Genomic DNA, 57,671 nt, shown 5'->3' on the forward strand with positions numbered 1-57,671 from the left:
CCGCCTTCCGGTCCGAACACCAGATATTTGTAGTTTTCGACCGTATAGACGTCTTTGGGGCCGCCGATCTCTGGCGGCGGCAGGTTGGGACGGAATGAGAAGTCGAGCATCGATAGCTGCGGCAGAATAATCAGGCCGATGGTCCAGAACAGGACCAGGCCCAGCATCAGACTGCCCATGCCGAAACCGTTGCGTTTGAAGAACTCCCTCAGGAAGCTTGGCATGACATGGGCCTCCTCATTCCGCGGCCAGCTCACCGGCGGGAACACAGACGGCGTTTTTCGTCTCGTATTCCAGGGTGATGTTTTGGCCGGTGTGGTCATCAAAGGACTGACCCAGGTTGGGGATTGAGACCTTCAGCTCCTTGCCGCCGTCGCCTTCCATGAAGATGTTGAAGCTATTGCCCTCGAACTCCTCGTGGTTGACACGTGCGGTCACGAAATGGTCGCCCGCCGCGCCCTGGGATGCCAGCGCAAAGGCCTCGGGACGGATGAACATCATCGCCTCGTCGCCTTCTTTCATGCGGCCCTGGTTGGCGGTGGAAACCCGCGCCACCAGATCGCCTGACCGGTTGGTGGCGATCAAGGCCTCGTCGCCCATCACCCGCTTCACCTTGCCGCGGAAGACGTTGTTTTCGCCCACGAAAGACGCCGCAAAGGCGGTGGCCGGATCGTTGTAGATGGTTTTGCCATCACCGATCTGGTCAATCACCCCCGCCTTCATCACCGCGATATTGTCGGACATGGTCAGCGCCTCGCCCTGATCGTGGGTGATGTAGATAAAGGTGATGCCGACCCGCTGCTGAATCTCGCGCAGCTCGGTGCGCATATGCTGGCGTAGCTTCAGGTCCAGCGCCGACAGCGGTTCATCAAGCAGCAGCACATCGGGTTCGGCGCACAAGGCGCGCGCAATGGCCACCCGCTGCCGCTGGCCGCCAGACAGTTCGGAGGGCAGTTTGTCGCCCTGTCCCGGCAGCGCGATCATGTCCAAAAGCTCATCCGCGCGCTTGCGCCGCTCCCTGGCCGAGGCGCCCTTGATCTCCATGGAAAACGTGATGTTCTCCCAGACCTTCATCAGCGGGAACAGCGCCAGATTCTGAAAGATCAGCGCGGTCGGGCGCTTGTTCGGCCCGATCCCCTTCATGTTATTGCCGCCAATCAGCACCCGGCCCTCGCTTGGCTCAAGAAAGCCTGAGACCGCCCGCAGGATGGTGGTTTTGCCGCAGCCCGAGGGCCCCAGAAAGGAGAAAAAATCCCCTCCATTGATGTTCACATTGGCATCGCGCACGGCGACAAAGTCACCGAACCGGATCCAAAGATTCTCGAGATCAACGCCGACCCCAGCACTCATTTGGCTTCTCCCCAGGGTGCAGATCCCCATTCCGGTGGCGCTCCACCGGCCCCGCAAGACCTGCTTCCCTTGTATTGTTGTTGATTGCGCCGTCCCGGCTGGCTGCCAGCGGCACGAAACCGGCCCCCGGGATAGATCTCCCGGGGGCCCGCATGATCAGGCGCTTCGCTTAGGCGCTTTTGAACTTGTTGACAAACTCGGTCCGCACGTCCGCATACCACGGCGCCTCGGCCGGCCATGGGTTCAGATTGGCCAGCGAGTTGCCCGGATAGGCTTCGGCAAAGTTCTTTTTGTAGACATCGCCCGAGTGGCTGTCGGCGCCCAGAACCGGCGAGTTGTAGCCATGGCTGTCGATTGCTTTGCCTGCCGGCTCCTGCTCGTAAGCGTAAGAGACAAAGGCATAAACCTGCTCTTCGTTCTTGGCGCCAACCGGCATCGAGATGCCGTCGACCCAAGCCATCGAGCCTTCGACCGGTGCCTGATAGTGCACAGGTTCGCCAGCAGACTTAAGCGCCAGCGGCGGGCCGTCCCAGGTCTGGCCGACCACCACGCCCTCGTTCAGCAGGCCGTTCTTTTGGGTGTCCGCATCGTTCCAGATCAGTTTGATCCGGTTCTTGCGCGCCACGCACCAATCGGTGACCTGGCCCCAGACCTTACGCATGGTTTCCTCGTCGTCGTAAGCCGCCCAGATTGAGCCTGGCTCCATCTCGCCCGAGGCTTCCATGTAAAGACCCGCGCCCAGCATCATCGAATGCGCCCGGCCCATGGTCTTGCCGGCATTTTCTTCCGACCAGACATCGCCATAAGACGGCGCGTCACCGGCCGGCAGCCATTTGTCGGTACGGTAGGCAATGCCTTCGGTGCCCCAGATATGCGGCAGCCAATGCACGCCCGAACCGCCAAAGTTCCAGGCGTCGGTGCCGATCTTGGCCATCGCAGGGTTCACCGCGTCAATGTTGACCTTGTTCATGTCGAACGGCTTTAGCAGTTCCAGCGGCCCCCACTGCAGCGAGCGGTTGTTGGTCGGCGAAACGATGTCGAAACCCTGGCCCTTGGTGGCCTTCATCTTGTTGATGATTTCTTCGTTGGAACCGATACCGGTGTAATTCACCTTGATGCCGGTCTTGGCCTCGAAACCCGCGATGAATTCGGGCGGCAGATAGTCCGACCACATCAGAATGTTCACTTCGCCGGAAGACGCCAGCGCGCTTTTTGAGTAAAGCGGCGCCGCCAGTGCAGCAGCACCTGCGCTTTTCAGCACCGTGCGGCGGCTGATTGAAGTCTTTGCTGTCATATCCAGTTATCTCCCTTTGGACTGTTGTTTGTTGTTCTTATTGTTTCAACCGTGAAACCTTGCGGAGTCATACGCCCCGCCTACAGTGACAGTTTCCAAAACTGATAAGGCCAGAGTTTTCGCAATCCGGCTTTGCATAACGCCAGTTTCGGTGCAGTTAAATTTCCTCCACGACAATGCATCGGCTGAAAAACCATCGCTGTGGCTGCAGTGTGCGCCCGTCGGCGCGAGGCGTCAATGTTCATAAACCCTTTACAAGGCAGCGGCATTTTCCGCGCAGGCGCAGGAAGCAGCTGCGCAAGGAGCGGATTACCTGCGTAACAGCCCAACCGCAGCCGGCCCGGCCATGGTGTCCAGCTTATTTGCAAGAATTGGCGGAATTCTAAAAAACCCCTCATGACGCAGCCGCGCAATTGTGGGAGACATATCCGATGCCCAGCCACTCCGCCCGCAAAGATCTGAGCCTGAAAGGGCTGGAACTGTTTCAGATCACCGCCCGCAAAGGGTCTTTGCAGGACGTGTCCGACGAGACCGGCCTGTCAGTCAGCACCATTTCGCACCACCTGCGCAATCTTGAGGATCATCTGGGTGTGGAGCTGTTCAACCACAGCCGCCGCCCCATGGTCCTGACACCCAAAGGCCAGGTTTTCCTGCGCAGCATCGGCGATGCGCTGCACACGATCCGCAAGGCCAAGGCGGAGGCTTCGGCCGGGAACATTTCCGAGGCCAGCTATCTTAGGCTTGGCACGATCGAGGATTTTGACAGCGACATCATCCCTGAACTGGCCGTATTCCTGTCCACCAGCATGCCGCGCTGCGATTTCATGTATCAGACCGATTCAAGCCATGCGATCCTGGCCATGCTGCGTGACCGGCAGCTGGATCTGGGCATCACCACCACCCCGTCTGAGCGATTGCGCGATCTGCAGGACAGGCCGCTGCTGCGCGATCCCTTTGTTGCGGTGCTGCCCAAATCAGACGAACCCATGCTGCAGGAGGTTATCGAAGGCCGCAGCACGCTGCCCTTCCTGCGCTTTGCCAGCAACCAGATCATTTCCCGCCAGATCGAAACCCAGTTGCGGCGGATGGGCCTGTCGCTGCCGCACCGGTTCGAATGCGCCAGCAATCAGACACTGATGGCCATGGTCGCAGCGGGTGCCGGTTGGACGATCACCACGCCGCTGCTGTTTTCCCGCGCCAAACTGTTCCAGCCCAAACTGCAAATGGTCGCTTTTCCGGGCAAAAGCTTCTCGCGCACATTGGCCATCGTTTCGACGCCGGATTGCTCGCGCTCGATTCTTGATCTGGTCGACAGCCGGATGCGCACACTGATTGCTGATCACGCGATAAAGCCGTTCCAGCAAAGCACGCCCTGGCTTGCGGACAGCTTCACCCTGATCTCTTGACTGCCCCGCACCTCAATAGATCTTGAACCGCGCCCGGATCTCCCGGTCCTGCTCTGCGGTCAGATACGCGGGCTGATGGGTCTGCAATATTTCCTGCGCCCGCACCCGCGCATGTGCCCAGGCATCCAATCCGCCCTTTTCCGCCCAGGTGCGCGGCTCGTCCCGGTCCGCAATCGCCGGATAGAAATAATCCCGCTCCATCGCCGCCAAAGTATGCTGGCCGCCCAGGAAGTGCCCCTCGCCCAGCACCGCTGCGCAGATCGCCTCGAACCCGAGGTTCTCCTCGCTCACCTCAATCCCGCGCAGGGCACGGTAGGTGTGGGAATGCATCTCGTCATCCAGCACGAAGCCTTCAAAACTTACCCCCAGAAGGGATGCCGTCATGCCCGAGCTTTCATAGATCAGATTGCCCCCTGCCAGCGCTGCCGCCAGCGAAGTCAGCCCCTTCTCAGCCCCGTATTGCGCATCAATCGCCTTGGCGTCGGTCATAGAGCATGCCACGCCAGAGGGCAGCCCCAGCCAGTTCGACAGCTGCGCCGAGGCCGCATTCAGCACCGCCGTCTCGCCGCTGCCGCCAGAAAACGCGCCTGTACGCAGGTCAATCACCAAAGGCCAGTTGGAGAACACCATCGGGAAACCCGGCTGGATCGCATGGAGCATCACCAGGCTGGCCAGGGTCTCGGCCAGTGATTGCGCCAGAAACCCCGCCAATGTGGCGGGCGCCGTTGCCCCGGCCTGGGCCGCAGTGATGCAGGACATTGGAATGTTGTGCCTAATGCATTCATAGACAACGTCCACCGCATCCTCGCCATACCGCATAGGAGAGATGACCGGGCTGATATGCGCCTTGAGGAAGGGGCGTTTGGAGAACTCCCCCGGACCGCCTGCTGCGATATCCAGCATCTCCACAATCGGTGCCACATTCTCAGCCAGTGTGAACGATGTCGCCACCGGTTTGGTGGTGTTCTTCAGCAGCGCATAGACTGTGTTCACGTCCAGGTCGTAATTATCCGGCACATCTGTCGCCACGCAACAGCGGGTGAACCAGCTGACATTGGCCAGGGTATCCTGCAGCCTGGTAAAGTCATGCAGGTCGGTCAGCGTCGAAGGCCGGTACACCCCGCTTTCCAAATCCAGCGTCTGCACAGCCGCACCGCCGGTGCCGAAATGCACCGCATTGCCGCCCACCGTGATTGAGCGGATGTCATCGCGCCCATGCAGGACAAAGGTTTTGGCCGCCTGATCAATCGCCTGCTCCACCAGTTGCGGCGGCAACAATACCCGCCCGGAACCGTTGTCCTGCGCCCCTGCCGCCAGCAGATCGGCGTGCAGCCGGGGCGGAACTTCCCCCATGCCAAGCTTGGCCAGCAATTCCAGTGAAGTGGAGTAAACCCGTTCCAGTTCCTCAGGGGTCAGCGGTTTATAGGCCCCGCCGATCTGGCCCGGCGGACAGGGATCCACGGCAGGCTTTGCCGCCCTCTGCGCCAAACGCTCCCGGCGCCCGCCCCGTTTGGCTCGCTGCTCTGCCATTCTTGTGACCTCCTGAGGTAAATCTTGCCCCAATGTTCCCGCCACAGCCGCAGGCTGGCAATCACAGCAGTATAAATGACAATTTATTCAACCAAATTTTCGAATTTATGGGAATTACACTCCCGTGCATTGCAGCCTGCCCTGACTGGGCGCTTAGTCATGCAAAATCCATCGGGAGGCCTCTTTTATGAAATCGCGCACCAAGGTTGTGGTGATCGGCGGCGGCATCGCTGGCTGCTCCACCCTCTACCACCTCACTCAGGAAGGCTGGAGCGACGTCGTTCTTGTCGAACGCAACGAGCTGACCAGCGGCACCACCTGGCATTCAGCGGCCCAGGTAACGAATTTCGGCATGAACCAGACCATGATCGGCCTCAAGACCCACTCGATCAACCTGTACAAGGAACTGGCTGAGGACCCGGACTACCCGATCAACTACCACCACGGCGACGGCGGCATCCGGCTGGCCAATACCGAAGCACAGATGCAGGGCTACCGCCACTTTACCTCCATGGCGCGCGGTATGGATGTGGCGTTCGAGGTGATCGACGCCAAGGAATGCGCCCGCCGCCATCCGCTGATCTCCACCGACAATCTGATCGGCGGGTTGTGGGATCCGCTGGACGGCGACATCGACCCGGCCCAGCTGTGCCAGGCGCTGGCGCGGCGCGCCCGCAAGGCCGGCGCCGAGGTCTACCGCAATACGCCGGTGACCGCCCTTACCCAGCACCAGGACGACACCTGGACCGTGCATACAGAACACGGCGATATCGATTGCGGCATCCTGGTGAACGCCTGCGGCTACCGGGTGAACGAGGTCGGCGCCATGATGGGCGTGCACCACCCCGTCGCCTCGATGGAGCACCAATATTTTCTGACCGAAGAGATCCCGGCAATCAGGGACGCAGACCACCGGATGCCGCTGCTGCGCTGCCCGATCAGCGACTATTACTGCCGCCAGGAAAAGAACGGGCTGCTGGTAGGTTTCTACGAACAGAACTGCAAAACCTGGGGTATGGACGGGATCGATCCGAACTTTGTGAACGCGCTCTGCCCCGATGATCTGGATCGGGTCACAGATGTTCTGGAAGGCGCCTTTGCCCGGATGCCCGCCTTGATGGACACCGGCATTCACACCGTGGTCAACGGCCCGATCACCTATACCATCGACGGCGCGCCGCTGGTCGGCCCGATCCCGGGCAAGCGCAACGCGTTCTGCATTATCGGCCTGCGGGCGGGCCTGGGCGAAGGCGGCGGCCACGGCTGGCTTTTGGCCCAGCAGATCGTGCATGGCGAGGCGCAGTACGACACCTGGTGCATTGATCCGCGCCGCTTTACGGGCCACACCAATGTCGAGCTGACCGCGCTGAAGGCGATCGAAGACTACCAGAACGAGTTCCGCTTCCACTTTCCGCATGAGCACCGCCCGGCGGGCCGCCCGGCCAAAACCACCCCGCTGACCCCGGTGCTGGCAGCCGAAGGCGCCGAATTCACCGTGGTGAACGGTTGGGAACGGGTCGACTACATCAAGCCTGCGCCTGACTTCCATCCTTCGCTCAGCTTCAACTTCGACGAAGCCTTTGACGTTGTGGCTGCTGAAGTGAAGAACATCCAGGACAACGCCGGCTTGGCCGAGGTCAACGGCTTCAACCGGTTCGAGATCACCGGCGCCGACCGCCACAGCTACCTTGACCGGATGTTCTGCGGCGCGGTGACAAAACGCGCGGGCCGGGTCGGGCTTGGCTACCTGTTGAACCACCACGGCATGATCAAGGGCGAGGCTACAATCGCCAACCTCCCCGCGTCCGAGCGCGGTCTGGAGCGGGTCTGGTACGGCTCGGCGGCGGCCAGCGAATATCATGACATGGACTGGCTCTCCCAGCACATTCAAAAGGACGAGGACGTGCAGATCCGGTCGCTCACCAACGACCAGACCATCCTGGTCCTGGCCGGCCCCCGGGCAAGGGACGTGCTCTCAGCCTGCGCCCGGGGCGACTGGTCGCGTGAGGCCTTCCCCTGGCTGTCGGTGCGTGAATGCTTCATCGGCTTTGCGCCTGCCACGGTCATGGGCGTCAGCTTTTCGGGCGAGCTGGCCTATGAAGTCCACATCCCCAACGCCTCGCTCTATGCCGCCTATCTGGCGCTGCGGAAGGCGGGTGAGGCACACGGCCTGAAACTGTTTGGTGCCCGCGCAGTTGAGTCGATGCGGATGGAAAAGGGGTTCCTGCACTGGAAAGCCGACCTGATTACCGAATTCGACCCGTTTGAAACCGGGTTGAGCCGTTTCGTGAAGATGGACAAAGGCGGTTTCATCGGCAAGGAGGCCTTGCTGAGGCGTCAAGCCGAAGGGCCGCGCAAGAAGCTGGTCACGCTGCAGATCGACGCCACCCACGCCCCGGCCCATGGCGGCGCCTCGCTGATGCAAGACGGCAAAGTCGTGGGCACCGTGACCTCCGGCGATTGGGGTCACCGGGTGGGCATGAACCTGGCCTATGCCTTTGTGGATCCCGCACTGGCAGCGGAAGACAGCGCGATGCAGATCGACATGTACGGCGATCTGGCGGGTGCAAGGGTCATTCCCCCCTCCCCCTATGACCCGGACTTTGCGCGCATCCGCGGATAACGCATCGCCCGCCGCCACACCTAAACAAAGAAACGCCCGGGGATTTCCCCCGGGCGTTTCTTTTGCGCGGCACGGCACAGGTTCAGCTGCGGCCTTTCCACGGCACCAGCCAGTTCTCAGCCATACGCATCAGGATGTCGATGCCATAGCCGATGATGCCAATCAGCACGATCCCCATGATCACAATATCCGTCAGCTGGAATTTTGAGGCGGCGATGATCATCATGCCTGCACCTTTTTGTGCCGCCACCAGTTCCGCGGCCACAACGGTGCCCCAGCAGACACCCATCGCAACCCGCGCACCGGTAAAGATCTCCGGCAGCGAGTTCGGCACGATCACATGGCGCATGATCTGCCACTTGGACGCGCCCAGCGAATAGGCCGCGTGGATTTTCGAGATATTCACCCCGGAAACCCCGGCCCGCGCCGCAATCGTCATGATCCAGAGCGCGGCCAAGAACAGCAGTACGATCTTGCCGGTTTCCCAGATGCCGAACCAAATGATCACCAGCGGGATCAGCGCCAACGGCGGCACCGGCCGCATGAACTCGACAATCGGGTCGAACCAGCCGCGGAACCAGCCCGACAGCCCCATGGCATAACCCAGCGGAATGCCGACAATTGCCCCGGTCACAAAACCCACGATCACCCGTGTCAGCGACCAGCCCAAATGCTGCCACAACGAAAAGTTCTGATAGCCTTCCGAGGCAATCTCAAAGAACCGCGCCACCACCGTTTCCGGCGCCGGCAGCCAGATCGGGTTCATCTGCAACCCGCCGTGCGGCGCAAAACTGATTGCTCCTTTGCCGGTCAGCGTCACCGTCCCGTCGCCAGCGTCCACTTGTGTTCCGGGGCCGATGGGTTCGCCGTTGATAGCGACGATCTTTGCGCCTTCCTTGCGCTTGACCTCGTCATTACGGTCAAAGATCAGAGTGGTAGAGCGCCCGGCCTGTGCCGCCAGTCCATCGTTCTTGGCAAAACCATCGCCCGGCTCCACCTCAAACTTGGGGCTTTCTTCACCAAACCCGGCCACCCTGACCGTGATGTCTGCGTCATCGGTGGCCCCGTCAGCATTCTCCAATGTGTAGGTGAATGTGGTTTCGCCGGTAAAGGGCCCCGGCACGTGAATGGGAAGCAGCTTGGAGCCGGTAAAGGCCGCCCAGATCACAAAGATCACAAGGACCGAGATGATCGAGGCCGCCCGGTCCGGCGTCACGGCGCTTTCATCGCCGAACGTTACGGTTTTCAAGCTGGTGAAATCCTGCTGCGACCGCATCCCCTTGCGGATAAGCTGAACCAGAAAGAAAGCACCGGCAAACAGCGCGATATAGAACAGTAGTACCGTCATGCAACTTGCTCCGTCCGGCCCATGATCTCCTCTTCCATTTCCCAGATCATCGAGAGGATCTCATCGCGGGTCTCGGCAAAGCCTTCGGATTTCTTGACGTCGCGCAGATCGGCATTCACCCCGCGTTCCGCAAAGGGCAGCTGGTATTCGCGGTGAATGCGGCCGGGGCGCGGCGCCATCACGATCAGACGCTCGCCCAGCAGCAGCGCTTCCTCGACCGAGTGGGTGATCAGGATGATGGTCTTGCCAGTCTCTTTCCACAGCTTCAGCACCAGGCCTTGCATCTTCTCCCGCGTCAGCGCGTCCAGCGCGCCAAGCGGTTCGTCCATCAGGATCACGTCCGGCTCATTTGCCAGGCAGCGGGCCAAGGCAACACGCTGCTGCATGCCGCCCGACAACTCATACACCGCCTTTTCCTTGAAATCCTGAAGGCCGACGATATCCAGCAGCCGGTCAGAGATCTTTTCCCGTTCCGCCCGCGCCATGCCCTTCATGCGCGGCCCGAATTCCACGTTGTCGCGCACGTTCATCCATTCAAACAGCGCGCCTTTCTGGAACACCATGCCGCGTTCGGCATCCGGCCCGGTGACGACATGGCCGTTCAGTTCAATCGCGCCTTCCGTCGGGGCCAGAAACCCGGCCAGAATGTTCAAGAGCGTGGTCTTGCCGCAGCCCGACGGCCCTAGCACCGACATCAGCTCACCCGCTTTTAAATTCAATGAGACGTCTTTCAGCGCCTGGACAGAACTGCCATTGGGCAGATCAAAACGCATGGAGACACCCTTGATGTCCAATCCTGACATCTCTCCCCCTTCCTGCTTAAGCTGCGGATGCAAACGGCCCGGTAACCGGGCCGTTCACCTTCATCAGATTGTCGTGCACCAGATTGCCCTGGCTCAGTTCAGCGCAGCGTCCAGTGGTGCGCTGTCGACGGCGCCGTCATAGGACTCCAGCGCCGCTTCGATGCTGCCCGCATTCACAAACACATCCGCCACGCCCTTCATGAAGCTTTGAGCGCCGCCGCCCAGCCATTTTTCGGACAGCTGATCCTCGGCCGAGGGGAAGTTGAAGGTGGCAATTGTGGCCTCGGCATCGCCCAGGTCCATACCGGCATCCTTGGCAATCACCGGCAGCATCTCGTCCTTGTGATCACCCGAGTTCCACATTGCGTTGGCATCTGCGGTCACTTTCAGGAATTTGCTCAGCAGTTCGCTATCCTCAGCGATGAACCCTGCCGGTGCGCTGGTTACATCAAACACCAGAATGCCCAGTTCTTCCTTCTCGGCGCCGGTCAGCAGCACATTGCCATGCTCCACCATCCGCCGCAACGCGCCGCCCCAGCCGCAGACCATGTCCAGATTGCCCTGGGCAAAGGCTGCCGCGCCGTCCGCGGGCGCCATGTCGACGACTTCCATCGAGCCGATATCAACACCGAAATGCGACATCTGCGACAGGAAATTATAATGCGCAGCGGTGCCGATCGGCACACCCACTTTCTTGCCCGCCAGCTCGCCTGCGTTGGTCTTGTCGATCTCCAGCGCCTCGGCCACCACACAGTTGTCGTTGTCGGAATAGCTGACGGCGACATCCACAATCTGGATGTCCTGGCCGGCGGAGGTTGCCACCACAAACGGCGGCACGCCCTGGCTCACCGCGATCTGCACATCGCCCGACGCCATCGCCGCCGACATTGCGGTGCCGGTGTCGAACGACACCCAGTTGATCTTGACGCCCAGTTCCTCCTCATAGGTGCCATTGGCCTTGGCAAACTGGAACGGCATCGGCCATTCCAGGAAGTAGGCAACGGTAATCTCATCCAAATGAGAGGCATTCACAGCAGAGATGGAGGCAGCGGCGGCGCAGATTGTTGAAAGCAGGTACTTTTTGATCATATTGAAAGGTCTCCCAGTTAATTCGCCGGGCCCGTTCATTGCGAGCCTCATGGCTTTGATTTTTACACGGCAAACCATATCCGGGAAGCCGCTTCGCTATAGCAGAAAATCACGCTTTCGATAAAAGCAAAACTTAGATTTGATTTCTACGGATGCATTGGCGCAAACCTGTGGATAGCATATGCAAAGCGCAAGGGAGGACGCATATGCAAAAGACGCTGAGTCTACGCTGGCTGGAAGTGTTCCAGCTGATCTCCAAGTCGGGATCAATACAGAAGGCCGCCGCGGAAACCGGCCTGTCGATCAGCACCGTGTCCAATCACCTGCGCAGCCTGGAAAGCGCGCTTGGTGTTGATCTGGTGGACCACACCCGGCGCCCGATGGGGTTGACGCCTGCAGGCGTAGTTTATGCCCGCTATGTATTTGACGGGCTGATGACGCTTAAACGCGGCGAGGCCGAGATCCGCTCAGGCAGCTGGCAGCATGCCACCGATCTGCGGATGGCCTTGCTTGACGATTTCGACAACGAGGTCGGCCCGGAACTGTTTCAGTTCCTGTCTACCGCGCTGCCCCGCTGCAGTTTCCGCCACTACACCCGGCCCAGCCACGAAATCATTGAAAAGCTGCAGGAGCAGAAACTGGACGCCGGCGTCGCCACCCGTCCGGCCGGGCTGCTGCCGGATCTGATCGAATACCCGCTGATGCGCGATCCCTTCATTCTGGTGGTGCCCACCGGGTATTCCGGCAGCGTCGAGGATCTGACCAAAGCCGATGCATCTTTGCCCTTCCTGCGCTATTCCCGCGATCACACCATCGGCAAACAGATCGAAACCCAGCTGACCCGGCTCAAGATCTCTCTTCCCAACCGGTTTGAGCTGGAGTGCAACCAGTCGATTGTCGGTCTGGTCTCCGAGGGCAGCGGCTGGACCGTCACCACCGCTGCCAGCTACCACCGTGCCCAGCGCTTTCACGACAAGGTCAAGGTTGTACGCTTCCCCGGTAAGAGCTTTGCCCGCACGGTGTCACTGTTCACCACCAGCGTCTATCCTGCGGCCACTTCGCAACTGATCCACCAGGCCTTGCAGAAATCCCTGCGCCACCATTTCACAGATCCTATCAGCGAACGCTTTCCCTGGCTGGCCGAGGAATTCCGCACTCTCCCAGCAAAAGGGAATTAGGCTGTCCGGCAATTAGAAACAAACATTCGTGTTTTTCGAAACCTGCAAGCCCCAGCTTGACCGGGCGGCCTGCACGGCGCTGTTTTAGGCGCAACCCGCGCCGTGCTGCCCCGGCACATCCGGCGGCCCTCCAATGGAAATGAGCTGACCCCAATGGCAATCACCTACCTCAAACAGGCCCAGCCCCGCCCCGCTGCCGAAAACAGCGGTATCCGCGATACAGTCGCCGGGATGCTGGCCAATATCGAACGTGAAGGCGAAGACGCGGTGCGCCGCTACGCGGAAAAACTCGACGGCTGGACCGGCCCCATTGTGGTAACCGACGCCCAGCGCCGTGCCGCCTGCAACCGGGTTTCGCAGCAGATGAAGGAGGACATCCAGTTCGCCCATGCCAACGTCCGCCGCTTTGCCGAGGCGCAGAAGGCCACAATGGGCGACTGCGAGGTTGAGGTTATTCCAGGCCTGATCGCGGGCCAGAAGCAGATCCCGGTTTCCAGTGCCGGCTGTTATGTGCCAGGTGGCCGCTACAGCCATATCGCCAGCGCGCTGATGACCATCACCACCGCCAAGGTGGCCGGCGTTCCCCACATCACCGCAGTCTCGCCAACCCGCCCCGGAACCGGCATTCCCGACGCCATCATTTACGCAATGGACCTCTGCGGAGCAGACATCATCCTGAACCTGGGCGGGGTTCAGGGGATCGCCGCCATGGCCCAGGGCCTGTTCGGCGCTCAGCCTGCCGATATTCTGGTTGGCCCCGGTAATTCTTATGTGGCCGAGGCCAAACGGATGCTGTTCGGCGAGGTCGGCATCGATATGTTTGCCGGCCCCACCGACTCGCTTGTGATTGCCGATCACACTGCCGATGTTGAAACCGTTGCCTGGGATCTGGTCAGCCAGGCCGAACACGGCGCCGACAGCCCGGTCTGGCTGGTCAGCACCGAGGAGGCCCTGGCCGAGGGGGTCATCGCCCGGGTGCATGCGCTAATCGACCGCTTGCCTGAACCCAATCTCTCTGCCGCCCACCGCGCCTGGCACGAACGCGCCGAGGTGGTCCTCTGCGATAGCCGCGAAGAGGCCGCACAGATGGCCGACCGATACGCGCCCGAACATCTGCAAGTGCAGGCGGAAGATCTCGACTGGTGGCTGGACCGTTTGTCGGCCTATGGCTCTTTGTTTCTGGGCAAGGAGACCACGGTGTCCTTTGGCGACAAGACCTCAGGCCCCAATCACGTGCTGCCGACCAGCGGTGCTGCACGGTACACTGGCGGGCTGTCGGTGCACAAGTTCACCAAGACGGTGACCTGGCAGCGCTGCAACGCCGCTGCCTCGCATGAGCTGGCCCAGCGCACCGCCCGCATCAGCCGGATGGAAGGCATGGAGGGCCATGCCATCGCCGCCGAACTGCGGCTGCTGCCGGAAACGGTCTGAAACTGTCAGGAGACGCAGCCCTCAGGACGGCGTCTCCAGCTGCCGGTCCAGATCAACCGGCCCCAGCACTGCGTCATCGGGAATACTGTTGAACCCGGCAACAGAACCGCCATAGCGCTCCGTAAACTGGGCGGCGTCCTCAGGCGTGGCAAAAGGCACAACTTCCGGTGCCCCCATGCCGCCAGCCACATTCGACCCTACGACGAAATGCGCGCTCTTGGCATCTATCCAGTTCATGGTGCCGGGATGCGCCCAGCTGGGCGCCGCGCCCATGTCGCTGACATAGATGGCAGTGATCTCCGCATCCCGCTCCGGGCTTTTGACATAGGCCGCCAGATCGCGCACCTGGGCAAAAAACAGCGGCACAGGGAAGCCATCCAGGTGAATTTGCCCCTTCGGCCCGCCGTGTTCGGAGACATTCATCTGGCAAAAATAGCTCAGCGCCACCTCCGTCAGCTCCACCGGCGCTGGCGGCGCCTTGGCCTCCTCTTCCTGACAGGCAGACAAGACCAGCGCGGCAGCCAGGATCAGGTGTCTCATGGCTCCACCCTCCGGAACGCGGCGCAGGCCAGACCGAAGCCCAGCGCCGGCCACAGCAGCAAGGACAGCGGCGCGGCCCAGCCGGGCAAGGCACTGGCAGCGCCAGCCATGCCGCTGGACAGCGCCACGCTTTCCGAGGCGGCGACATTCCACAGCCGGAACGCATCCGCCGGGTTGGCGACCATCACCCAAGGGAAGATTTTCTGGGTGAACACTCCGCCGCTGTCCATCACCACGGCGCCCAGAAGCCCGAGGTCATAAAGCACCACAAACATCAGCCACACGCCCGCCGACAGGCCAGCCGCGGCAGTGGCGCCGCTGGAAAGCGCCGACAGCGCATAGCCCAGCACCAGGAACACGGCTCCCAGCAGGATCGAGGTCAGCACCAGCCGCCCCAGCGCCAGCAGGCTTTCAGGCCCCGCACCGCCGAACCAGGCGGCAACAGCCCCCGCCGCGCCAAAACCGATGATCATCGCAATCGCCAGTGCGGCCAGATGCGCCATCAGCTTGCCCAACAGGATCTCTGCCCGCCCCGCGGGATAGGCCAGGAGCAGTGCAAGGCTGCCCCTGTCGCGGTCCCCGGCCACCGCATCAAACCCCATCATCAGCGCCAGCAGCGGCGCCAGATAGACCGACAGCGTGGTCATCGAGGCGACGGACACTGTCAGCATATCCACCCCCAGCGTCCCCGTCGGGGCCGAGCCGGCAAAGGACAGCGCCAGCGCGAAGGCCAGCATGATCAGCGTGGCCATGAACAGCCAGCGGTTGCGGCGCAGGATCAGCATCTCGGCGCGGGCAATGGCAAAGGCGCGTCTCATTTGCGGTCCTCCCCTGAATAATGGCGGTAAAGGTCTTCCAGCCGCGGCGGCACCATGTCGATATCCGCCACTGCATCGCCCATGGCCGCAATCTTGCGCAGCTCGGCCATCTTGTCCTGCGGGTTGCACAGGATCTCGACCGAGGCGCCATTGATACGGCGCCCGCCGGTTTCAATTGCGATCCGGTCCGCTTGCGATGCACGCGCCTGCACCCGCAGCTTGACCGGCAGCCCGGCCTGGGCAGAAAGGCCTGCCAGCGTGTCATCCGCCACCTTCACGCCTTTGCGCAGAATGGCGATACGGTCGGTGCGCGCCTCCACCTCGGTCAGCGCGTGGCTGGCAATCAGCACTGCGGCGCCCTGCTCTGCCAATTCATTGATGATGGCGTACAGGTCCTGGCGCGAGATTGGATCCAGACCGCTGGTCGGTTCATCCAGCAGCGCCAGCTTCGGGCGGCCCAGCAGCACCTGAGCCAAACCCAGCCGCTGCCGCATCCCCTTGGAATAGGCACCGATGCGGCGGTGCATGGCCTCACCCAACCCAACACGTTCCAGCAATCCGCCAATATCCGGGCGCTCCCCGGCCAGGCGGGCAAACAGCGACAGCTGTTCATGCCCGGTCAGTGCCGGGTGAAAGCTGACCGCCTCGGGCAGAAAGGCGGTGGCGGAACGCGCTGCCGCACTGCCGGGCGCCGCGCCGCAGATACGGATGCTGCCGCCCTCATGCCGGATCAGGCCCAGCACCGCCTTGATCAGCGTCGACTTGCCGGCGCCGTTGTGGCCCAGCAAAGCCAGCCGCTCGCCCGGTGCGATGTCCAGTTCGATGCCATGCAGAACCTGGGTTTTGCCTCGGAACTTGTCCAGCGCGCGGATCTGCAGCGGGCTGTTTGCCTTATCCATCCTGTTCAACCTTTCTGGCGGCCTCTGGCCGTTCCGGCCGCATCAGCGGGTGGCTGTCGATCACCCCGCCCGGCAGCAGCGCCGGGAAGGCCGATTGCGACCACTTCACCAGTTGCACCGCGGGTGAGCCCATCAGCAGCTTCGCCGCCGGCTGGGTCCACAGCACATGATCCATACTGTCATTCGGACGGTAGGGCGCATCGGCGATGCCATCCCCGTCCACATCAAAACCCGCGAAATCGGACCAATAGTTACCCTGGCCCGCCTCAGACCATTCCACCCATTTGGTGGAGACGAATTTCACCTGATGCCGGTTGCCGACAAAGGCATTGCCCACCATCCGGTTGCCCGCGCTGCCCGCGGTGAAATGGATGCCAATGCCGCAACCCTCAAACCAATTGCCCGAGAAATCATTCTTGTGCGCATTGTAGAGGAAGGTGCATTTTCCCTTGGCGCCCTTTACATAGTTGCCCCGGAACTCGCCCTGATTGGCGTAGTTCAGCATCACTCCATGATCGCGGTCATTCAGCGAGACGTTTCCCGTCACCTTGACGCGCGTGGAAAACATCACCGCATAGCCCAGGTGATTGCCTATCGAGACATTGCCGGAAACTTCGGAATTGTCCGCGTACATATAGTGCACCGCAAAGCGCAGATCGCGGAACACATTGTTGGTGAACGTGTTTTTCCTGGAACTGTTCACAAAGATCCCGTCGCGGCCAAAGCGGATGTCATTGCCGTCGACCACCGCGCCCGGCGCATTCCACACGTAGACGCCATTGCCGCGGGCATTCATATGGCGGTCTAAGCGGCCTTCGATCCGGTTGCCCTGCACCAGGCTGTCCTTGGCGCCGTGAATATCCACGCCATACAGGTTTCCCAGCAGCACATTGTTCAGGATCTGCGGCGCCTTCGCCGTCTTGGTAAGTTTGATGCCGCTGTCGATCCCCTGATGCGAGGAGCCGGAGCCCACAACGGTCAGGTTCTGCACGGTCACGCTTGGCCCAGTCACGGTGATCACCGATCCCTGGCCCTGACCGTCCAAGGTGGCGTGACCCCGCCCGTCCAGAATGACCGGCCGGTCCAGCACCAGAGTTTCTGCATATTCGCCGGCGGCGAGGCGGAGGGTGTCGCCATCCGCCGCCTGCGCCAGTGTTTCAGCAATGGCCCCTGCCCGGTTGGGCACCTCCCAATCCGCCGCCCACGCGGGCGCCAGGCCGGTCAGGGCCGCAACCAGAGAAATGGGCAGGAGCCGTTTCATCGGTTACGCGCTCCGCGGCTCAACCAGCATCCGGCCGCGCATTTCCATGTGCAGCGCGTGGCAGAACCACTGGCAGTAGTACCAGTGCACGCCCGGGCGTTCGGCCTTGAAGGTCACGGAAGCGGTTGCCTGCGGCCCGACCTCCATCGCAACGCCGAAGTTCGACAGGCAGAAACCGTGGGTCAGGTCATCGATGTCGTCCAGGTTGGTGACATAGACGGTGACCTCGTCGCCCTGCTTGACGGTGAACTTCTCCAGGCTGAAGTTCGGCGCCTGGCTGGACATGTAAACCCGCACCTTGTCGCCGTCGCGCACAATGGTGTCCTGCCAGTCGTCCAGATCCACCCCATCTGCCTCGGCCTGTGCACGCGCGTCCGACCACATCGGGTCGTTGCGGTCCCAAAGGTTGACCGGGTTCACCTTGGAACGGTGAACAATGATCGAGTCATGCGGCTCGGCAAAGGTCGGGCCGTCATGCACCACAGTCATCTTATCGCCGGAAATATCGATCAGCTGCTCGTTCTCGGGCTTCAGCGGGCCGACGTTCAGGAACCGGTCCTTGGAAAACTTGTTCATCGAGATCAGCCACTTGCCGTCCGCCTCGGCGGTCTCCCCCATCGAGGTGGAGTTGTGGCCCGGCTGATACTGCACGTCGACTTTGTCCAGGATCGGGTCCACATCAGCGCCGGCATAGGCTTCGATCGCCTTGGCAATGTCCCATTTCACCACCTGGCTGTCCAGGAACAGGGTGGTGTAGGCATAGCCGCGGTTATCGAAGGCGGTGTGAAGCGGGCCAAGGCCCAGCTGCGGTTCGGCAACCACTGCCGAGCGCGGATCGGCATCCGCATCAAACAGCGCGTCCAGCTTTTCGACATCAATCACCGACACGGTCGGGGACAGCTTGCCGTTGACGCAGACGTGTTTCTTGTCCGGCGCAGTGTTGATGCCATGCGGCGAGTTCGGGATCGGGATATACCGGGTCAGCTTGCCCGGCGCGTCCTTGCGCCCATCGACAACTTTGGCACCGTTCAGTTCTTCGTAGTTGCCGGCCTCAATCGCTGCCTCAATCGCCGCGATGTTGAAAACAACAACGTGGTCCAGCTCATTCTCGGTCATCTCGGCCAGGGTCATGCCCATTTCCGAGTTGTAGGAGGTCGAATAGGCGTATTTGCCCTGATAGTCGCAGTCGGTGTTGTCCAGGTTGCCCGAGACGATCACCTGCCAGGCGACTTTCATGGTGTCGCCGTCGATGGCGGAGAAGATGTTCACATACTGCGAAGGATCATCCAGGATCTGGCCGTCATTGATCAGCGGCGCCTCGTGCTCACCGTTGGCAAAGACATAGCCGGTGCGCGGGAATTTCTGCGGGCGCAGACCGTGGATGTCCTTGGCGTTGGGGATCTCGATGATCTTGTCGCATTTCATCACGTCGCAGCGCACCCGGGCGACACGGGTGTTGGCCTTGTCGTTCATAAAGATAAAGCGGCCGTCATAGGTGCCATCGGTGAACGACATATGCGGGTGGTGCAGGTCGCCGTTGTCATAGGTAACCTTGCCGTTGGCGGCCAGGAATTCCTTGGTTTCCGGCAGCAGGCCCTCGGTCAGGATCTTCAGCGACTCGTTGGTCTGGCCCCAGCCGGTGGCCGAGCAGCGGTTGAACACCGGGATCCGCATGAACTCCCGCATTGACGGCACGCCCAGGATACGCAGCTCGCCGGTCTGGCCCGAGGACCAGAAGCCATAATATTCATCCAGTTCGCCCGGTGCCAGGTTCACACCGCTTGCCGCTTGCGCAGGTTTGGCCCCCAGCAGTGCGGAACCGGCGCCAGTGGCCGCCAGCACGGCACCAGAGGCAGTCGCCCCCAGAAGGCCGCGGCGGGTGACGGGCAGTTTATTTTTCAGATCTTCAGACATGATGTCCTCCTTCAGGAAACTTTTGTCCTGTTCGCGTTGGGGTGATTGGCGGGCGGCCTGCCCAGAGTGACGTCTGGTGCCGGGCTGCCGGTCTTGGCCCGGCGTTTCAGCTGTTTGATCACAACCGGGCATTTGGATTCAGATTGATACAGAACCTGGCAATGCAGGCAGTCGACGCATTCGTTCGGATTGATCTCACCGGTGGGGTGAATGGCCTGAACGGGGCACTCATTGGCGCAGGTCTGGCAGGGGCTGCCGCATTCCTTGTAGCGCCGCAGCCAGTCGAACATCCGCACCCGCGCCGGGATCGCCAAAGCTGCCCCCAGCGGGCACAGGTAGCGGCAATAGAACCGCTCAACGAACAGACCGAGCCCCAGAAGCACCAGCGCAAAGACCACAAACGGCCAGTCACGCACGAACTTCAGGATGATCGCGGTCTTGAACGGCTCCACCTCGGCATAGGTTTCCGCCAGCGGGATCGACACCATGGAGATGCCGAACAGCCCGAGGAAGATCATGTATTTCGCAGGCCACAGGCGCTCGTGCAGGCCCCACGGCAGGGTGATCTGCGGCACGCGGCATGCACGGGCGATCTTGTTGGTCAGCTCCTGCAGCGCGCCGAACGGGCACAGCCAGCCGCAATAGGCGCCCCGCCCCCAGAACAGCAGTGCTGCGGCAACGGCAAACCACTGGATGAAGACCAGCGGATCCAGCAGGAAAGCATCCCAGGAAAACCCGCCCCGCAAGCTGCCTGCCAGCGCCATCAGGTTCACCACGCTCAGCTGCGCATTGGCGTACCAGCCCAGAAACACCAGGGTGACGGTCAGGTATCCGATGCGGAACCAGTAAAAGACACGCGCATTCGCGGTGGCCTGGAACTGGAAGAAGAAAACCCCTGTCAGCACCAGCAGCATCACACCCAGAACCCCGATCTCCAGTGTGCGGTCCTTCCAGATCCGCTGCCACAGGGCTGCCTTTGCTGCAGCCTCGCCGGTGTCATCCGCCACCATCTTGGGTGCAGGTGCGGCAGGCAGCAGATATTGCTCCGGCAGTTTGTAGCCCAGATCAAAGGTCAGGAACGCCCGCTCCAGCGCCCCCACCGACCGCTGCACCAAAAGCTGCAGGCGGAACGGTTCGGCCGGATCAAATTCCGCATCCGCCGGGATTTTGAACAGGTCCAGTTCACCAAAGCTGGGGCTGTCGCTCGTGGCCAATCCCCCCAGCCGCTTGTGCTGCTTGTCAAAGAACCGCACCGAAGAATCGCCCTGGATCAGCTGGATCCGGTCAAAGATACCCCCCCGCACATAGCCCGACCCTTTGAAGCTGTAGCTGCCCCGCCCCAGCACCAGAATGGCGTGCTCACCCTCCTTCAGCCAGGCCTTCAGGTTCTGGTATTCGGCCTCGCCCAGCAGCGACTTGCCGATCGACGGCACCGAAACCAGAGCCATTTGCATATCGATGAAAGTATCGTCCGGCGCTCCGGCCTCAGGCCGTTTGATCGCACGGCTGTCGCCCGTGGCCTCAAAGGCCGCGTTGATCTGGCCCACGTCCAGCGTCACCCGCCGGACCGAGCCGTCGCCTGCCAGCGCGGTCCAATCCGCGACTTCCTCGCGGGCCATATCGACCTCGCGCTTCGGCCCGTCCGCCTGCACCGGCGACAGCCCGCCCAGCCCCAGCGCCCGCGCCACCTTGATCCCGGCGCGCACCAGGCTGTCGTCGATCACCATAATGGTCACCGTCGCACCCGAGATGATGTCGAGATCATGGGCATCGCCGCCCGCCGCTGCCTCGGCCTTCAGGTCCAGCCCGGCGTAGCTTTCGGTCAGCTTGACCATCTTGGCGTTCGGGATGCCGATCAGCACGATCGGTTCCGAGTGTTTGACCAGCTTCACGCCGGTCAGCACCGCATCGGTGTCAATCGCGGCCACCACATGGATCGGCTTGCCGCTGTACCCGGTGGTTCCGACGAAATCGGAGGTCAGAAAGGCATAGGCGATTGTTTCGCCCGCCTTCAGAACCGGCGCAACCGGCACATCGCTGCGCACCGGGCCAAACGCCTCAGCACCAGGCACCAGGTCTGCAGGTGTCAATTCTGTCAGGAAAGAGTCGAGGCTGTCTGCCTCAGCCGCTGCAGCAAAAAGCGCGGCTATTGTCATCACAAGGGCTGTCATCCAGCCCCGGAAGGCGCGTGTCAGGACCATGGCGCCTCTCCTTTCGTTAGAGTGGCTGCCACGGACGCGCGCAGGGCGCGTTCGGATTCTGTTTCTGCGACCAACGGAGGCCCGCGGCCCTCATGCCAGTATTGCGCCGGGTTCGGCTGCACCGTGGTTTCCGCAGGCAGCAGCACGGCGCAGTCGGCAGCCCGGCTGATGCCAGAGCGCAGGACGCTTACAGGCCCGGCCCCGTTTTCAGCAGCGCACAGCGGACAGGTGCTGCATTTGGGACAATCCTGCGGTTCGCTGCTGTCCTCGGAACCGATCTGAATTTCCACCACGCCGAATTCGCCGCAGATCTCGATCCAATCACCGCCCGCCGCAACCTGTGCCGCACTGGGGAACGCTGTTTGCAGCACCAGCATGAAAATGGCGCACAGCCCCGTCAGCCGCCGGAGAAACCCGGCGCGGCAAGCGGTAGATATGAAAGAGGTGCGCGGCATCTGTTACAAGATTCTCTTGCTGCATTCGCCGCTGACACTAGAGGGAACTGCAGTGCCGTTATTTGATGTATGTCAGATAAATCAGAGATTCCGGGCCGTTTGGCCACGGTCCGGAAGACAGGCTAACCACCCGGCAGATCAGCCTTTCTCGAACCGCCGGAAGGCCAGGGTTATCACGCCCGCAATCGCCATATAGACCACGGCAAGAAGCAACAGCGGCTCATAGACAATGAATGTATCTGACCGCACGCGGGAGGATACCGAATAGATCTCTACCACCGTGATTGTCGCCACCAGCGGCGTCGCCTTCAGCTGCAGGATGGTTTCACCACCCAGGGTCGGCAGCACATTGCGGATTGCCTGCGGCAGCCAGATCCGGCGGAACATGGTGAAGCGCGGCATGCCAAAGGATTTTGCCGCCTCCAGCTGCCCCTTGGCAACACTGGAAAACGCCCCCCGCATGACCTCACCCTCATAGCCCGCATAAGACAGCGACAGTGCAAGCACCGCATAGGGCCAGGCCTGCCGCAGGTACGGCCACAGCTCGGATGAGCGGATCCAGGGAAACTGCGGAAACAGCGAGCCCAGCCCGTAATAAAGCAGCCAGATCTGCAGCAGCAAAGGCGTGCCGCGAATGATGGTGCAGAAGGTGCGCGCAGGAACGGACAGATACCAGGGGCCAACGGCCTGTGCCAGCCCCAGCGGCACCGCCAGCAGGAAACCTATGACTAGGGATGCCGCCAGGATCCAGATTGTGGTCCACAGCCCTTCCAGCGCCAGCGGCGCATATTTCGGCAGCCAATCCCAGCGCAGCGAAACCGCGCACCAGATCACCAGCGCCGCAAAGATCAGCATCATCACAATACGGTGCGGCTGCATCAGATCCCTGAGGCCGGTCATGACGTACCCCCCCTCAGCGAGGGCTGGCCGCGCCGCGCCCATTTTTCAATCCGGGCAAAGACCGCGCCGGAACACAGCGTCACCATCAGATAAAGGAACCCGGCCGCCAGGAAAAAGGTGAAATAGGCCCGCGTGCTGCTGGCCGCCTGGCGGGTCTCCAGCGTCAGCTCATTAAAGCCGACAACCGCCAGCAGCGCGGTGTCCTTGGTGGCGATCAGCCACAGGTTTGCCAGCCCCGGCACCGCAAAGCTCATCATCGCCGGGATCGTCACCCGCCGCATGATCATGAAGCCCGGCATGCCATAGGATTTCGCTGCCTCGATCTGGCCCACAGGGACCGCCTGGATGGCGCCGCGCAGCACTTCGGTGGCATAGGCCCCCTGCACCACACCCAAAACCCAGATGCCGGCTGCAACGCCGTTAATCTCAACCCGGCCGCCGCCCAAGCCTTCGGAGATCTTGTTGATGATATCGCTGCCCACGTAATAAAGGATCAGGATCAGCACCAGTTCCGGCACCGCCCGGATCACCGTGGTGTAAATGGCGAGAAGATCGCGCGTGACCTTCCCGCCATAAAGTTTGCCATAAGCTCCGAACAGCCCGATCACCAGCCCCAGCCCATAGGCGCCAATGGCGATTTGCAAGGAATTGGCAAGCCCGCGCAGCAGGTTGCCTCCCCAGCCCGACAGCGACAGCAGCTCTGCGCTGGCGCCAAGGCCCAGTAATTCGAACAGTCCGGTCATGGCAGCAGCTTAGTAGATGCTGGTGGTGAAGTATTTGGCAGTGATCTTCTCATGGGTGCCATCGGCCAGGACTGCGGCGATACCCTTGTTCAGCGCCTCGCGCAGTGCGTCATCGCCCTGCCGCACACCAGCGCCGACACCGCGGCCCAGGATCGCCGGATCATCAGCAACCGCGCCTTTGATCTCGCAGCAGCTGCCGGTATCGGAACCCACGAAGTCCGCCATTGCGATGCTGTCCGCCTGGGTTGCGTCGATACGGCCCGCAAACAGATCCTGATTGGCCTCATCCTGGGTCTGATAGACCTTCAGCTCGGCATCCTTAAAGTACTCCTGCGCATAGGCCTGGTGGATGGTCGAGGCCTGAATGCCCACGATCTTACCCGCCAGCGAGTCCGGGGTCGGCGCGATATCCATCGACTTGTCCGCCACGATCACCGCCGGTGTGTTGTAATAGGGATCGCTGAAATCAATGGTCTTCAGCCGCTCCTCGGTGATCGACATAGAGGCCATGATGGCGTCGATCTGCTGGCCGGTCAGCGACGGGATGATGCCGTCCCAGGCCACCGGCGTTATCACGCAGTCCAGTTCAGCCGCGGCGCAAACTGCGCCGATCATCTCGACCTCCCAGCCGACCCAGTTGCCGGAGCTGTCGAGCGATGCAAACGGCGGATAGGGCTCGGCGGCGATGCCGATCTTTACCTGTTCCGCAGCAGCGGCGCCAGCAGTCAGGGCGGCGGCTGCGGTGGCCGCGGCAAGCAATGCTTTCAGTTTCATTCTTCTCTCCCAGTTGATTATTATTGTGGTGGTAGTGGATCAGGCGACCGAGCTTAAGAATTGCTTCAGCCGCTCTGATTGCGGATTGCCAAAGACCTCGGCAGGCGGTCCCTGCTCTTCGATGCGGCCCTGGTACAGATAGACAACGTGGTTCGCGACTTCGCGCGCGAATTTCATCTCGTGGGTGACCAGCAGCATGGTGCGCCCCTCGGCGGCCAGATCGCGGATCACCGTCAGCACCTCGCCCACCAGTTCCGGGTCCAGGGCTGAGGTCGGCTCGTCAAACAGCATCGCCGACGGGTCCACTGCCAGCGCCCGGGCGATCGCCGCCCGCTGCTGCTGGCCGCCGGACAGATAGGCGGGGTAAGTGTCCTCTTTGCCGCCCAAACCAACCCGGTTCAGCAGCTCATGCGCACGGGCAATGGCCTCGGCCTTGGGCACTTTCAGCACATGCACCGGCACCTCGATCACATTTTCCAGCAAGGTCCGGTGGGTCCACAGGTTGAACTGCTGGAACACCATCGCCAGCTTGGTGCGGATGCGCTCGATCTGCTTCTGATTGGCCGGGGTGCCGTCGCCCCGCATCGCCACGTCCTCGCCGCCGATCACGATCTTGCCCGAACTCGGCGTCTCCAGAAAGTTTATGCAGCGCAGCATGGTCGACTTGCCCGACCCTGAGCCGCCGATGATCGCCACCACATCGCCCTGACGGGCGGTCAGCGACACGCCTTTCAACACCTCCAGATTGCCGAACGACTTGTGCAGATCCTCAACCCGGATCGCCTCACGGCGCGCGTCAGTTTCCAAAGCTGATGAGGCGGCAGCGGCTGTGTCCATAGTTGCGTCTTCCCGAATTTTCCGATTGCAGTAAGCCGCGACTCGCGTAATTATGCAAGCGTATAATTTCTATGCCAGGCAATTAACAGGAGCTGAGGTGACCGACGAGCGCCGCAAATTCAAACGCGAATCCGCCGAATCCCGGAAGGAAGCGCTGATTCTGGCCACACTGGAGCTGGTGGCGGAAAACGGCGTGCGCGGGGCCACGGTGCGGGGCATTGCCGAGCGCGCCGACGTAACCCAGGGGCTGATCCGGCATTATTTCAGCTCCAAGGAAGAGCTGATCACCGCCGCCTACGAACACCACATGACGGCCATGACCGACCAGACCTTTGCCCCGGCTGCCGGCACCGAAGGCACGGCACTGGCCCGGCTCACTGCCTTGGTGAATGCCTCGCTGACGCCGCCGGTGGTGGACCCGCGCGCCATCGCGCTTTGGGCCAGCTTCCTCAACAAGGTACAGCAGGATCCGCAGATGAAGGCGACGCACGAACGCACCTATGCCTATTTCCGCGACCAGCTGGAGGCGCTGATCACCGCAGCACTCGAGGAAGCCGGCCGCCCGGCCCCGCCCGCACGGCTGCGCCAGCTGGCGATTGCCTGCAACGCGCTGATCGACGGGCTGTGGCTGGAGGGCGGTGCCTTGCCCGATGCTTTTGCACCGGGGGAACTGGCAGAAATCGGGCGGCAATCCATTGCCGCAATGACAGGACTTGATTTGGAACAAGGGGCGGGAACGTCATGAAGCTGACAGCAATCACCGAGCGGCTCGCCGGATTGGGCGGTGGCAAATGGGAGGTGCACCTGAAGGCGCGCCAACTGGCCGAAGCCGGTGCCGATCTGGTTGAGATGACCATCGGCGAGCCTGACGTGCCCACCCCGCCGGACCTGATCCAGACCGCCGCGCAGGCAATGCAGGCCGGCCGCACCGGCTATTCCGACGGGCGCGGCGAAGCCCGCCTGCGCACCGCGCTGGCCGATGCCTATACTGCCAGCCGCGGGCGTCATTTCGGGCCGGAGAACATCCTCTGCTTCCCCGGCACCCAGACTGCGCTTTATGCGGTGCTGCAGGGCGTTGCGGAACCCGGCACCGAGGTGCTGGTGGGCGACCCGATGTATGCGACATACGAGGGTGTGATCCGCGCCTCCGGTGCGGACATGGTACCTGTGCCGCTGCGGCCTGAAGCCGGGTTCCGGATGCAGGCCAGCGACATTGCCGCGCGCATCACACCCCGCAGCCGCGCGATCCTGCTGACCACCCCGCACAACCCGACCGGCGCCATCCTGACCGCGGAAGACCTGCGCGAAATCGGCGCGCTGGCGATCAAGCATGACCTCTGGATCATCTCTGACGAGGTCTACGAGCATCTGATTTTCGAGGGCGCAGAGTTCATCTCGCCGCTCTCTGATCCTGCCCTGGCGGAGCGGGTGATCGCGGTCTCATCGATCTCCAAATCCCACGCCGCACCGGGCTTCCGCAGCGGCTGGTGCGCCGGGCCTGCGGCCTTCTGCACCGCGCTGCTGCCAGTGTCGGAAACCATGCTGTTCGGCAATCAGCCCTTTATCGCTGACATGACTGAAAAAGCCGTGCGCGATGGCTCCGCGGTTGCCCCCGGCATGGCCGCCCGTTTTGCTGCCCGCGCCGACCTGCTGGTCCAGCGCTTGCACAGCGAGACAGAATTGCGCGTCCACCGTCCCGAAGCCGGCATGTTTGCCCTTATCGACGTCTCGGCCACTGGCCTGGACGGTGATGCCTACGCTTGGGACCTTTTGGACAGCGGCGTCGCCTTGATGCCCGGCTCCGCCTTTGGCGGCAGCCTTAAAAACTGGGTGCGCGTCGCGCTTACAATTGACGACAGCAGCTTTGCCACCGCCCTGGACCGGATCACCGCCCACGCAAACCGCAAGGCAAGGAGCGTCGCATGACCGCAAAAACAGTTGGTGAGGCTCTGGTCGCAGGGTTGCAGAAACGCGGGGTTTCCTGCGTGTTCGGGATCCCTGGCGTCCACACGGTTGAGCTTTACCGCGGGCTGGCAGATTCCGGCATCCGCCACATCACCCCCCGCCACGAACAGGGCGCAGGCTTCATGGCCGACGGTTACGCCCGCGTCTGCGGCCAGCCGGGCGTCGCCTTTGTGATCACCGGCCCCGGTCTCACCAACACGCTGACCCCGATGGCCCAGGCGCGGGCGGATTCGGTGCCGATGCTGGTGGTCTCGGGCGTCAACGCCAACGGCACCCTCGGCATGGGCCTCGGCCACCTGCACGAGCTGCCGGACCAGCACGCCCTTGCCAAGACCGTGGCTTTGGCGTCGGAACACGTGGCGCACCCTGCCGGATTGGAGGCAGCGCTGGATCACACTTTTGCCCCCTTCTCCGCCGGCCGCCCCGGCCCCACGCACATACAAGTCCCGCTGGACGTCGCAGGCGCCGCATCCGACGGCGGCGCAAATGCACTGCCCCCGCCCCCGCCGCAGCTGGACCCGGACCTGATCACCAAGGCCGCAAACCGGCTATCCGCGGCAGCAAATGTCGTGATCCTGGCCGGCGGCGGCATGAAGACGGCGGGTGCAGGCCTCCAAGCCCTGGCCGAACGCCTGGACGCCCCCGTCGTGCAAACCGTAAACGCCCGCGGCCTGATGCACGGCCACCCGCTGACCGTTCCAGCCAGCCCCAGCCTGCAAGCCACCCGCGCCCTGATCGGCGACGCCGATTGCGTGCTGGCCCTGGGAACCGAATTGGGACCAACCGACTATGACATGTACGCCACCGGCAGCATGCCCCGGATGGCAGGGCTGATCCGGGTAGATATCTGCCCCGCGCAGCTGGCCCGGCATGAAACCGCGCTGGCCGTCACGGGCCGCGCAGAAGACGCCGCCGCGGCACTTCTCTCCGCCCTGCCCGGACCAGCGAAACAAGGCCAGGGCGCTGAACGTGCGCAACACGCCCGCGCCGCTGCTTATGAGGAAATCGGACCGGACTACCGCCGCCAGGTCGAGGTGCTGAACGCCATGCGCGCCGCAGTTCCCGGCTCATTGATGGTCGGCGATTCCACCCAGCCGATCTATGCCGGCAACCTCTACTACGACCACGACCGCCCCGGCGGCTGGTTCAATGCCGCCACCGGATACGGCGCGCTTGGCTTTGGCATCCCCGCTGCGATCGGCGCCGCCATCGCCGCACCGGACACACCAGTGATCTGCATTGCCGGCGACGGCGGCGCGCAGTTCTCGCTGCCAGAGATCATGGCAGCAGTGGACGAAGACCTGCCCATCACCTTTGTCCTCTGGAACAATCGCGGTTACGGCGAAATCGCCGCCTCAATGAAGGCCGTGGACGTCCCCGTGGTTGGCTGCGACCCGACCCCGCCGGATTTTGAGGCCGCGGCCAAATCTTTTGGCATCCCCTTCACCCGCGTGCCCATGGACCCGCAAACCATAGCCGCCGCACTCCGCGAGGCCAGCACCCGCGGCGCCCCCTCCCTACTTGAAATCGACATTGCCGGACTCGTTCCGGAACAGGAGTAACCCCCATGCGAAACCCCACATTTGAGTTCACCCGCGCCATCACCCGCCGCCCCGCCGCCTCCATTGCAAATGGACTGCGCGCCGAGGACATCGGCAACCCGGATCTGGACAGCATGCTGGCTGCCCATTCGGCCTATGTCGCGGCCCTGCGCAGCACAGGCGCCGAGGTGATCGAACTGGATCCGCTGGACGCCTTCCCCGACGCGCAGTTTGTCGAGGATACGGCGCTGTGCCTGCCTCAGGGTGCCATCCTGATGCGCCCCGGCGCACCGTCGCGGCTGGGCGAAGTGGCTGAAATGGCCCCGGCCCTGCGCGGCTGCTACGGCGACATCCGCGAAATCAAAGGCCCCGGCCATATCGAAGGCGGCGACATCCTGGTTACCGGCACCGAAATCCTGGTTGGCCGCTCCGACCGCACCGACGCCGCAGGTGTAGCCGAGCTTGCTGAAATCGCCGCCGGTTGGGGCCACAGCTTGCGCGAAGTCTTCACTCCGGAAGGCGTCTTGCACTTCAAGACCGATTGTTCGCTGATGGATGCCGAGACAATCCTGTCGACCAAGCGCCTCGACGCCTCCGGCTGCTTCAAAGGCTACCGTGTGCTGCATGTGGCCGAGGGTGAGGAAGCGGCGGCAAATGCCATCAGGTTCAACAATCTGGTGCTGATGGCAGCAGGTTTCCCGCGCACTGCAGACATGCTCGACAAGGCGGGCTACCAGATTGTTGAAATCGACAACACCGACTGCGCCAAACTGGACGGCGGCATGTCCTGCCTGTCCCTGCGGTTCTGACCCCTGCAGCAAAGGCCCTGGGCCCTTCCGTGCAGCGGCGGCAACCAACGCTGCGCGGATCGTGGTCGTTGCGACCAGGCTTGGCTGGCATGGTAATAGCTTTGCATTGCAGCAAAAAAATCTGCGGCCGGATCAGTCAAAGACCGACCTCATGATCGACATGAGCGTGCGGCAGCACTTCTTGGCACAGTCGGGAAAATTAGAGGAATGGCGCGAACTCGCCTGTTACGCCGAAAGTAACAGCCGTGCATGTTTTGCTATCAGTGCAGCGCTTGCGGCCCCCTTGCTGCGGCTTCTGGATCGCCAAGGTGGCGGATTTCACCTCTTTGGGCAAAGCTCGCGCGGCAAGACTACATTTCTGATGCTGGCCGGGTCTGTGTGGGGCGACGGCGGAACCGAAGGGTTTGTTCGCAATTGGCGCATGACGGAAAACGGAGCCGAGGCGACATTGGCCGATCACAGCGATCTGCTCTTGCCACTTGATGAGATGACGGCGGCAACGCCAGATCTGATCAGCTCGGTGAACTACTTGTTTGCTAATGGCTATGGGAAAAGCCGCGCACGTCGCGACGGATCTGCGCGCGCAGCACTGCAAACGCGGATCATCGTTCTATCATCAGGAGAGCAGGCAACCACCCATCAACTTGGCACCGGCCGCAGTGGGACTCGCATGACAGGCGGTCATGCCGTGCGATCTCAAGATCGGACTCTGGTTTCTGGTTCGCCAACGCATAGTACTCACGCAGGGTAGTGTGCTTGGCCTGGCTCCGTTCCCTGCCGCGCTCCAGCCCGAACCGCTCCGAGACCAACTCGGCAAAGTCAGTTTGGATCTGCCGCAAAGTTTCTTTGCCGCCGATGAAGCTCTGCTGCATAAATCCGGTGACGGATTCATCTTCTGAAACCAGCGTGTTAGCTAGGATGTAAGAGCAGACCCACACCCTCGACCTACAGGACCAGGAACTGGCCAGCCTACAATGAAGCACTCAAGCGCCGTGGCGCGCTGACGATCTGATTCGACCCCGGGATGAGCTGGGATGCCGTGCCGGCAGGCAGGCGCGGCCGCCAGCAGACCTACAGCGATGCTGCCATCCAGACCCGCCTGACGATGAAGCTGCTGTTCGGCATGGCGCTCCGGCAGGCGACCGGGTTCGTCGAGAGCCTGTTGCGGCTGGCCGGTCTCTACTGGACGGTGCCAGACTTCAGCACCCTGTCCCGCCGCCGGAAGAGCCTGGCCGTGAACATCCCCTATCGCGGCTCCAAGGGGCCGCTGCACCTGCTGATCCCCTCTCGTGACATCACTGCGTGATGCACTGCCGGGCAGCGGACAGCACCGGGGTCAAAGTTGAAGGTGAAGGCGAATGGCACGCCCGCAAACCCCCTCTCGCACATGCCATGCATGTGCTGCCGGGCAGCGGGCGGCCCCAAGCGCCGATCCTGCCTGACCTTCCCGACCAAATCCCCGACGAACAGGAGATCGGTAGCGTCACGGCAGATGGCGCCTGCGGTACGCGCAAGTGCCATGATGTGATCGCCGAGCGCGGCGCTGCTGCGGTCATTCCGCCCCGCAAGAACGCGAAGCCGTGGAAGACTATCACTGCCGGAGCCGGAGCTCGCAACGAAGCCCTGCGCGCATCCAAATACCTCGGCCGAGCCCTTTGGCGGCGATGGAGCGGATACCACCGCCGAAGCCGCGTCGAGATATGAGCCGGGCCAGAAAACGATCCGGGGAATCGTTTTCCCGGCGATTGGATGCACTGCATGAAATTGTTGGGCCAGCGGCTCGTGGCACGGGACTTCGACCGTCAGGCCGCCGAGGTCCAGATCCGCATCGCCGTCCTGAACGGCTACACCGCGCTCGGCATACCGGTCACGGAAGCTGCAGGATAAGTCCGTTCGGGGAAGGGGTAACCACGCACATCACACAATTTGTGCAACAGAGCCCCTGATGGATCAACTACGAGATAAAGCCCATTGCCATCACCGTGACGCCCTGGACCAAGTGTTCGGACCAAGTTCTTGGTGAGCTTTCCAGAGGTACAAGCCATCGAAAGCACCACATTTTATACCACGATGTGAACAGAAGCCGATCAAATCGAAGAAAAACGAAAAAAGCAACGACCGCAAATCACTACGCTCGTCCAGGGACTTACAGTCGTAAATCGCCGCCCATTGCATATCAATGAAATTGGTAGGTGGCGGAGACGAAGTCCGTATGATTGCGGTTTGCCTCGGTTCGCCGGTGTCTCCACGCATTCTCTAAACGTAAACAAAAACAATAAGATAAATTCACACGCCGCTCTTGCAGTTCGTAGGTGTTCACCCTAAATCGGTTTCAAGTGTGGGAACATATGTGGGAACGATATGGCATTGAGCGCGCGCAAAGTGGAAACGGCTGGCCCCGGACGGCATGGTGATGGGCGCGGCCTGTTTCTCTATGTCAAAGACTCTGGCGCGCGGTCTTGGGTGCTGCGGTATCAAGTGATGGGCAAGCGGCACGATCTGGGGCTTGGGGCCTATCCCGAGGTATCGCTGGCCATGGCGCGCGACGGGGCGTTGCAAGCAAGGCGCATGATCCAAGAGGGCGAAGACCCGATTGCCAAGAAACGGCAAGCCCAACCCAAGACCTTCAAGGATGCCGCACTCGAACTGATCGAAAGCAAACGCCCCGGCTGGAAGAACGCCAAACACGCGGCGCAATGGACCTCGACACTTGAGGCCTACGTGTTCCCCGGCCTTGGTCGGATGCAGGTGGCGCGTATCGAAACGGCGGACGTGATGGGCGTTCTCAAACCTATCTGGACCGCCAAGCCAGAAACCGCCAACCGGGTGCGTCAGCGGATTGAGGCCGTATTGGACTACGCCTCTGCGCTGGGCATTCGCACCGGCGACAACCCCGCGCGTTGGCGTGGGCATCTTGACCACCTGCTGCCCAAGCCGACCAAGGTGAAGGCGGTAAAACACCACCCCGCCTTGCCCCATGCCAAGATTGCCGAGTTCATGGAAGACCTGTCTGGGCGCGCGGGCGTTGCGGCGCGGGCGCTGGGCTTCACGATCCTGACGGCGGCACGTTCCGGCGAGACACGCGGCGCGACTTGGGCCGAGATTGATCTGAACGCGAAACTCTGGACGGTCCCGGCGGAAAGGATGAAGGCGGGCAAGGAACACCGCGTTCCCCTGACGCCGGAGGCAATCGCCTGCCTTGGTCCCAAGCGGGACGACGCGGCGCTGATCTTTGGAAGCGAAAGCAAACCGGGCAAGCCGATCTCTGATATGAGCATGACCGCCGTGCTGCGCCGAATGGGGCGCGACGCGATCACCGTGCATGGCTTCCGCTCGACCTTCCGCGATTGGGCTGGCGAGACAACGGGCTTCCCGCGTGAGGTGATCGAGGCGGCGCTGGCGCATGGAATAAAGGACAAGGCCGAAGCGGCCTATGCCCGGTCTGACCTCTTCGACAAACGCCGCGATCTTATGACGGCATGGTCTTCAACTGCCACCCGCCGCGATCTGGGAGCGAACGTGGTTGCACTTCCCTGACCGTTTCTATTCTATCGCGGTAAAGTTGAATTTTTAGGTACGAGCATCACGAGATGAAGATTGGTGAGATTCTAGACGGCTTCCGGGCCGCGTCGAGAAGTGAACGAGAAAAAGGTGATTACTTTGAGGACCTTGTTCGGCTCTTTTTAAAAAACGACAACACTCAAAAGCAATACTATTCAGAGGTTTGGCGGTTTTCCGACTGGGCCAGCCAAAACGGATGGAAGGGCAACGACACGGGGATCGACCTCGTTGCAGAACTATCAGACGGTTCTGGCTTTGCAGCTATTCAATGTAAGTTCTATGCACCAAATCACACAATCCAAAAACCCGATATTGATAGCTTCATCTCGGCGGCATCCAATGACACTTTTGCCCGCCTTGTAATCGTTGACACAACACTCAAGGATTTTGGCAAGAACGCAAACGATACGCTCAAAAATCTATCAAAGGATTGGAACCGCATCGGGATAAGCGATTTGGAAGCAAGCCCGATTGATTGGGCGCAATTCTTTAGAACTGGCAACATCTCGACCGGCCCCAAGAAAGAACTGCGAGAGCACCAACAAGAAGCGCTGGAAGCCGTCCAGAGCGGTCTTGAGGTGGCGGACCGTGGCAAGCTGATTATGGCGTGCGGCACGGGCAAAACTTTCACGGGACTAAGAATTGCAGAGACGCTTGCAGGTCGTGGCAAGCTGGTCTTGTTCATGGTTCCGTCGCTTGCCCTCATGGCTCAGACCGTGACCGAATGGAAGAATGATTGCCAAACAGACTTCACCGCTTTCTCTGCATGTTCTGATGCGAAGGTCGGGCAACGTAAAGACGCTGATAGTCTGGACCTGAACATTCACGACCTAGCGTTTCCCGCGACGACAGATGCAGCGAAACTTGCCAGCCAAGTGGCGAGCGCACCGAGTGAGCGCATGACTGTGGTATTCTCTACCTACCATTCAATTGACGTTCTGACCCGCGCCCAGCGCGACCACGGCCTTCCAGAATTTGATCTGGTGATCTGCGATGAAGCCCACCGGACTACGGGTGTTACGCTCAAGGATGAAGATGAAAGCACATTTGTGCGTATTCACGACAACGAGTTTGTGAAGGCAAACAAGCGCCTCTACATGACTGCGACGCCTCGCGTATTTGGTGATGGGGCGAAGCGCAAAGCGGATGATCATGATGCTGAATTGGCATCTATGGACGACCCCAAGAAGTTCGGCGAAGACCTGTTTCACCGTGGCTTTGGCTGGGCGGTTCAGAGCAATCTTTTGACCGACTACAAAGTTGTGGTTTTGGCGGTGGATGAGGGACTTATCTCAGACACAATCCAAAACCGCCTCAAGGAAGGCTCCGAACTCAAACTCGACGACGCCACCAAGATTATCGGGTGCTACAAGGCGCTCACCAAGGAGAACTTGGCGGCAGACTTGGAGTTTGACCCGAAGCCGATGAAACGCGCTTTGGTGTTTTGCCAGACAATCGCTAAGTCCAAAACCATTGAAAGCGAGTTCTCCAAGGTTATCGATGAATACACTGGCAGCGACCTGATCGAAGATCCGCACCATCTTGCCACCAGCGTCCGCCACATTGACGGCAGCGACAACGCCAGCAAACGCAAAGAAATGCTGGACTGGCTCAAGGCCGATACCCCCGAAGGCACAAGCCGCTTGCTCACCAATGCAAAGGTATTGTCCGAGGGTGTAGATGTGCCTGCCCTTGATGCGATCATGTTCATGCACCCGCGCAAAAGCCAGATCGACGTGGTGCAATCCGTTGGGCGTGTAATGCGACGCGCGGAAGGTAAAAAGATGGGGTATGTGATCCTGCCCATCGCTATACCGGCCAACACAACGCCCGAGCAGGCACTAAACGACAACGAGCGCTACAAGGTTGTTTGGCAAATCCTGAACGCCCTCAGGGCGCATGATGAGCGTCTGGACGCGCGCATCAATCAAGCCAAGCTGGGCGAGGATATTAGCGACAAGGTGGACTTTGTACGTATCTCCTCAGAGACCGAGTTGAAAGAACTCACCGCCGTTGTTGATGACATTAAAACCACCAAAACCAAGGCGGCAAGTGCTAAGGCCAATATCGGTGATGACGTCGCCACACGCTCAACACTCCCCCCTGAAGTTCAGGGCGAATTTGCCTTCGACGAATTCACCCGCGCCATCATGGCCAAGATCGTCGAGAAATGCGGCACCCGCGAATATTGGGATACCTGGGCCAAGGACATCGCCAAGATCGCCCAGACCCACATCACCCGCATCACCACCATCGTCGCCAAGGACGGGCCGGAACGCACCGCCTTCATGGCCTTCCTTGAGGAACTGCAAGACGACCTGAACCCCGAGATTTCCGAGGCAGAGGCCATCGAGATGCTGGCCCAGCACCTCATCACCAAGCCAGTCTTTGACGCACTATTCAAAGGCCACCGCTTCACCAAGGAAAACCCCGTCTCCCGCGCGATGGAGATCGTGCTGAGCCAGTTGCACGAACACAATCTGGAGAAAGAATCCGACAGCCTCGCCAAGTTCTACGCCAGCGTGGAACGCCGCGCGGCGGACGTGAAGACCGCGCAGGGCCGCCAGACTCTGATCACCGAGCTTTACGACAAATTCTTCCGCACCGCCTTCCCCGTGCTCACTGCGCGGCTTGGCATCGTCTATACGCCGGTCGAGGTGGTGGATTTCATCATCCACTCGGTCAATGACGTACTGAAATCGCAGTTCGGCCAAACTCTAGGCTCCAAGGGCGTGCATATCCTTGACCCCTTCACCGGCACGGGCACCTTCATCACCCGCCTGCTGCAATCCGGCCTGATCGCGCAGGACGAGTTGGAGCACAAATACAAGCAGGAGATTCACGCCAACGAGATCGTGCTTCTGGCCTACTATATTGCCGCCGTGAACATCGAGACGGTCTATCACGAACTGGCCTATGGCTCTCTGTCTAGCAACGCACCCTATGACCCGTTCGAGGGCATCCTGTTAACCGACACCTTCCAGATGTACGAGCAGGAACGCGACATGGTGGCGAACCTTCTGCCCGACAACTCGGAGCGCCGAACCAAGCAAAAGGCCTTGGATATCCGCGTGATCATCGGCAACCCGCCTTATTCGGCGGGGCAGAAAAGCGAAAACGACAACGCCAAGAATATTGAATATCCACAACTAGATGGTCGTATCCGCGACACCTATGCCGCTGCATCGAATGCGACGCTACAGAAAGCACTTTATGACAGCTATATCCGCGCTTTCCGTTGGGCGAGCGAGCGCATTGGAGATGCGGGCGTCATGGCATATGTGACTAATGCGGGCTGGATTGACGGAAACGCTGCTGATGGGATGCGCAAATGCCTCGCCGAAGAGTTCAGCGACCTCTACATCTTCCATTTGCGTGGCAATCAACGCACTTCTGGTGAGCTGTCACGAAAGGAAGGCGGAAAGATTTTCGGTTCGGGCAGTCGTGCGCCGATTGCAATTTCGGTGCTCGTAAAGAACCCCGATGCCACCACACACGGGCGCATCCATTTCCACGACATTGGCGACTATCTCGATCAGAAGCAGAAGCTTTCTATCATTCGGAACTTCGGCTCGGTTGATGGTGTTTCGAAAGCCAACGGCTGGAAAAACATCACGCCGGATGAAAACAATGACTGGCTGGATCAGGTGGATCGCAGCTTTGACAAGTTTCCGGTCCTCGGCGCAAAGCGTGGTGATGAACAAGGCCTTTTCGAGAACTATTCACAAGGCATCCTGAGTGCGCGAGACGCGTGGGCATATAACTACAGTCGCTCCAAGCTTTCTGAAAACATGCGACGCATGGTGGACTTCTACAATTCTGAGATCGCACGATATGAAGCTGCCGGACAGCCTGTCGATGTAAACAAATTTGTCAGCGATGATGGTCGCAAGATCAGCTGGACGGGAAATCTCAAGGCAGACTTAAGACGATCTAAAGCTCTTGAATTTGAAGCAGATGGCATTCGACCAGCAATCTATCGTCCGTTCCAGAGTCAGTGGCAATATTTTGATCGTCGCCTGAACGAACGTGTCTACCAAATGCCGCGAATCTTCCCAGATGTTGAGTCCCAGAACCTTGTTATCCACCTAACCGGCATCGGTGTGAAAACCGGTTTCTCGGCGCTGTTGGTGAATAAGCTGCCAAATTTTCACCATCATGACACTGGCCAGTGTTTCCCTCTCTACCTTTTTGAGGAAACCCAACCCGATGACGGTCTCTTCGCTGCAGCGGGAAATCAGGCCAGCGGCCTCACCCGCCGCGACGCAATCACTGACGAAGGCCTCGCGCAATTCCAAGCCGCCTATCCGGGGGAAGAGATCAGCAAGGAAGACCTGTTCTTTTACATCTACGGCCTGCTGCATTCGCCGGACTACCGCGAGCGATTCAAAAACAACCTCGCCAAACAGCTCCCCCGCATCCCGGCGGTCAAAAGCTTTGCCGATTTCGCCGCCTTCCGCGACGCAGGCCGCGCGCTGGGTGATCTGCATGTGAACTTTGAAAGCGTCGATCCTTATATGGTCACGTTCAAGGAAGGCGACCACGCCCTGATCAACGAAGCACAAGCCGACCCGGTGGCCTTCTATCGCGTGACCAAAATGAAGCACGGCGGCACCGCAAAAGCCCGCGACAAGTGCACCGTGATCTACAATGGCAACATCACCATGCAGAATATTCCCTTGGAGGCCTATGATTACGTGGTGAACGGGAAACCCGCCCTCGACTGGGTCATGGACCGCCAAGTGGTCAAACAGGACAAGGCTAGCGGAATCATCAACGATGCCAATGACTACGCCAATGAAACAGTCGGCGATCCGCGCTATCCGTTGGAATTGTTCCAACGGGTAATCACGGTGAGTTTGGAGACGATGAAGATCGTAGACGCCTTACCCGCGCTGGATATCGACTAAGTTGCCAGCGGAAATCTGAACGCCAACGCCTTGTCAGGAACCCCCGTGAACACCATATTGTGTATGACTTTTATTTTTAGGCACAGAATATATGGCATCATACAGTGGTTTTCTACGCAAAGCGCCCAGCGCGCGGTTAAAGACTTTTCTTGAGGTAACGGGCGTCGAAATGCCCGTGGATTTCGACTGGAACAGCGCTGGGCGAGGCAAGGCCTTTGTCGCTGATCTTAACGCGGTGATTGATGAGTTGCCCGACCGGCTGCAAGACCGCCTCAAGGCCGAACTGGATCATCTGGCCAGCCTGTCCAATGACGCGGTGATGATCAGCGCCGAACAGGTTTGCCCGGTGATGGGAATTGACCTCGAAGGCTCTGAGGGCGTGCAAGACGTGCTCTTGATGCTGGCGCTGGATCATCCCCAAGCCTTTGAGCGGGTTGCGGTGCAGGCCTCATTAAACCGGCGCACAGGCGGCAGGAACTGGTCGGCTTTCCAGTTTGACGACGATGGAACGGCTTGGGCCTTGGAGGATGACGCGGCGCGCGCGGCTTTTGTGGGCGAGGCGATAGAGATTTTAAACCTGCCAGCACACCGCAAACGCGAGGCGGATTGGTAGCAGGCGGTTCGTATTCACCCCATCACGGGTGAAGAAACCGAGATTGTTCAGGCCACAATCTATGTGGAAGACCGCGCCGCAAGTGAACTGACCTTTGGCGCTTCCGAAGGCTTGGAGCGGCAAGTGTTTCAGCGGGTCTTAGAGGTGGGTATTGCCTGCAACCCTGCCGAACGCATTGTCGAGATTTGCGCCGCAGGTGGAAAAAAGGTCCGTGATGAATATGCACAGGCCTTTTCAAAGCACTTCGCGCCGGGGTCTGACCCGCCGGTCGAAGCCCCGCGCCGAGATGTGTTGCTTCACACGTTGCGATCCCAACCTGCGTTTCCGGTTGAACCGGCGGATGGTTTCGAACGCGTCGAGGTGTCGTCACTTGACTTTTTCTCAACCGGCGGCGGCTTTACCCGCTTTGAGAAACGCGGTGATGGCGAAACGATCTATCAATTCCTCGACCGACGCTTTGGGCAGGTTTCTCCGCTCAAGGCCGGTGGATGGCAGATCGTCTCTGCCACGCTGCGGATTGTCATAGCGGCGCAAGATGGCAAGCGCCGCCGCACGCTGACCGTGACCTTGCGCAGTCCGAATACCACGACGATCCCCAACAAGACGGAAGCAGACCGCCAATTGGTGCTCAAGCTGTTGGAGCGGTGGAACCTGATTGCGCCCCCGTCGCCTGAAATTGATGTGATCGAGGACGACTGATTGAACGCGGTTTCCTTGCTCTGCGACATCATAGGGCAGGCCGGGAAGGTCGCTGCGCGGGCCTATCGCGATGATGCAAGATTTGGCGCATTGCTTGATGCAGGTTTGCTCGAAGACGATGGCTTGGTGCAGTCGGTGCTTTGTGAGAACTGCGATTTGCCGCACGACGCCGAGATCAAATTCGAGTTCGGGTCATATGGCCATTTTTGCCCCGACCTAGGCCTTGTTCCCGTTGAGCGTGCGGACCTTGTTGCCGTCCGTCCCAACCTTGCCGCGCTGGTGGAACACCTACACGCCGCCTTCGAGTGTCCGCCGGGCGGCATATCGCAACTCGGACCGCAGACATGGCGCGTCGGGCTGGTGGATACACCCGGCGGACGTGCGGTGGTTTACTTCCATACCCGCCTTCGAACTGACGATGATCTGGTCAGCCTTGGCAACGCCCTGCGCGCTGAAATCCGGCGCGACTACGCCCTTGTCGTCACCGCCGCTGGCCATTTGCCGTTTCGTGACGCCGCAACCTACACCCTCGCTACGATGGTGCAGATGGCCTTAGGGGCTGCGTGCCTAAGGAAGATTGTGAGCGTGGCCGAAGCCGTCGGCGCGCCGCCAAGGCCGACCGGCGGGCGACCCAGCGTCTACCGCGAGCGCTTTCACGAATTGCTTGCAGAACGCGCTGCGCAGGTTGTGGCAGAGAAGGGGCGAAACGAAGAGGCCAAGGCCGTTTTGTTGGAATATCGGAGGCTTTACCCAAATGAGGCCGCCCCCAGTCTGTCTACGGTAAAGGCCTATGTTTCGGAATTTCGGGGTGGATGAAAACTGGATGGAAACCCAAGCCCTGTTTTGATCCACCCAACGTCCGCGACGGTTCACCCATCTTCAAATGATGGAGTTTGAACCATGACAGACCTGAACGAACCAACCCCGAAACATGCCCCTATCGCTGTATCCCCGGACGAAGCGGCGCGCCTTGCGGGCATCGGGCGCACGACGCTTTACGCGGCATTGGCCAAAGGCGATCTGCCCAGCATCAAGATCGGCACGCGGCGGCTGGTCCGGGTGGACGCTATCCGCGAATGGCTGGCTCGGCATGAGGCGTAAGACCAGATGCCCAAGTCAGCCAAACTCAGCGGTATCAAATCGCTGCGCTGCTACACGATCCCAGAGGCGGCGGGTGTCACCGGCGTCTCTGACCGCACCATCCGGGCGTGGATCAAGCAAGGCCTGACGGCCATGACGGATGAGCGACCAACACTGGTGCGTGGTGACGCGCTTATCAGCTACATCCAACGCCAGAGACAGGGGCGAAAATCGCGCCTGTCGCCTGACGAGTTCTATTGCCTGAAATGCCGCGCAGCGCGGAAACCGGCGGGCGGGCTGGTCGATTGCGAGACGGATGGCACCCGCGCAAAACTCTCCGCGATCTGCGAGACCTGCGAAACGATCATGCACAAGCCAATTCCGCCTGGCAGCGTGCCGACCCTCGCCAAAACCTTCGATGTGACGTTGCGCGGGGAACCTTCCCAAAAGGCCAACGACGCTTCCGAAACAACCGCCCGGAATCGACATTAAAGAGGCGGACAGATGCCCCCCTGATCTTCCACTTCCAGCCTGCCGCGATTGGCAGGGGTTTTGACAGGCAAAACTAAAGCAAATCGGAGGCTCTTATGACCACCCAACTCAACGAGAAAAACGAGCGAACCAAGCGAGAGTTCCTGACTTTTCGCAAGCACGCCAAGCAGGTTTCGGAGAAGACCCTGGATCGTGAGATTGCCCATCTTGAACGCTTCGACGTTTGGAACAGACGCAAAGATTTCGCCAAGTTCCACATTGACTGGGCCGTGGGCTTTCGCGAGCACCTCGATCACGCAAAGGGCGCGAACGGCAAACCCCTCGCCAAATCTACGACCCGCGCGATCATGGCCACGATGCGTGAGTTCACCCTTTGGCTGTCTCAGCAAGACGGGTTCCGACGCAGGATCAAGGCCGCCGACGCCAGCTATTTCCAGCTTTCTCGACGCGATGAAGCCGAAGCCCGCGCCGCCCCTGAGCGGCCCGCGCCCAGCATTCGCCAAGCCAAGCGAGCCTTGGCGATGATGCCCAGCGAGACCCCGCGCCAGATGCGCGACAAGGCGATCTTCGCGCTGCTGTGCCTGACCGGCATCCGCGTCGAGGCGCTGACCTCGCTCAAGATCAAGCATCTGGACTTGGACGAAAAATCCGTCACCCAAAACCCACGTGAGGTGGCCACCAAGTTCGGCAAGCGAATCGACACGTTCTTCGCCAAGGACTTCGCTGAGGCCGAAGCCCCGCTGCGGGACTGGACGACCTATCTCGACGAGGTGGCGCTCTACAGCCCGGATGATCCGTTGTTTCCGGCCACGGCCCTGACGGCGCAGTCCAACAAGGGGTTCACAGCCTGCGGGTTCACCCGCGCGCATTGGAAGACTACCGAACCTGTCCGCAAGATCGTCAACACCGCTTTCGAGGCGGCTGGCCTGCCTGCCTTTGGTCCACACGCCTTTCGGCACATGCTGGCCCGACACGCGGCGAAAAACAGCAAAACCGTGGCCGAGTTCATCGCCAACGCGCAAAACCTTGGCCACTCGGACCCTTTGACCACCTTACGCAGCTATGGTCAAATCAGTCGCGACGATCAACGACGCCTGATCACCGGTGAAAGCGAGTGACAGGCGGTGTGCTTCGGCTAGAGCAAGTAAATGCCAAGTGTGGGAACAAGTGTGGGAACGAAAACCTGAAAGCCAAGAATAATGATTGCAAATCAGGGACTTGCGAAGGTTGGGTGGCGGAGACGAAGGGATTCGAACCCTCGAGACCCTTCCGGGCCTACTCCCTTAGCAGGGGAGCGCCTTCGACCACTCGGCCACGTCTCCGCTGACCCGTATATTTGCCAGAGCTTAGAGAAACAAGGCGTTTTTTCAAATTTTTACTGTGTCAGAAGAACAGGGAGATTCCCCCTGTTTTCCGGGAACTTTTACGGAACTGCACGTGATTCACGTGCAAAATCCGCGCAGGAATGTTCACATAATGTTCACGGCAACCGGCCTGGAATTGATTCCCCCGCTCCAGCCGTAATGAGGCCGCAAAGGCGAGTGCTGCCATGCAGTCATGGATGAAGGGCTCGCGATCCTAGACGCCGCGTTGATGGGCATCGGCGAGCGCGGTGATCTCATCACGCTTCACCTCGGCTGTTTTACCACATGCAAGAACGGATGCTGTTTTCGCTTTGAGGCGGCGTGAAATCTTACGCCGCTGCAGCAAATTCGGTCTGGGCTTACTGCCGCCATGCGGCGGCACAGCACCGAGAAACCAGTGCCAACCTTCCCCAGGCCAACTGTGATCTGCTCAATCCAGCCCGAGGCGGCCATAGACCGAAGACCCTGGGCCAACGATGCTGCGCGTGCGAAACTTCCGGGTCACTTCCCCGCAAGCGCCCCCTCGGCAGGGCTAAACTGCCTCATATGATGCTGCGGGACGCACCGGGGGCAGCGGAGCGCAGGAGGACTAAGCCGCTCCTCGGCATTGGCGCTCATGGCCACGGGCGTGCGCCGCCCAAAACGAGGCACATTTGGCTGGCTTAGCAAACTGCCTGACGAATGGGGCCTTCTCAATCATCAGACAGGAGGCTCCCATGACAAAGGAGAGAGTGACCCGGCTGCGCCAGCGGATGATCAAAGACATGAACATCCGCTGGCGGAGAAGACCCAAAGGGCCCATATCCGTAACGTGAAGCACTTCGCGGCCTTTCTTGGCCGATCACCCGATACGGGGACACCCGAGGAGCTGCGGTCGTATCAGTTGAAGATGACTGAAGACGGGGTATCAGCCAGCACCTTCTATGTTCGGATCATTTCCTTGCGGTTCTTCTTCGGTGTGACCTGCGGGCGCGAGGAGAGTGACGGAAGTATAGAAAATGATCCGGGGGATCATTTTCCCGCCGAACGCGCTTCATGCAGTTCCACCGCAAGCCCCGCAAACTGCACGTGGTGCTCTGCGTCGAGGAGGTGGCCGACCTGTTGGCCGCGGTTCCCGGCCCCGGGCTCAAGTATCGTGCCGCCCTTGGCATCAGCTACGGAGCCGGTCTGCGCGCCTCCGAGGTATGCAACCTCAAGCTCACGGACATCGCCAGCGACCGTATGCTGATCCATGTCGATGATGGAAAGGGCCGGCAGGATCGTGGGGCGATGCTGTCGCCCAACCTGCTTGCGTTGCTGCGCGACTACTGGCGCGAGTCCCGTCAGGAGGGATGGCTCTTTCCGGGAAAGCCGAAGATCAATCCACTGTCACCACGACAGTTGAACCGGGCGTTCACTTCGGCCAAGCACATGGCGGGCATCAATAAGGCGGCAACGCTTCACACGCTCCGCCACAGCTTTGCGACGCATCTGCTGGAGGCCAACACCCCCTCTCGGCAGCATCCTGAGGATGCGCCTGCCGGGCAGCGGATGTCCGGGTCATCCAGGTGTTGCTCGGCCATGCCAAGCTGAGCACCACGGCACGCTACACGCAGTTAGCCACAAAGACGATCTGCAGCACAGTCAGGCGAAGACGGTTGCTGAAGGCTTCGATACAGGCATTGTCCGCAGGTCTTCCTGGGCGAGAGAAATCCCAGCTCGGCCTTGTTCAGGTATCCGCTCATCTCTAAATCGTTTCTTCGGCATCGGTACATTCCCTCTCCTGCCAGAAATGTACCCAAAAGTCCGCTCACACTCCGGACCGGTTTCACGGGTCCGGTCCCGGCCTAGGGCAACAGCGCCAGGCGCCGCAGAAACAGTGATTTCACCGCATCCGCCTCCACCGTCATGCAGACCTTGACTGGCGCCCGTCCGCTGTCCGGTGCTGCCAGGGTCGCGCCGGAGGTTTCGCCCTCGCAGGACACCTCAAGCGGCACGTCGCGCATTGCGAACAGGTCCGGATGGGTGCAGGCAATCACCGCCGCCGGGTCGTGCAGCGAACAGCCGTTGAGGCCCGCAACCTCCCTGTAGAACTTGATATAGAAATGCGACATCTGCTGCAGCATACCGCCCAGGTCCGGAGATTTGGCGGCGATGGCGGCAAAATCCTCCGGCCGGCACAGGATCCGGTGGGTAACATCCAGACCCACAAAGACCACCTTGGCGCCGCCCTGGCAGACCACGTCCGCCGCATGCGGGTCGTGATAGATATTGGCCTCGGCGTGGGGCGTGATATTGCCGCCCTCTTCCAGCGAACCGCCCATCACCACGATGGATTTGACGTTCCCGATGAACTCCGGATCGCGCTGCATTGCCAGCGCAATGTTCGTCAGCGGTCCGATCGGGCAGACCACCAGTTCGCCCTTGTGCTCACGCGCCATGCGGCACAGGAAATCCGCAGCCTCCTCGTTCAGCGCCCGGCCCTTTGGCTCGGCGGCGGGGATATCGCCAAAGCCCTCCTCGCCATGCACATAGGCCGAGGGTTTGAACGGCGGCAGCACCAGCGGCGTGGCGGCGCCGCCGGCCACCGGCACATCCAGCCCGGCGGCCTCCAGCAGGCGCAGTGCATTGCGGGTGGCAGTGGCCGTCGTGACATTGCCAAAGATCGTGGTCAGCCCCAGCAGATCAATATCCGGCGCCGCGGCAGCATAAAAGATCGCCATCGCATCGTCGATGCCCGGATCGGTGTCGATAATCAGTTTCACCATCTGTTTGCCTCCCGGCTTACTTGAACTTGTCCATCAGCTTTTCCATCGCTGAGCGGGTGTCGGGCGCAGGCTCCTCCCGGGAGGGCTTTTCCGCCTCCGCCTTGGGCTTGGTGGTTGAGCTGCGCGGCGGCGCCACGCGCAGCGCAACTGTTTTCATGAACTTGCCACCGTCGCCCCTGGCCAGGTCCGCCGCGCCGTCCGAGATGCCGCGCATCACGTCGTCCAGCCAGCCCTCATCCGCTTTGGGGAAGTCACGCAGCACATAGCCCGCCACCGCGTCCTTGTGGCCCGGATGGCCAATCCCCAGCCGCACCCGCGCATATTCCGCGCCGATATGGGAATGGATCGAGCGCAGACCGTTGTGGCCGGCATGACCGCCGCCCTGTTTCATGCGCGCCTTGCCCGGCGCCAGGTCCAGCTCGTCATGCAGCACAACCACATCGGCAGGCGTCAGCTTGTAAAACCGCATCGCCTCGCCCACCGACTGGCCAGAGAGGTTCATGAAGGTTTGCGGCTTCAAGAGCAGCACTTTTTCGCCACCCAGATTGCCCTCGCAGATCAGCGCCTGGAACTTGGACTTCCAGGGGGTGAACCGGTGATCGCCGGCAATATTGTCCAGCGCCATAAACCCGATGTTGTGGCGGTTGCGCTCGTATTTCGGGCCGGGATTGCCAAGGCCGACAAAGAGTTTCATAGGCGGAGCTCAATCTGCGTTTCAAGGAAGCCGATTGATGCCCTATTTGGGCTGCGGAATCCAGTGCCGCCGGCTTCAGGCATAGGACCGGTCTGCCGCAAAGGGCGCCAGATCCACATTGGGCTGCCGCCCCTCCGCCAGATCGGCAATCAGCCGCCCGGTGATACCGCCCAGGGTCAGGCCGATGTGCTGATGGCCAAAGGCATACAGCACCCGCTCCGACTGCGGGCTGCGGCCAATCACCGGCAGCGAGTCGGGCATCGTCGGGCGGTAGCCCAGCCACTCGCTGTCCGGTTCCGGCAATGCGCCCAGCATCTCTGCGCCCTTGCGGGCGATATAGGCCAGGCGGCGCTTGTTCGCAGGGGCGTCCAGCGCGGCGATCTCCACCGTTCCTGTCAGCCGCAAACCGTTCGCGTGCGGCACCGCGTAAAACCCGGCCTCGTCCCAGCCGACGGGCCGGGTCACCCGGTGCGCCTCGTCCCTGAACATCACATGATAGCCGCGCTCGGTGCCAAGCGGCAGTTTCTGCGTGCCCGTGCCCTCGATCCGGCGGGAGAAGGCGCCGCAGGCAATCACCGCATGTCCAGCGGTGAGGCTCTGCCCCTCTGCCTGCAACTCCACCCCGCAGGCTGAGGGCCTCACGGCCTCAACCGCCGCCGTCAATGTTGAACCGCCCAGCTCAGTGAAGGCCCGGTGCATCCGGGTGATGAATTCCTGCGGATCACGCAAGTGCCGTGCGGCGTGAAAATGCACCGCGCGTTTGACTGGCAGATGCAGGCCCGGCTCCATCTCAAGCGCTTCATCCGGTCCGACCTCGCGCCAGGGCACGCCCAGCGCCCGGCGGCGCTCCAGCCCTGCTGTGGCGGCCTTCCCGGCCTTCCCGGTGGACCAGACCGACAGCTGGCCGCGCGCCACCACCAGATCGCCGGCGCCTGCGGCCTCGATCAGCGGGTTTATTCCGGCATCGGCATGAGACAGCAGATCCGCCAGATGGCCCGCTATCCGGTGCGAAGGTGCGGCGCGGCAATTGGCCAGAAACGACAGCATCCAGCGCGGATTGCGCAGCGCATGGGCATAAGACAGCGACAGCGGGCTGTCCCTGGAGAACATCAGGCCGGGCAGCGAGGTCAGCACCGACGGGTCATTCACCGGCAGGCAGGCATAGGTCGCCAGGGTGCAGGCATTGCCGTAACTGGTGCCGGATCCGGGCGGCTCCGGGTCCATCAGCAGCACCCTGTGCCCGCGCATCTGCGCCCACAGCGCGCAGCTCATCCCCACCGCGCCTGCGCCCGCTATGGCAATGTCAAAATCCGCCATGCCCGTCCCTCCCCTGTCCTCAGGCGGAAATGGGGCAGCGGCGCAGGGAAAAGTCAATCACTCGCCTGCAGGACCGGCAAACAAAAACGGGCCCCCGCAAAGGGAGCCCGCCAACCTAACCCCAATGGGCGCGGATCTTATTCTTCGGCAGCCACTGCTTCGGCTTCGCCTTCTTCGCCTTCTTCGTCATCCGATGCGGTCAGGCCGCCCGGGGATGCGATGTTGGCGATCACGAAGTCGCGGTCGATGGTCGGCTTGGCGCCGGCCGGCAGTTCGATCGACGAGATGGTGACAACGTCGCCGATGTTCAGGCCTGCCAGATCGACAACCAGCTTCTCGGGGATGTCTCCGGCGGTCACGACCAGCTCAACCTCGGGGCGGGTCACGTTCAGCATGCCGCCTTTTTTGACGCCGGGTGCTTCGTCCTCGTTGATGAACTCAACCGGGATGTACAGGTTGACTTTCGAGGTGCGGCGCAGACGCATCAGGTCGAGGTGGGTCGGCAGGTCCTTCACCACATCACGCTGAACGTCGCGGCAGATCACGCGCACGTCGTCCTGGCCTTCCACTTTCAGGTTCCACAGAGTGGACTTGAACTGGCCGGCTTTCAGCTTTTTCAGCAGAACGTTGAACGGGATCTGGATCGCAACGGGATCCACGTCACCACCGTAAACAACGCCCGGTACCATGCCTGCGCGGCGCGCAGCGCGAGCGGCGCCCTTGCCCGTCCCCGCACGTACTTCGGCGACGAGATCAGGAATCTCTTTTGCCATGTCAATTCTCCAATGTATCTAGGGCGGAGTGCCTCCAAGGCTGTCACCCCGCGTGAAGCCGTGCCTATAGACCGCTTGCGGCAATTTGGGAAGGGGCAAAGCCCCCCGCCCGGTTCCGGGGCCGCGTTATTCCTGCCAGCGCCCGCCGAAATCCTGCGGCACCAGCAGATTATGGCGCCCCAAGCCGTCAACCGAACGTTCGCCGCACAGTGCCATGGTGGTGTCCAGCTCCTTGCGAATCACCTCCAGCGCCTCGGCAACACCCTTTTGGCCCCTTGCCCCCAGGCCGTAAACAAAGGCGCGCCCGATCATGGTGCCGGTGGCGCCCAGCGCCAGTGCCTTCAGCACGTCCTGGCCAGAGCGGATGCCGCTGTCCAGATGCACCTCGACGTCACTGCCCACAGCATCCATGATTTCCGGCAGCATCCTGATCGAACTCAGCGCGCCGTCCAGCTGCCGCCCGCCGTGGTTCGAAACGACGATGGCATCGGCGCCCAGTTTGGCGGCCATCCTCGCGTCCTCAGCGTCAAGGACCCCCTTCAGGATCACCTTGCCGCCCCACATTTCCATCAGCAGTTCGACCTTGCCCCAGTCCAGCGCCGGGTCGAACTGCTCGGCCGTCCAGGCGCCCAGCTGCGAGGTGTCCGAAACGCTGTGCACATGGCCGACGATATTGCCGAAGTTGCGCCGCTTGGCACCCAGCATCTGCAACCCCCAGGTCCATTTCGTCATCAGGTTGGCGATGGTCGCGGGGGTCAGCTTGGGCGGCGCCGACAGCCCGTTCTTCAGATCCTTATGGCGCTGGCCCAGGATCTGCAGATCCAGCGTGATCACCAGCGCCGAGCATTTGGCATCCTTGGCCCGCTGGATCAGGCGGCGGATATAGTCCTCGTCCTTCATCGTGTAGAGCTGGAACCAGAATGGCTTGGAGGTCGCTTCCGCCACTTCCTCGATCGAATTGATCGACATGGTGGACAGGGTGAACGGCACCCCGAACGCCTCGGCGGCCCGCGCCGCCTTGATCTCGCCATCGGCGTGCTGCATCCCCATCAGCCCCACCGGTGCCAGCGCCACCGGCATCGCCACATCCTGACCGATCATTTGGGCCGCGGTTGTCCGCCCCGTCATATCCACCGCCACCCGCTGGCGCAGGCGGATCTGCTCGAAGTCCGTGGTATTCTCGCGGAAGGTCTGTTCGGTCCAGCTGCCGCTTTCGGCATAGTCGAAAAACATCCGCGGCACACGGCGTTCATAGATGCGCTTCAGGTCGTTGATATTTGTGATCACCGGCACCGGACTCTCTCCCGCTTTCATTTGGTAAGGTTTTCTTACCAATTCATCAAAGCAAAGGCAACGCCGCGATTGCCGCACCCCGGAAACGCAAAAACCGCACCCGAGGGTGCGGTTTTTACAGTCAATTTGCGCTTTGAAACTCAGCCCTTATGGGCGCCATCCGCCAGCGATTTCACAAATGCCAGCACCTCATCCGGCGACTTGCCTGCGCCGATCTGGCTGACAATGGCGCTGCCCACCACGGCGCCGTCCGAGATTGAGGCGATGTTCTGCGCCTTCAAGGGCGTGTTGATGCCAAAGCCCACGATAATCGGCAGATCGGTGGCCGCCTTGATGCGGGCAACCTCGGGGCCGACGTCGGTGGCCTCGGCCTCTGCCGCGCCGGTGATGCCGGTGATCGAGACGTAATAGACAAAGCCCGAAGTGTTCTGCAGCACCTTGGGCAGGCGCGCATCATCGGTGGTCGGGGTGGCCAGGCGGATAAAGTTCAGCCCCGCTTTTTGCGCCGGGATGCAAAGCTCGTCATCTTCTTCCGGCGGCAGGTCCACCACGATCAGACCGTCAATGCCGGCCGCCTTGGCGTCCTCCAGGAAGGTATCGACGCCACGGTTATAAATCGGGTTGTAATAGCCCATCAGCACGATCGGGGTGGTGTCGTCGGTTTTGCGGAAATCTGCCGCCAGCTGCAGCGTCTTCTCCAGCGTCATACCGCCGTCCAGCGCGCGTTGGCCTGCCAGCTGGATGGTCTGCCCGTCAGCCATCGGATCGGTGAACGGCAGGCCCAGCTCAATAATGTCCACACCGGCGCCCGGCAGCCCTTTGACCACTTCCAGCGAGGTGTCATAGTCGGGGTCGCCCGCCATCACATAGGTGACAAAGGCTTTCTTTCCGGCGGCTTTCAGGTCGGCGAATTTGGCATCAATGCGGGTCATGGGCGGGCCTTTTATTCAGGTTTCCGCCATGGTGTGCCGAATGTTGCGCGGGAAATCAATCCCGGGCCGCGCGCAGGCCCGGGAATGCACTTGTTAGCGGTTCAGCGGAATATGCCAGCGCAGCGTCAGCGAATTCACGCCCGGGTTCTGATCCGCGGTCGAGGCGTTGGATTTGTGGCTAAGCGCCAGCGACACCGCCTTGCCATTGTGAAACCGCTTGCCAACCGCCAGCAGGCTGCGGATTTCAAAGGTGGAGCCCAGATCATTGCCCAGTGAGCTTTCGTGATAAGCGCCCGGCATCACGCTGGTCTCAATGAACCAGTTGTTGTTCAGGTCAACCACGCCGCTGATGCCGACGCCGGCAAATACATCGCCGGTCTCCTGTACCTCCAGCGCGGCGCCGAACCGCGCCGACAGCAGCCGCCCCTCGTGGAACGGCGCGTGCAGATACTCCACCGCAAACAGCGCGCTGTCTTCGGAACCCGCACGGGAGTAATTGGAATAGCCCAGCCCCAGCGTCATTTCCTGGGCGGCAGCAGGCATGGCTGCAGCAGCACAAAACGCGGCCGCCAGCAAAGCTGTCTGTTTCATTTCTAGCCCCTCGCAGAATTATTTTCTTTGCACCAAGATATTTTAATTTGCTGCTTTTCCTAGCCACCTCACGAAAAAGCAATATGAGGGTTCACTGTGTGGCCCCGCACAGAGAGCGATTGTGGCACATATGCCAGCCATCCTTGCCTTGCGTGCAGGCCCAAAGCTACCTAGAAGCAGCTCCCAAGTGGTATCAGGAGGCCGGTATGGGCTTTAAGATGGGAATCGTCGGCCTGCCCAACGTGGGTAAATCGACGCTGTTCAATGCGCTCACCAAAACCGCCTCGGCGCAGGCGGCCAATTTTCCGTTCTGCACGATTGAACCCAATGTGGGTGAGGTCGGCGTGCCGGACGCGCGTCTGGACAAGCTGGCGGCAATCGCCGGCTCCAAGCAGATCATCCCGACCCGGATGACATTTGTCGACATCGCCGGCCTGGTCAAAGGCGCGTCGCAGGGCGAAGGCCTGGGCAACCAGTTCCTGGCCAACATCCGTGAAACCGACGCAATTGCCCATGTGCTGCGCTGTTTTGAAGACGGCGACGTGACCCATGTGGAGGGCCGCGTCGACCCCGTCGCGGACGCCGAGGTGATCGAGACAGAGCTGATGCTGTCGGACCTTGAAAGCATCGAAAAGCGCCGCGCCAATCTGGTTCGCAAGCTGAAGGGCAACGACAAGGAGGCTTTGCAGCAGGACCGGCTGCTGGCCGCCGCGCAAGCGATGCTGGAAGACGGCAAGCCCGCCCGCCTGGTCGAGGTTGACGCCGATGACGCCAAGGCCTGGAAGATGCTGCAGCTTTTGACCACCAAGCCGGTGCTCTATGTCTGCAACGTGGGCGAGTCGGAATCGGTCGAAGGCAACGCGCATTCCGCCAAAGTGGCCGAAATGGCCGCGGCGCAGGGCAATTCCCATGTGATCATCTCGGCCCAGATCGAGGAAGAAATCAGCCAGCTGGACGCCGACGAAGCCCAGATGTTCCTGGAGGAAATGGGCCTGGCCGAGGCCGGTCTCGACCGATTGATCCGCGCAGGTTATGAGCTGCTGCACCTGGAGACGTATTTCACTGTCGGCCCCAAGGAAGCCCGCGCCTGGACCATCCGCACCGGCACCGCAGCGCCGCAAGCGGCCGGCGTGATCCATGGCGATTTCGAGAAGGGTTTCATCCGCGCCGAGACCATCGCCTATGACGAATTCATCGCCTGCAATGGCGAGCAAGGCGCCAAGGAAGCCGGCAAGATGCGGGCGGAAGGCAAAAGCTATGTCGTCAAAGACGGCGATGTTCTGCACTTCCTGTTCAGTAAGTAACCCGGGGATTGCAGCCTGATTTTCAACCGCCCGCCAGGCAGCCCCTGGCGGGCGGTTTGCGTTTTGCAGCCAGTTGCGGCAATCCTGTGTAAACCTGGCATTTCAAGCCGGAACCTACGGGACCGGCGGCGCAAACGCGCTATCCTTAACCCTGAACGCGCCAAGGACGGGCCTCATGAAAAAAGACGACAGCATCAATGTTCTGGGCGGCCCGCTGGCGCCTTGCTCCACTGCGCCGGTGACCGGATTTTTCCGCGATGGGCATTGCAACACCTGCGCCGAGGATCAGGGCAGCCATACAGTTTGCGTGGTGATGACCGCGGAATTCCTGGCGTTCAGCAAATACGTCGGCAATGACCTGTCGACCCCGCGGGCCGAGTTCGGCTTTGCCGGCCTGCAGCCCGGCGACCGCTGGTGCCTGTGCGCGGCCCGGTTCCTGCAGGCAGCGGATGAGGGCTGCGCCCCCAAGGTGCATCTTGAGGCCACCCATCAGCGAGCACTCGAGATTGTGCCGCTCAGCATTCTGCAAAGCTATGCCGCCGATCCGGCCTGAACCGGCCCGGCTTGCTGGATTGACCTGCCCGATTGCCCTCCCGGATTGACCGGCAGCGGGAAATACCGTTATTGCATCGTCAAGCCAGCCCGCCGGACCCTCGCCTGCGCCAGCCTCCCTGCATTTCACCACACCGACAAGGAGGCTCCTGCATGAGCTACATCGCCATGAACCGCTTCAAGATCCGCCCGGGCCGCGAAGCCGATTTTGAGACCATCTGGAAACAGCGGGAAAGCCGCTTGAAAGAGCTGAAGGGGTTCCGCGAATTCCGTCTGCTGAAAGGCCCGGAAGGCAAGGATCACCTTCTCTATTCCAGCCATGTGATCTGGGACAGCCGCGAAGATTTTGAGGCCTGGACCAAATCCGAACAGTTCCGCGCTGCGCACCGCGATGCAGGCAAGCGCGAAGGCGAAAGCCCGATCCTGGGGCATCCGCAGTTCGAAGGCTTCGAAACCGTCCTGCATGAGGCCTGAGCTAAACTGAAAAAGGCGCCCTGCGGGGCGCCTTCTGTGTTACCGGGATGTTGCCGTTACTCCTCGAAGCTGCGGCCTTCTTCGGTGTCGGACATATCGAAGCCCAGATGCTTGGCAACGGTGAACACGTCCTTGTCGCCGCGGCCGCACATGTTCATCACAATGATGTGGTCCGACGGCAGCTTGGGCGCGATCTTCATCACATGGGCCAGCGCGTGGCTGGGCTCCAGCGCCGGTATGATGCCTTCGGTGCGGCAGCTGACCAGGAAGGCTTCCAGCGCTTCCTTGTCGGTGATCGAGACATATTCAGCGCGCCCCGATTCATGCAGCCAGGAATGTTCGGGGCCGATGCCCGGATAATCCAGACCGGCGGAAATCGAATAACCTTCCTGAATTTGCCCGTCTTCATCCTGCAGCAGATAGGTGCGGTTGCCATGCAGCACGCCGGGGCGTCCGCCAGTCAGCGATGCGCAATGCTGGATCCGGTCATCCACACCTTTGCCGCCGGCCTCAACCCCGATGATTTTCACCGAGGGGTCATCAAGGAACGGGTGGAACAGGCCGATGGCGTTAGAGCCGCCGCCGATCGCGGCGATCACAGTGTCCGGCAGGCGGCCTTCGCCTTCCTGCTCGGCCAGCTGCCAGCGGACCTCTTTGCCGATGATCGACTGGAAATCGCGCACCATCGCCGGATACGGGTGCGGACCTGCGGCGGTGCCGATGCAATAGAAGGTATCGCGCACATTGGTCACCCAGTCGCGCAGCGCGTCATTCATCGCGTCCTTCAGGGTGCCGCGGCCCGAGGTGACCGGGATCACTTCAGCACCCAAAAGGCGCATGCGGAACACGTTCGGTGCCTGGCGCTTCACATCATGGGCGCCCATGTAGACGATGCACTTAAGGCCGAACTTGGCGCAGACAGTGGCGGTGGCCACCCCGTGCTGGCCTGCACCTGTCTCGGCGATGATCCGGGTCTTGCCCATACGGCGTGCCAGCAGGATCTGGCCCAGCACGTTGTTCACCTTATGCGCACCGGTGTGGTTCAGCTCGTCACGCTTCATATAGATCTTGGCGCCGCCCAATTCGGCGCTCAGACGCTCGGCGTGGTAGAGCGGGCTGGGACGGCCGACGTAATGCGTCCACAGATCCCTCATCTCCGCCCAAAAGGCAGGGTCGTCCTTGGCCCGGTTGTATTCTGCCTCAAGGCTCAGGATCAGCGGCATCAGGGTTTCCGAGACAAACCGCCCGCCAAAGATGCCAAAACGCCCCTGTTCATCCGGACCGTTCATGAAGCTGTTGAAAAGATCGTCGGCCATGGTTCTTCCCTCTCTCGCAGCGCCCGCAATGACTATAGCGCGCCGCTGCCATGGTAAAGAGGGGTTGAAGCAAGCAGGCACATCCGGCGAAGGCCGATGCCCTGCCGGAATGGCTGTCTGCTGCTGCTAGCTGCCGGCCCTGAAAATCCAGAGGATACGCCCGCGTTCTAAACGCTGTCTCGCACGACCCAAATGAATGAGGCCCTGTTCCTAGGTGCCGGAAGTGTCAGGACCAGCGTGACCGCAATCAGGGGAGAGCATGGCAGAACGGGTTTAAGTCGGCGTGAGGGCCGCGTACGCCGGCTGCGCAACACCTGGATGGCATACCAGGCAGGCACGGTCGCGAAGTGAGTATTTTTGGAAAGATGAAGACATGGGACGATGCAGCTTCATCTTTCTCCAAATACTCAAATCCCGCGGGCTGCCGCATTTGCATAGGCTGCTGCTGTGCGGGGCTTCAGCCGCGGGCAGCGTGCGCCGCCCGGGTGAAAACTTCGATTAGCGCGGCGTCTTTCTGTCCCGGCGCGTTTTCAACACCGGAGGAGACATCGACCTGACGCGCACCGGTCATACGGATCGCCTCGGCGACGTTGTCCGGGGTCAGGCCGCCGGCCAGCATCCAGGGTTTCTGCCAGTACTTGCGGCCCGCCAGCAGCCGCCAGTCAAAGGCCAGACCATTGCCACCGGGCAGCGTGGCTTCCTTGGGTGGTTTGGCGTCGATCAAGAGCTGATCGGCCACCTGTTCATAAAGCGCAATCTGCGGCAGGTCGGCGGCATCGGCGATGCCCACTGCCTTCATCACCGGCAGGCCGTAGCGGGCGCGCACCTCGGCCACCCTCTGCGGGCTTTCTTTGCCATGGAGCTGCAACATATCCAGCGGCACCGCGGCTGTGATCGCATCAAGCTCTGCATCTGCGGCGTTAACTGTCAGCGCCACCTTGCACAGACCGGCGGGGGCCTCGACAGCCAAAGCTGCGGCCTGTTCGATGCTGACGTGGCGCGGGGATTTGGGAAAAAACACAAAACCGGCATAAGCCGCCCCTGCCCCGGCAACGGCCGCAACATCCTGCAGCGCGCTGAGGCCGCAGATCTTGACCCGGATCTCTGTCATGGCGGTGTCAGCCTGCGTCTTCCAAAAGCGCCAGAACTTCGTCTTTGCCTTCGTTCTTCTGCTTTTTCAGCTTGCTCACTTCGCGGTTCAGCCTGCGCGCCTCGCGCGTCTTCTGCGCGGCTTCGCTGCGGTGCTTATGCTCGCGCAGCCATTCCCACAGGAAGCCGATCACCAGCCCGGCGCCAACCCCGCCCAGCACCACCGCAAACAGCGGCAGCGCAATGGTGAAGTTGAAACCAAAAAGCTCGCCCAGTGCCGAGGGCATCAGTTTCAGCTCAACAAAAGACCGGTTGGCAAGGGCAACCGACACCAGCACAATGGCCAGAGACCCCAGAACCGCGTAGCGAATGTAACGCATCAGGCTTTCCCGTTCAGGCGGTCCCTCAAGAGCTTACCAGTCTTGAAGAACGGCACATGTTTTTCATCGACATGGACCGTTTCACCGGTGCGGGGATTGCGGCCGGTCCGCGAGTCCCGCTTTTTGACCGAAAAGGCGCCAAAGCCGCGCAGCTCAACCCGGTCGCCGCGGGACATCGCATCGGTCACTTCCTCGAACACCGTGTTCACGATCCTCTCCACATCCCGCTGATACAGGTGCGGGTTTTCGTCTGCAATCATCTGAATCAACTCAGAGCGGATCATGTTCAATTTCCTCCCAGGCTGCCGGTATGTTCTGGCTATTATTTTGAGAGTATAGGAAAAATTCTTGCGTGGGGGAACAAAATGCCGCCGGTCCGGCAGCTTAATCGGCGGGAGTTCACCGGGTTTTCCGCCTCCAGGCTGCCATTTCGGGGCTGCAAGCTGCCGCCGCAGTGCAGCAATCCCCGTTGCCAGGCGCGCTGCGGCGACTTGATTCGGAGCGGCAAACAGCCCCCGGATCACACAGGCCCCCCGCCCCCCACTGCGGTGCGCCGGCCACAGCGGCGTGATTTTTCCCTGCCGCCAAATCTGCTGAGACCGATTGATTCCGCCGCCAAGGACGGCCCAAGCCGAAACCATTCACTGAACCGGCAGCGCAGGATGCGGCATGCAGCCGCCGCATACGCCGCAAATGAAACTTTATTTCCACAAGGTAAAATAATTTGTTGTAAAGCGCCCTGGATCCGCCATCCTTTCCGTGAACCAGGCGTGTCAGAGGACCTGACCCGCCCGGTGCGTTTCGAACCGGCATGCTCGGCCCATTGGCGGCAGCATAGGCCGGCCTGTCAAAGCTGGTGGCAAACAACCGGCGGGAAGACAAACCAACTTGGAGAAAACTGGAAATGCCATTGGACGTGAGCACGATACACGCTCAGCAAGTTACGCTGAATTCACTGGTGCAGAATATTCTGTACGCTTCTGGGATCGTCGGGGCCATTCTGGTCGTCGTCGGCCTGCTGCTGATCGACGCAGGCACTGCCCGGCGCAGGAATCTGTTCAACTCGACGATTGAAAAGACACTGGGATTCTTCCTGGGGTTTGCGACCTACTATATCATCGGTTTTGGCCTGTGGGCCGGGCAGTATTACATCATGGAAGGCGCGACCATGATGGACTCCATCAAGGATTGGTGGCTGGGCGGCGCCCTGACCAATGCGATGGCGCATCATACGGATCCCGGGACCTTTCCGGGGCTGAACACCTTCCAGATCTTCATCTTTTTCCTGGCGGTGTTTGCCGGCATCATCAACATTCTGCTTCATTTCGCGGTGTCGGAACGGATGAAGGCCTCGGCCTATTTCATCACCTGCATTGTGGCCACGGTGGTGTCCTCAGCCCTCAGCTGGGCGACCTGGGGGTCGGTCGGGCCGCTGACCAATGCGGGCTTCCACGACTTCTTTGGTGTGGGTTTCGTGTATCTGTTCCCGGCCGGAATGGCGCTGGTATTCACCCCCAAGCTGGGCGCGCGCCCCGGCATGATGGCGCCGCACCCGCGGATCTCGGCCTATCTGGCACCGAGCATCGGGTTGTGCGCTCCGGGCCTTCTGCTGATCTTTGCCGGCCTGCCGATGGTGATCCTGTCCTGCCTGTTCTTCTTTGATCCGGAAGCGCTGGCAGTCAGCATCACCATGGCCGACACCAGCGTCGGCATCGCAATCAACAATTACGCGTTGGTCTGGGCCGGCGGCGCAGTGACCGGCTTGCTGATCGCCTATGCTA

The 57,671-nt window shown here is 61.1% G+C and carries 50 protein-coding genes, 1 tRNA gene and 3 pseudogenes (2 of these 54 only partly in view); 23 read left to right on the forward strand and 31 right to left on the reverse strand.

Annotated elements, in window-relative coordinates:
- From ETW24_RS15575 to ETW24_RS15585, 3 genes are all read right to left on the reverse strand, one after another.
- Positions 1-224: the 5' end (the start) of an ABC transporter permease gene (locus ETW24_RS15575; RefSeq protein ID WP_129371900.1), read on the reverse strand. The gene continues 697 nt to the left of window position 1, outside the view; 224 of the gene's 921 nt are visible here — the first part of the coding sequence; it begins with the start codon at positions 222-224; its stop codon lies beyond the left edge, outside the window.
- Positions 225-237: 13 nt separating this feature from the next.
- Positions 238-1,350 (reverse strand): ABC transporter ATP-binding protein, encoded by a 1,113-nt coding sequence (locus ETW24_RS15580; protein ID WP_129371901.1) that lies wholly within the window; start codon positions 1,348-1,350, stop codon positions 238-240.
- Between the two features lie 169 nt (positions 1,351-1,519).
- Positions 1,520-2,644, reverse strand: coding sequence for an extracellular solute-binding protein (locus tag ETW24_RS15585; RefSeq protein WP_129371902.1), 1,125 nt, complete (start codon positions 2,642-2,644; stop codon positions 1,520-1,522).
- Positions 2,645-3,075: 431 nt separating this feature from the next.
- On the opposite strand from ETW24_RS15585, the gene ETW24_RS15590 reads away from it, so the two are divergent.
- A complete protein-coding gene (locus ETW24_RS15590) occupies positions 3,076-4,050 on the forward strand; it encodes a LysR family transcriptional regulator (protein WP_129371903.1) in 975 nt (324 codons plus the stop codon).
- A gap of 12 nt (positions 4,051-4,062) precedes the next feature.
- Here the strand turns inward: ETW24_RS15590 and ETW24_RS15595 are convergent, their stop codons facing one another.
- Positions 4,063-5,580: a trimethylamine methyltransferase family protein gene (locus tag ETW24_RS15595; RefSeq protein ID WP_129371904.1), complete on the reverse strand. Its 1,518-nt coding sequence runs from the start codon at positions 5,578-5,580 to the stop codon at positions 4,063-4,065.
- 187 nt (positions 5,581-5,767) lie between these two features.
- Here ETW24_RS15595 and ETW24_RS15600 point away from each other — a divergent pair, with 187 nt between their 5' ends.
- Positions 5,768-8,203, forward strand: a complete 2,436-nt coding sequence (locus ETW24_RS15600) for a GcvT family protein (protein WP_129371905.1) — start codon at positions 5,768-5,770, stop codon at positions 8,201-8,203.
- Between the two features lie 82 nt (positions 8,204-8,285).
- Here the strand turns inward: ETW24_RS15600 and ETW24_RS15605 are convergent, their stop codons facing one another.
- The 3 genes from ETW24_RS15605 to ETW24_RS15615 all read right to left on the reverse strand — a co-directional run bounded on the left by ETW24_RS15605 (position 8,286) and on the right by ETW24_RS15615 (position 11,443).
- Positions 8,286-9,551: an ABC transporter permease gene (locus ETW24_RS15605; RefSeq protein ID WP_129371906.1), complete on the reverse strand. Its 1,266-nt coding sequence runs from the start codon at positions 9,549-9,551 to the stop codon at positions 8,286-8,288.
- Positions 9,548-10,354 carry a taurine ABC transporter ATP-binding protein gene (locus ETW24_RS15610; protein WP_129371907.1) on the reverse strand — a complete coding sequence of 269 codons (807 nt, stop codon included), beginning with the start codon at positions 10,352-10,354 and terminating at the stop codon, positions 9,548-9,550. The genes ETW24_RS15605 and ETW24_RS15610 overlap by 4 nt, the downstream gene beginning before the upstream one ends.
- Before the next feature lie 93 nt (positions 10,355-10,447).
- On the reverse strand, positions 10,448-11,443 hold the full coding sequence (locus tag ETW24_RS15615; RefSeq protein ID WP_129371908.1) for a taurine ABC transporter substrate-binding protein: 996 nt from the start codon (positions 11,441-11,443) through the stop codon (positions 10,448-10,450).
- A gap of 206 nt (positions 11,444-11,649) precedes the next feature.
- On the opposite strand from ETW24_RS15615, the gene ETW24_RS15620 reads away from it, so the two are divergent.
- Both ETW24_RS15620 and hisD read left to right on the forward strand, forming a co-directional pair.
- Positions 11,650-12,621: a LysR family transcriptional regulator gene (locus tag ETW24_RS15620; protein WP_129371909.1), complete on the forward strand. Its 972-nt coding sequence runs from the start codon at positions 11,650-11,652 to the stop codon at positions 12,619-12,621.
- Between the two features lie 153 nt (positions 12,622-12,774).
- Positions 12,775-14,052 (forward strand): histidinol dehydrogenase, encoded by a 1,278-nt coding sequence (gene hisD / locus ETW24_RS15625; protein WP_129371910.1) that lies wholly within the window; start codon positions 12,775-12,777, stop codon positions 14,050-14,052.
- Between the two features lie 21 nt (positions 14,053-14,073).
- On the opposite strand, the gene ETW24_RS15630 is transcribed toward hisD, so the two are convergent.
- The 11 genes from ETW24_RS15630 to ETW24_RS15680 all read right to left on the reverse strand — a co-directional run bounded on the left by ETW24_RS15630 (position 14,074) and on the right by ETW24_RS15680 (position 25,394).
- Positions 14,074-14,592 (reverse strand): nitrous oxide reductase accessory protein NosL, encoded by a 519-nt coding sequence (locus ETW24_RS15630; protein ID WP_129371911.1) that lies wholly within the window; start codon positions 14,590-14,592, stop codon positions 14,074-14,076.
- On the reverse strand, positions 14,589-15,410 hold the full coding sequence (locus ETW24_RS15635; protein ID WP_129371912.1) for an ABC transporter permease: 822 nt from the start codon (positions 15,408-15,410) through the stop codon (positions 14,589-14,591). Before ETW24_RS15635 ends, ETW24_RS15630 begins: the two co-directional genes overlap by 4 nt.
- Positions 15,407-16,309: an ABC transporter ATP-binding protein gene (locus ETW24_RS15640; protein WP_129371913.1), complete on the reverse strand. Its 903-nt coding sequence runs from the start codon at positions 16,307-16,309 to the stop codon at positions 15,407-15,409. The genes ETW24_RS15635 and ETW24_RS15640 overlap by 4 nt, the downstream gene beginning before the upstream one ends.
- Positions 16,302-17,570 (reverse strand): nitrous oxide reductase family maturation protein NosD, encoded by a 1,269-nt coding sequence (locus ETW24_RS15645; RefSeq protein ID WP_129371914.1) that lies wholly within the window; start codon positions 17,568-17,570, stop codon positions 16,302-16,304. The genes ETW24_RS15640 and ETW24_RS15645 overlap by 8 nt, the downstream gene beginning before the upstream one ends.
- A gap of 3 nt (positions 17,571-17,573) precedes the next feature.
- On the reverse strand, positions 17,574-19,484 hold the full coding sequence (gene nosZ / locus ETW24_RS15650) for a TAT-dependent nitrous-oxide reductase (RefSeq protein ID WP_129371915.1): 1,911 nt from the start codon (positions 19,482-19,484) through the stop codon (positions 17,574-17,576).
- Positions 19,485-19,495: 11 nt separating this feature from the next.
- The gene (locus ETW24_RS15655) at positions 19,496-21,685 is read right to left on the reverse strand and encodes a NosR/NirI family protein (protein ID WP_129371916.1); all 2,190 of its coding nucleotides are present in this window, start codon (positions 21,683-21,685) and stop codon (positions 19,496-19,498) included.
- Positions 21,676-22,140, reverse strand: coding sequence for a hypothetical protein (locus ETW24_RS15660; RefSeq protein WP_129371917.1), 465 nt, complete (start codon positions 22,138-22,140; stop codon positions 21,676-21,678). Before ETW24_RS15660 ends, ETW24_RS15655 begins: the two co-directional genes overlap by 10 nt.
- 138 nt (positions 22,141-22,278) lie before the next feature.
- Positions 22,279-23,040, reverse strand: coding sequence for an ABC transporter permease (locus ETW24_RS15665; RefSeq protein WP_129371918.1), 762 nt, complete (start codon positions 23,038-23,040; stop codon positions 22,279-22,281).
- Positions 23,037-23,783, reverse strand: a complete 747-nt coding sequence (locus ETW24_RS15670; RefSeq protein WP_129371919.1) for an ABC transporter permease — start codon at positions 23,781-23,783, stop codon at positions 23,037-23,039. Before ETW24_RS15670 ends, ETW24_RS15665 begins: the two co-directional genes overlap by 4 nt.
- Positions 23,784-23,792: 9 nt before the next feature.
- Positions 23,793-24,557, reverse strand: a complete 765-nt coding sequence (locus tag ETW24_RS15675) for a transporter substrate-binding domain-containing protein (RefSeq protein ID WP_129371920.1) — start codon at positions 24,555-24,557, stop codon at positions 23,793-23,795.
- Between the two features lie 39 nt (positions 24,558-24,596).
- Entirely contained in the window at positions 24,597-25,394 is a 798-nt protein-coding gene (locus ETW24_RS15680; RefSeq protein WP_129371921.1) for an ABC transporter ATP-binding protein, read from the reverse strand.
- Between the two features lie 97 nt (positions 25,395-25,491).
- Here ETW24_RS15680 and ETW24_RS15685 point away from each other — a divergent pair, with 97 nt between their 5' ends.
- From ETW24_RS15685 to ETW24_RS15705, 5 genes are all read left to right on the forward strand, one after another.
- Positions 25,492-26,139 (forward strand): TetR/AcrR family transcriptional regulator, encoded by a 648-nt coding sequence (locus ETW24_RS15685; protein WP_254695634.1) that lies wholly within the window; start codon positions 25,492-25,494, stop codon positions 26,137-26,139.
- A complete protein-coding gene (locus ETW24_RS15690) occupies positions 26,136-27,320 on the forward strand; it encodes a pyridoxal phosphate-dependent aminotransferase (RefSeq protein WP_129371923.1) in 1,185 nt (394 codons plus the stop codon). Before ETW24_RS15685 ends, ETW24_RS15690 begins: the two co-directional genes overlap by 4 nt.
- On the forward strand, positions 27,317-28,921 hold the full coding sequence (locus ETW24_RS15695; RefSeq protein ID WP_129371924.1) for a 5-guanidino-2-oxopentanoate decarboxylase: 1,605 nt from the start codon (positions 27,317-27,319) through the stop codon (positions 28,919-28,921). Before ETW24_RS15690 ends, ETW24_RS15695 begins: the two co-directional genes overlap by 4 nt.
- A 5-nt stretch (positions 28,922-28,926) precedes the next feature.
- A complete protein-coding gene (locus ETW24_RS15700) occupies positions 28,927-29,709 on the forward strand; it encodes an arginine deiminase family protein (RefSeq protein WP_129371925.1) in 783 nt (260 codons plus the stop codon).
- A gap of 61 nt (positions 29,710-29,770) precedes the next feature.
- A complete protein-coding gene (locus tag ETW24_RS15705) occupies positions 29,771-30,460 on the forward strand; it encodes a DUF927 domain-containing protein (RefSeq protein ID WP_164982754.1) in 690 nt (229 codons plus the stop codon).
- Between the two features lie 40 nt (positions 30,461-30,500).
- On the opposite strand, the pseudogene ETW24_RS25240 reads toward ETW24_RS15705, so the two are convergent.
- A pseudogene (locus ETW24_RS25240) lies at positions 30,501-30,581 on the reverse strand (hypothetical protein); the annotation flags it as partial.
- Positions 30,582-30,634: 53 nt separating this feature from the next.
- Here ETW24_RS25240 and ETW24_RS15715 point away from each other — a divergent pair.
- The 9 genes and pseudogenes from ETW24_RS15715 to ETW24_RS15760 all read left to right on the forward strand — a co-directional run.
- Positions 30,635-31,596 (forward strand): annotated as a pseudogene (locus ETW24_RS15715) (transposase); the annotation flags it as partial.
- 474 nt (positions 31,597-32,070) lie between these two features.
- Entirely contained in the window at positions 32,071-33,246 is a 1,176-nt protein-coding gene (locus ETW24_RS15725; RefSeq protein ID WP_205877289.1) for a tyrosine-type recombinase/integrase, read from the forward strand.
- A gap of 53 nt (positions 33,247-33,299) precedes the next feature.
- Entirely contained in the window at positions 33,300-38,180 is a 4,881-nt protein-coding gene (locus ETW24_RS15730) for a DEAD/DEAH box helicase (RefSeq protein WP_129371927.1), read from the forward strand.
- A 169-nt stretch (positions 38,181-38,349) separates the two neighbouring features.
- Positions 38,350-38,793, forward strand: coding sequence for a hypothetical protein (locus ETW24_RS15735; RefSeq protein ID WP_129371928.1), 444 nt, complete (start codon positions 38,350-38,352; stop codon positions 38,791-38,793).
- Between the two features lie 63 nt (positions 38,794-38,856).
- Complete coding sequence (locus ETW24_RS15740) at positions 38,857-39,492, forward strand: hypothetical protein (RefSeq protein ID WP_129371929.1); 636 nt, start codon at positions 38,857-38,859, stop codon at positions 39,490-39,492.
- Positions 39,493-40,308, forward strand: coding sequence for a hypothetical protein (locus ETW24_RS15745; protein ID WP_129371930.1), 816 nt, complete (start codon positions 39,493-39,495; stop codon positions 40,306-40,308).
- Positions 40,309-40,392: 84 nt separating this feature from the next.
- Positions 40,393-40,593 (forward strand): helix-turn-helix domain-containing protein, encoded by a 201-nt coding sequence (locus ETW24_RS15750; RefSeq protein ID WP_102804096.1) that lies wholly within the window; start codon positions 40,393-40,395, stop codon positions 40,591-40,593.
- 6 nt (positions 40,594-40,599) lie between these two features.
- The gene (locus ETW24_RS15755) at positions 40,600-41,064 is read left to right on the forward strand and encodes a helix-turn-helix domain-containing protein (protein WP_129371931.1); all 465 of its coding nucleotides are present in this window, start codon (positions 40,600-40,602) and stop codon (positions 41,062-41,064) included.
- A gap of 95 nt (positions 41,065-41,159) precedes the next feature.
- Positions 41,160-42,182: a tyrosine-type recombinase/integrase gene (locus ETW24_RS15760; protein ID WP_129371932.1), complete on the forward strand. Its 1,023-nt coding sequence runs from the start codon at positions 41,160-41,162 to the stop codon at positions 42,180-42,182.
- Positions 42,183-42,296: 114 nt separating this feature from the next.
- On the opposite strand, the gene ETW24_RS15765 is transcribed toward ETW24_RS15760, so the two are convergent.
- Positions 42,297-42,386: transfer RNA gene (locus ETW24_RS15765), tRNA-Ser, on the reverse strand.
- Between the two features lie 758 nt (positions 42,387-43,144).
- On the opposite strand from ETW24_RS15765, the pseudogene ETW24_RS15770 reads away from it, so the two are divergent.
- Positions 43,145-44,158: pseudogene (locus tag ETW24_RS15770) on the forward strand (tyrosine-type recombinase/integrase).
- A gap of 96 nt (positions 44,159-44,254) precedes the next feature.
- Here the strand turns inward: ETW24_RS15770 and ETW24_RS15775 are convergent.
- The 7 genes from ETW24_RS15775 to ETW24_RS15805 all read right to left on the reverse strand — a co-directional run bounded on the left by ETW24_RS15775 (position 44,255) and on the right by ETW24_RS15805 (position 50,775).
- Complete coding sequence (locus ETW24_RS15775) at positions 44,255-45,175, reverse strand: nucleoside hydrolase (protein WP_129371933.1); 921 nt, start codon at positions 45,173-45,175, stop codon at positions 44,255-44,257.
- A 16-nt stretch (positions 45,176-45,191) separates the two neighbouring features.
- Complete coding sequence (pth, locus tag ETW24_RS15780) at positions 45,192-45,869, reverse strand: aminoacyl-tRNA hydrolase (protein WP_129371934.1); 678 nt, start codon at positions 45,867-45,869, stop codon at positions 45,192-45,194.
- A gap of 75 nt (positions 45,870-45,944) precedes the next feature.
- Positions 45,945-47,186, reverse strand: a complete 1,242-nt coding sequence (locus ETW24_RS15785) for an NAD(P)/FAD-dependent oxidoreductase (RefSeq protein ID WP_129371935.1) — start codon at positions 47,184-47,186, stop codon at positions 45,945-45,947.
- Between the two features lie 137 nt (positions 47,187-47,323).
- Positions 47,324-47,959: a 50S ribosomal protein L25/general stress protein Ctc gene (locus ETW24_RS15790; RefSeq protein ID WP_129371936.1), complete on the reverse strand. Its 636-nt coding sequence runs from the start codon at positions 47,957-47,959 to the stop codon at positions 47,324-47,326.
- A 126-nt stretch (positions 47,960-48,085) separates the two neighbouring features.
- Entirely contained in the window at positions 48,086-49,252 is a 1,167-nt protein-coding gene (locus ETW24_RS15795) for an alpha-hydroxy acid oxidase (protein WP_129371937.1), read from the reverse strand.
- A gap of 140 nt (positions 49,253-49,392) precedes the next feature.
- On the reverse strand, positions 49,393-50,184 hold the full coding sequence (trpA, locus tag ETW24_RS15800; RefSeq protein WP_129371938.1) for a tryptophan synthase subunit alpha: 792 nt from the start codon (positions 50,182-50,184) through the stop codon (positions 49,393-49,395).
- Between the two features lie 93 nt (positions 50,185-50,277).
- Positions 50,278-50,775 (reverse strand): acyloxyacyl hydrolase, encoded by a 498-nt coding sequence (locus ETW24_RS15805; RefSeq protein WP_129371939.1) that lies wholly within the window; start codon positions 50,773-50,775, stop codon positions 50,278-50,280.
- A 206-nt stretch (positions 50,776-50,981) separates the two neighbouring features.
- On the opposite strand from ETW24_RS15805, the gene ychF reads away from it, so the two are divergent.
- From ychF to ETW24_RS15820, 3 genes are all read left to right on the forward strand, one after another.
- Positions 50,982-52,079, forward strand: a complete 1,098-nt coding sequence (gene ychF, locus ETW24_RS15810) for a redox-regulated ATPase YchF (protein ID WP_129371940.1) — start codon at positions 50,982-50,984, stop codon at positions 52,077-52,079.
- A gap of 175 nt (positions 52,080-52,254) precedes the next feature.
- Positions 52,255-52,632 carry a DUF2237 family protein gene (locus ETW24_RS15815; protein ID WP_129371941.1) on the forward strand — a complete coding sequence of 126 codons (378 nt, stop codon included), beginning with the start codon at positions 52,255-52,257 and terminating at the stop codon, positions 52,630-52,632.
- A 152-nt stretch (positions 52,633-52,784) separates the two neighbouring features.
- Positions 52,785-53,105: an antibiotic biosynthesis monooxygenase family protein gene (locus ETW24_RS15820; protein WP_129371942.1), complete on the forward strand. Its 321-nt coding sequence runs from the start codon at positions 52,785-52,787 to the stop codon at positions 53,103-53,105.
- Between the two features lie 56 nt (positions 53,106-53,161).
- Here the strand turns inward: ETW24_RS15820 and trpB are convergent, their stop codons facing one another.
- From trpB to ihfB, 4 genes are all read right to left on the reverse strand, one after another.
- A complete protein-coding gene (gene trpB, locus ETW24_RS15825; RefSeq protein WP_129371943.1) occupies positions 53,162-54,421 on the reverse strand; it encodes a tryptophan synthase subunit beta in 1,260 nt (419 codons plus the stop codon).
- Positions 54,422-54,878: 457 nt separating this feature from the next.
- Positions 54,879-55,532, reverse strand: coding sequence for a phosphoribosylanthranilate isomerase (locus ETW24_RS15830; RefSeq protein WP_129371944.1), 654 nt, complete (start codon positions 55,530-55,532; stop codon positions 54,879-54,881).
- 7 nt (positions 55,533-55,539) lie between these two features.
- Positions 55,540-55,890 (reverse strand): LapA family protein, encoded by a 351-nt coding sequence (locus ETW24_RS15835; RefSeq protein ID WP_129371945.1) that lies wholly within the window; start codon positions 55,888-55,890, stop codon positions 55,540-55,542.
- On the reverse strand, positions 55,890-56,174 hold the full coding sequence (gene ihfB, locus ETW24_RS15840) for an integration host factor subunit beta (RefSeq protein WP_129371946.1): 285 nt from the start codon (positions 56,172-56,174) through the stop codon (positions 55,890-55,892). Before ihfB ends, ETW24_RS15835 begins: the two co-directional genes overlap by 1 nt.
- A 632-nt stretch (positions 56,175-56,806) precedes the next feature.
- Here ihfB and ETW24_RS15845 point away from each other — a divergent pair.
- On the forward strand, positions 56,807-57,671 hold the 5' portion of the coding sequence (locus ETW24_RS15845) for an ammonium transporter (protein WP_254695635.1). The gene runs 497 nt beyond the window's last position; the window shows 865 of its 1,362 coding nt (coding positions 1-865); the start codon lies at positions 56,807-56,809; its stop codon lies off the right edge, out of view.

It is taken from the genome of Leisingera sp. NJS204, assembly GCF_004123675.1.
GTDB lineage: Bacteria > Pseudomonadota > Alphaproteobacteria > Rhodobacterales > Rhodobacteraceae > Leisingera.

Coding starts and splice junctions, on each gene's coding strand:
- ETW24_RS15580 (WP_129371901.1), bottom strand. CDS start 1,350: ATGAGTGCTGGGGTCGGCGTTGATCTCGAGAATCTTTGGATCCGGTTC.
- ETW24_RS15585 (WP_129371902.1), bottom strand. CDS start 2,644: ATGACAGCAAAGACTTCAATCAGCCGCCGCACGGTGCTGAAAAGCGCA.
- ETW24_RS15590 (WP_129371903.1), top strand. CDS start 3,076: ATGCCCAGCCACTCCGCCCGCAAAGATCTGAGCCTGAAAGGGCTGGAA.
- ETW24_RS15595 (WP_129371904.1), bottom strand. CDS start 5,580: ATGGCAGAGCAGCGAGCCAAACGGGGCGGGCGCCGGGAGCGTTTGGCG.
- ETW24_RS15600 (WP_129371905.1), top strand. CDS start 5,768: ATGAAATCGCGCACCAAGGTTGTGGTGATCGGCGGCGGCATCGCTGGC.
- ETW24_RS15605 (WP_129371906.1), bottom strand. CDS start 9,551: ATGACGGTACTACTGTTCTATATCGCGCTGTTTGCCGGTGCTTTCTTT.
- ETW24_RS15610 (WP_129371907.1), bottom strand. CDS start 10,354: ATGTCAGGATTGGACATCAAGGGTGTCTCCATGCGTTTTGATCTGCCC.
- ETW24_RS15615 (WP_129371908.1), bottom strand. CDS start 11,443: ATGATCAAAAAGTACCTGCTTTCAACAATCTGCGCCGCCGCTGCCTCC.
- ETW24_RS15620 (WP_129371909.1), top strand. CDS start 11,650: ATGCAAAAGACGCTGAGTCTACGCTGGCTGGAAGTGTTCCAGCTGATC.
- hisD (WP_129371910.1), top strand. CDS start 12,775: ATGGCAATCACCTACCTCAAACAGGCCCAGCCCCGCCCCGCTGCCGAA.
- ETW24_RS15630 (WP_129371911.1), bottom strand. CDS start 14,592: ATGAGACACCTGATCCTGGCTGCCGCGCTGGTCTTGTCTGCCTGTCAG.
- ETW24_RS15635 (WP_129371912.1), bottom strand. CDS start 15,410: ATGAGACGCGCCTTTGCCATTGCCCGCGCCGAGATGCTGATCCTGCGC.
- ETW24_RS15640 (WP_129371913.1), bottom strand. CDS start 16,309: ATGGATAAGGCAAACAGCCCGCTGCAGATCCGCGCGCTGGACAAGTTC.
- ETW24_RS15645 (WP_129371914.1), bottom strand. CDS start 17,570: ATGAAACGGCTCCTGCCCATTTCTCTGGTTGCGGCCCTGACCGGCCTG.
- nosZ (WP_129371915.1), bottom strand. CDS start 19,484: ATGTCTGAAGATCTGAAAAATAAACTGCCCGTCACCCGCCGCGGCCTT.
- ETW24_RS15655 (WP_129371916.1), bottom strand. CDS start 21,685: ATGGTCCTGACACGCGCCTTCCGGGGCTGGATGACAGCCCTTGTGATG.
- ETW24_RS15660 (WP_129371917.1), bottom strand. CDS start 22,140: ATGCCGCGCACCTCTTTCATATCTACCGCTTGCCGCGCCGGGTTTCTC.
- ETW24_RS15665 (WP_129371918.1), bottom strand. CDS start 23,040: ATGACCGGCCTCAGGGATCTGATGCAGCCGCACCGTATTGTGATGATG.
- ETW24_RS15670 (WP_129371919.1), bottom strand. CDS start 23,783: ATGACCGGACTGTTCGAATTACTGGGCCTTGGCGCCAGCGCAGAGCTG.
- ETW24_RS15675 (WP_129371920.1), bottom strand. CDS start 24,557: ATGAAACTGAAAGCATTGCTTGCCGCGGCCACCGCAGCCGCCGCCCTG.
- ETW24_RS15680 (WP_129371921.1), bottom strand. CDS start 25,394: ATGGACACAGCCGCTGCCGCCTCATCAGCTTTGGAAACTGACGCGCGC.
- ETW24_RS15690 (WP_129371923.1), top strand. CDS start 26,136: ATGAAGCTGACAGCAATCACCGAGCGGCTCGCCGGATTGGGCGGTGGC.
- ETW24_RS15695 (WP_129371924.1), top strand. CDS start 27,317: ATGACCGCAAAAACAGTTGGTGAGGCTCTGGTCGCAGGGTTGCAGAAA.
- ETW24_RS15700 (WP_129371925.1), top strand. CDS start 28,927: ATGCGAAACCCCACATTTGAGTTCACCCGCGCCATCACCCGCCGCCCC.
- ETW24_RS15725 (WP_205877289.1), top strand. CDS start 32,071: ATGGCATTGAGCGCGCGCAAAGTGGAAACGGCTGGCCCCGGACGGCAT.
- ETW24_RS15730 (WP_129371927.1), top strand. CDS start 33,300: ATGAAGATTGGTGAGATTCTAGACGGCTTCCGGGCCGCGTCGAGAAGT.
- ETW24_RS15735 (WP_129371928.1), top strand. CDS start 38,350: ATGCCCGTGGATTTCGACTGGAACAGCGCTGGGCGAGGCAAGGCCTTT.
- ETW24_RS15750 (WP_102804096.1), top strand. CDS start 40,393: ATGACAGACCTGAACGAACCAACCCCGAAACATGCCCCTATCGCTGTA.
- ETW24_RS15755 (WP_129371931.1), top strand. CDS start 40,600: ATGCCCAAGTCAGCCAAACTCAGCGGTATCAAATCGCTGCGCTGCTAC.
- ETW24_RS15760 (WP_129371932.1), top strand. CDS start 41,160: ATGACCACCCAACTCAACGAGAAAAACGAGCGAACCAAGCGAGAGTTC.
- ETW24_RS15775 (WP_129371933.1), bottom strand. CDS start 45,175: ATGGTGAAACTGATTATCGACACCGATCCGGGCATCGACGATGCGATG.
- pth (WP_129371934.1), bottom strand. CDS start 45,869: ATGAAACTCTTTGTCGGCCTTGGCAATCCCGGCCCGAAATACGAGCGC.
- ETW24_RS15785 (WP_129371935.1), bottom strand. CDS start 47,186: ATGGCGGATTTTGACATTGCCATAGCGGGCGCAGGCGCGGTGGGGATG.
- ETW24_RS15790 (WP_129371936.1), bottom strand. CDS start 47,959: ATGGCAAAAGAGATTCCTGATCTCGTCGCCGAAGTACGTGCGGGGACG.
- trpA (WP_129371938.1), bottom strand. CDS start 50,184: ATGACCCGCATTGATGCCAAATTCGCCGACCTGAAAGCCGCCGGAAAG.
- ETW24_RS15805 (WP_129371939.1), bottom strand. CDS start 50,775: ATGAAACAGACAGCTTTGCTGGCGGCCGCGTTTTGTGCTGCTGCAGCC.
- ychF (WP_129371940.1), top strand. CDS start 50,982: ATGGGCTTTAAGATGGGAATCGTCGGCCTGCCCAACGTGGGTAAATCG.
- ETW24_RS15815 (WP_129371941.1), top strand. CDS start 52,255: ATGAAAAAAGACGACAGCATCAATGTTCTGGGCGGCCCGCTGGCGCCT.
- ETW24_RS15820 (WP_129371942.1), top strand. CDS start 52,785: ATGAGCTACATCGCCATGAACCGCTTCAAGATCCGCCCGGGCCGCGAA.
- trpB (WP_129371943.1), bottom strand. CDS start 54,421: ATGGCCGACGATCTTTTCAACAGCTTCATGAACGGTCCGGATGAACAG.
- ETW24_RS15830 (WP_129371944.1), bottom strand. CDS start 55,532: ATGACAGAGATCCGGGTCAAGATCTGCGGCCTCAGCGCGCTGCAGGAT.
- ETW24_RS15835 (WP_129371945.1), bottom strand. CDS start 55,890: ATGCGTTACATTCGCTACGCGGTTCTGGGGTCTCTGGCCATTGTGCTG.
- ihfB (WP_129371946.1), bottom strand. CDS start 56,174: ATGATCCGCTCTGAGTTGATTCAGATGATTGCAGACGAAAACCCGCAC.